Raw genomic sequence first — 57,671 nt, 5'->3', positions numbered from 1 at the left:
GGACCGAGACGCTGCCGGATGTACTCGGCGGCCACCTTCGCGGCCGCCGCGCCCGGCACCATCTGCTGCGATTCGAACGACTGCGTCTCGAAGGCGCGCTCGCTCATAGCATCACCGTTACATCATCGGCGTCGGCGAGAATGTTGCCGACCTCGATCGCAATCGACTCGCGAAGCGCTTCCCGTTCCACATGCGGCAGGAACGACGAGTCGAACGACGTGATGGCCAGCATCGCCAAGGTATCGATGTCGAAGTTGAGATGTTGCGCACAGCGCACATACTCATCGGTGAGCGAGACTCCGCTCATCAGGCGATTGTCGGTATTGATCGTGACCACCGCGCCCATCACCACGTAGCGCGCCAACGGGTGCTCGCCGAAGGTGGACACCACGCGCGTCTGCACATTGCTGGTGGGGCACACCTCGAGCGTGATGCGGTGATCGATGACGTACGCTTCCAGACTCGGATCTTCGCGCAGCCGCGTGCCATGGCCGATACGATCGGCGCCGCACCGATGCAGCGCTTCGCGGATGCTGGTGGGTCCATCGCCTTCACCCGCGTGCACGGTGACAGCGAGATCATGCTGACGCGCGTAGTCGAAGGCCAGCGCATGATCCGACGCGGGGTTGCCCGACTCGCCGCCGGCCAGATCGAACGCCACCACTCCTCTGCCCTTGTACGCCACCGCGAGCTCCGCCATCTCGAGCGCGTGCGGCCACGGGAAGCTGCGCAAGGCACAGACGATCACGCGAGCCAACGTTCCGCTTTCCTTCTCGCCACGCGCCAGCCCGCGCAGCACCGCCTGCATCACATCGTCCAGCGAAAGTCCACCGCGCACGTTGAGCGCCGGACAGAATCGCGCTTCGATATAACGTACGCCGTCGAGCGCCGCATCGAGGACGAACTCATGCGCGATCCGCTCGAGGGCGACGATATCCTGCATCACCGCCAGCGTCACCTCGAAGCGCGCGAGGTAATCTTCGAGATTCCGTGCGTCATCCACCAGCATCCATGCGCCGAGCGCCGATGCCGTGTGCACGGGCAGCGCGAGTCCACGCTCGGTCGACAACTCGAGCAGCGTGGACGGACGCAACGAACCGTCGAGGTGACAGTGTAGATCCGCCTTCGGCATGCGCTGTACGATCTCGATGAACGCCGGATTCACCGTACTCACGACGCAGCCTCACTGTCGAGTCGATCGCGCACGGGCACCACCCGGTAGATCAAACCGCCCACCAGCGCCTGCGTCGCCTCCACCGGCAAGCCGCGGCTATCGGTGAGACGCTGGCGTCCGGCATCGACGTCGGCCGCGAGTTCAGGAAACAGCGCGCGCACCGCATCGACGGCGACCGACCCATGCGGCACCGACACGCCGCGCTCGTTCACGTACACCCGAAGCGAGTCGGGACCGGTCACCGGAGAAACGACGTCACTCATTTTGCTGCTCCCGCGCCAACGGCGCGAATACGTACGGTCGTGTCACCGCGTACCGGCTGCGGCAGTTGCTCGAGATAGCTGGCTAGCATGTCGACGTCGCGCACGGCCAGAATCTCGACCGAGATCGTGCGGGCGAGCATCGTGCCTTCGGCATCGTCGATCATGAAGTCGTTCACCACCAACGCGTAGATCCGGTCGGGATCGAGCGGCGCGCCATTGGCGCCGAGCACGCGGAGCACGCGCTGCCCCTGCGGCTTGGCCGGATCGTACTCGATGGTGAGTCCACTCACATGCGTATTCGGCCGACCATTCCACACCCACCGTTCGGCGTTGGCCACGAGGTCGCGACCGCGCATTCGCACGCGCACCAGGACGTTTCCGAAGGGAGAAATCTGATACACCCCGCCGAAGCTGATCGGACCGGCCGGGATATCGGTCCGGATACCACCGTTGTTCCAGGCACCGAAGTCGGCGTTACCCTTCACCCGCGCGGCATCGGCGACAATGTTTCCCAGTGGGTACTGATCACTGTTCCGCACGAAGGCCTCGGCAATCGTGGCCACCCGCCGATCGATGCGCACCTGCACTTTGGCATTGGCGGCCGTTACGATCGAATCGATGATCGGATCGGCACCAGCGCGCTCTTCGCCCGATACGGTGCGAATTTCAGCCTTGGCCTGACTGCCATCCAACGGGATGTCGACCACGGCGATCGCGCGGCCATTCGACGACGTTTCCACAACGGGCATATCACGGCGACGCAAAGCGACATTCCAGTGCGCGTGCCCCATGACGAACAGGTCCGGCTTGTCGGTGAGCTTGTCGATGATGCTGATGCCGCCACCCGTGCAGGCATCCGGCTTGTCGCGATCGCAGCGCGCGCCATCATGCGCCAGCGCAATCACGACCTGCGCCCCGCCGGCACGCAAAGCGCGCACGCGCTCGCTGATGATCGGCGCCGGGTCGAGAAATTTGAGCTGACGCACGTTGCGCACTTTGGTCGACGTCGCCGTATGCTCGCCGGCCGTACCGATGATGCCGATGCGCACGCCCCCGCGTACCACTACCGTGTCGGCGCGTAGCCAGGGCAGCGGGCGACCATCGGGCCCGCGTACGTTGGCGCCGAGCAACCCATACTTGAGCTCGCGCATACGCATGCGGAGGGTGTCCTGCCCAAAATCGAAATCGTGATTGCCGATCGCACCGGCCGCCACGTGGAGGCGATTGAACACCGCCACCGTGGGCTTGCCCGCGTCCCAATCGGACGCCGCGGCACCGGAGAACAGATCGCCGGCGTCGACGACGACGCTTTGGCACTGCCCCGTGCACTCGCGCTGCGCCTTTTCGATGGCGGCCGATAGCGCCACCGCACCGCCCTGCGAACGCCCACGATCATCGGGGCGGTTGGAGAGCGCGCCATGGAAATCACTCATGCTGATCACGCGCAACGTGCGCCCCTGCGGTGCAGCCGCAAGCGCGACAGCGGTGGCCGCGGGGGGAATAGCGGCCGGTGCGCCGCCGGCGGCTTCACCCGCCCGACCACGATTCTGCTCGCGATACGCGATCGCTCGTGCCGCGGCTGGCTCGAGGCGCCAGTTCACCGTGGCGTACTTGGCCGGATCGAGCGTGCCGGCCTTGGTCACAGCGTCGATGATCAGCGAGCGGATATCGGTGTCCTTCTGAAATACGACCGGCGCGCTGGCCAGCATCGCGTAGCCGCCACCGCCGCTCTGTCGATAATTGTTCAACGCCATCGTGAACGAGTCGCTGGGCTGCACCGCGCGACCGTTGCGCGTGAGCGTCGTAATGCGCGAGCCAGCGGGCTTCGACACGTCGATCACGTAGTCCACGCCGCTGACCACGTCGAAGTTGAAGCCAGGGATCTTGGGATCCACCAACCCGCCCGCCGGCGCCGTCCCATCGGGCGCCAGCGTGCGATAGTACAACGCCGACTGCTCCAGGAAGGCGCGCAACTGGGCGCCGGTAATGCGCACGGCGCGCAGCGTGTTCTCGTAGGGATACAGTCGCGACAAGGCCGCCTGCGTGACCGCCCCCGTGTCCAACGTGGCGTCGAGCGAGAACGCGGCGGTGGCCGCCAGTTCGGCACCCGACTCGCGGCGCATGACTTCGTTGATCAGATCGGTGATCGGTGCATCCACCACGCGCGCGCTATCCGCGCGCCACTTCACCGCCGTGCGCCCCACCGGCGTGGTTACCCATGCCACGGTCGCCTTGTGCGTGGCCGCCGACGCGGCCAGCACGGCCGGCGACTCGCCATGGCCCGCCACCTTCACCGACTGGCCGCGGTGCTTCACCACGGCCCATTTTCCCTTGATCTTCTCGAGGGTCAGCGTGGCCAGCGCCACCGAGGCCGCCCAGTTGCGCGGCTGCACCAGTAGCGCACCGTTGATCGTCGAGTCCACCAGCTCGGCATGCGAATGGCCATACACGACCAAGTTGATCCCGTCGATCTCGCGGGGCACCCGCGCGGCCACGTTCTCTGAGGCGATCCCCGTGGCGGCCGTATCGTACGACGCGGCGCCGTCCAGCCCCGAGTGCAGCAGTACGACCACCACGTCCGCTTTGCGCTGGCGCACCTCAGCGACCGCGGTGCGTACCGACGACACGATATCGGTCACCGTGAGACCGGCCTCGCGCAGATTGTCGCGATCCCACAGCATCGACCCCGGCGTGGTCCCGCCGATGACCGCGATGCGTACTCCGCGCCGGTCGATCAGCGTGTACGGTGCCACGAACGGGCGCCCCTGCGCGTCGCGCACGTTGGCCGCCACAAAGGGGAACGCCGCCTTTGAGATGGCTGCCCGCAGCGCCGGCACGCCATAGTTGAACTCGTGATTCCCGATCACCGCGGCGTCGTAGCGCATCACATTCATCGCCGCGATCACCGGATGGACTGGCGGCGGCGCCACCTTGGCGGCGACGTACAGCAGGGGATTCCCCGAAAGGATATCGCCGCCATCGACCAGCAGCACACGGCCGGGGTTGGCGGTGCGGACCGAATCTACGATGGTGGCCGCGCCGGCCAGCGTACGGGCCGGATCGGGGGCGTTGGCGTAATAGTCCCAGCCCCGCAGGCGTCCGTGTACGTCGGTGGTGGCGGCAATGACCAGATCGAAGCGTCCGGATTGCGCCCGAAGCGGGGCAGCCGCGGCCAGTGTCAGCACAGCCGCGGTGAAGAGCGAAGGCAAGCGTCCCATGGAGGGAAGCTAGCGGCTCCAACCACGAAACGCTTGCCCCTCCTCTCGGCCCCCGCGAACTTGCCCGTATCGGTTCCGGCCGCCGATACGCTTCTGTTACACCGTCGTGGCGGTCCGGTCACGACAAGGGGACAGGTTGGTCATCGTGCAGTGTCGGAACCGGAGTTGCCGCTCATGAAACCGCTGATCATCGGGATCGCAGGCGGCACCGGCTCGGGGAAGTCCACCGTCGCGCGCAAAGTCGCTGAAGCTCTGCCCGACGCTTCGGTCGCCTTTCTCGAGATGGACGCGTACTATCGCGACTTCCGGCACCTCACGTTGTCGCAGTTGCATCAAGTGAATTGGGATCATCCCGATGCCTTCGACGTGGAATTGCTTACCGTGCACCTCGACGCGCTCTCGCGCGGCGAACCGGTGAATATGCCCGTCTACGAATTCGCGACCCATTCCCGAAGCGAGCGCACGCGACGCATCGCGCCGGCGGACGTTGTCGTCATCGACGGCATTCTGCTGCTGGCCGACGCCAACGTCCGCGCGTTGTGCGATGTAAAAGTGTTCGTCGACGCCGATCCCGACATCCGGCTCATCCGTCGTATTCGCCGCGATACGGCGGTGCGCGGACGGACGCTCGAGTCGGTACTCGACCAGTATCTGAACACCGTGCAACCGATGCATTTGCAGTTCGTCGAACCCAGCAAACGCTACGCTGACGTGATCGTCCCGAGAGGCGGCAACAATCTGGTTGCCATCGAGATGATCGTGGCCAAGATCCAGCGTCGGCTCATTTCGCGCGCAGCTGCGCGAACCCCATTGTCCGTGCCCGCAACGGCCGAACCGGCCTGAGTCCGATACAGCATGCAAGCTGCGCCGTCCACTGAACGCATCCTCGTAGTCGATGACGAGCCGGAGATCGTGGCGCTCGTCACGTACCATCTCGCGAAAGTCGGCTATCGCGTTGCGACGTCCGCCACCGGCCAAGAGGCGCTCGAGCTTGCGCGCCGCGAACGCCCCTCGCTGATCGTGCTCGACCTCATGCTTCCCGGCATCTCGGGATTCGACGTGCTCGAGCAGCTCCGCGCCGACGAATCCACCCGTGATATCGCGGTGCTCATGCTCACCGCGCGACGTGAAGAGCCCGATCGCATCCGCGGGCTCTCGCTGGGCGCCGATGACTATCTCACCAAGCCATTCAGCCCTGCGGAACTCGTGCTACGCGTCGGCGCGATCCTGCGCCGCACCGGTAACGCTGCGCCCGTGAACGCGGACACGCTGGTGATCGGCCCGCTGCACGTCGACCGCGCCGCCATGGCGGTCAAGGTCGAAGGACAGGAGGTGGAGCTCACGCCCACCGAGTTCAAGCTGCTGCTCACGCTCGTCGAACGTCGCGGGCGCGTGCAGGGGCGCGGCCTGCTGCTCGAAACGGTGTGGGATGCCGCGCCTGATATTCAGACGCGTACCGTCGACATGCACGTACAGCGTCTTCGCACCAAGCTCGGCGCCGCCGGCGATATGATCGAGACGGTACGTGGCTTCGGCTATCGCTTCCGTGCGGCGATGCCGCGCGGCGCGTGATCGCACGGCACCCGCGAACGCACGCCGCCAACGCGCGGTGAGCACGCCATGAGACTGGCGCAACGCATCGTCGTGAACAGCTTCGTGGTCGCGACGCTGCTCGTCGGCATTGTGCTCTTCGCCGTGGAACGACGCGTCACCGAGCGCGTGCGCGCCGAGGAACCCACAGCGGCCGCCTCGGCCGACGAGTTTCTGGCCAAGGTGCGTCGCGACATCGTGATCGCCGGACTCGCCGCCTTGCTGGTCGGTGTGGCGCTTGCGCAGGTCCTCGCCGCCCCCGTCGCCCGTCCTATCGAAGAGCTCCGCGACGTAGCGCGCGGTCTCGCGGCCGGTGATCTCACGCAACGTCCGTCGCGTGCCATCGCCGGTGGGGAAGTGGGCGATCTGGCCGAGGCGCTTCGCCGGTTGGCTGAACAGCTCGAGGCCCGCTTGCAGGCCCTGCACGGCGAAGAAGCCTTGCTCGTGGCCCTCACCGAATCGCTCAACGAAGGCGTGATCGCCGTCGATGCCCGCCAGCGCGTGGTGCGCATCAACGAGACGGCGCGACAGCTCCTGCGCCTTCGCGAACCGGTGCCCTTCCCCGCCGACTTTCTGCCGCGCGACCGTACCCTGCGCGAAGCCATGGCCGCCGTGCTGTCCGGCAGCGATGCCGTACCCGATGAAGTCCGCGTTGACGATCGCACGCTCTCGCTCACCGCGCGTCCGCTCCCGGGAGGTGGTGCCGTGCTTGCGCTGTACGATCTCACCCCCGTGCGCCGGCTCGAGGCGGTGCGCCGGGATTTCGTAGCGAACGTGTCGCACGAACTGCGTACGCCGCTCACCGTAATCGGCGGCTTCGTGGAGACCCTGCAAGACGAAGAGCTGCCCCCGGAGCTGCGACGTCAGTTCCTGGCGATGTGCGAAGGCAACGTGCGTCGCATGCAGCGCATCGTGGACGACCTGCTCGACTTGTCGCGCATCGAATCCGGCGGGTGGGTGCCCAATCCCATCGATCTCGATATCGCGGCGGTTGCCGCCGAGGTGTTCGCGCCGCTGCAGACGGCCGCGACGGCGAAGGGGGTCGTATTGCGCACCGAGATTGGTGCCGACGCCGGCCACCTGCATATCGACCCGACAGCGGCGCGACAGATTCTCAGCAACCTCGCCGAGAATGCCCTGCGCCACACCACCACCGGCGAGGTCGTACTCTTTTCGCAGATCGATGAGGGCGGAACACGGATCGGCGTGCGCGACACCGGCACCGGCATCGGGGCCGAGCACCTGCCCCGCATTTTCGAACGGTTCTATAGAGCCGACCCGGGTCGCTCACGCGAGGCCGGCGGTACCGGGCTCGGATTGGCCATCGTGCGACATCTGGCCGAGTCACATGGGGGTAGCGTGAAGGCCGAATCGCAGCCCGGTGTCGGGACCACGATCTCGGCCTGGATCCCTCGCGACGTCGCGTCGACGGACTACTCCGAAGGCTGATCCGAAGAGAGAATGGGCGCTGGCGGATCGATCGGTAGTTGAGCCGCGGCCGAAGCTGGGGCGGCCTGCTCACGGATCGGTGGAGCGTTCGACTCATGTCGACGGGCGCGCCGACCGGCGAACGCCTCGGCGATCAGGCGCGGCAACATCACCCCGGCCGGACCCTCGATAGGGAGGATGCTAGGGCCGCGGCGCTGCCCGTCCATGTTCGGATTCACCACGATGACCGTGGCGCCGTGCGTGGCCGAAATCCACGGCAGCGACGCCGCCGGCTCGACCACGTTCGACGTGCCGACCGAAAGGAACACGTCGCAGGCCACGGCGGCGTTGCGCGCGGCCTCGAACTGGGCCATCGGCATCGGCTCACCGAACCAGACCACGTCGGGACGCATGAGGGCGCCACAGGTGACGCACTTTGGTGGCTCGGCCGCCTGGTCTTCGGTGGGCACCATCGTCCCCGGACACCCGGCGCTACAGCGGGCGCGCATCAGCGAACCGTGCAGACTGATCACGTCACGTGAGCCGGCGCGCTCGTGCAGGTCGTCGACGTTCTGGGTCACCAGCGTACAGTGCGCAACGCGCGACGCCAGGGTCACCAACGCCTGATGCGCCGGATTGGGCTGCGCCGACCGTACCATCGACCGGCGCGCCGCATACCACTGCCACACGCGAATCGGGTGGGCCGCGAAGGCGTCAGGCGTCGCCAGCTCCTGCGGCTTGTACTTCGCCCAGAGGCCGGTCAGAGCATCGCGGAAGGTGGGAATGCCGCTTTCGGCCGACACGCCAGCGCCGGAGAGTACGCACACGTGTTCCGCGGCGCGCAGGGCTCGGGCCGCGACCGAGAGGGCCTCGGCGCGGGTCTGCGGGTCGGTAGGAGGGGGCGACGCGACGCGTCGACGCTCGAGCAGGGGATCAGAGGCAGCCATTGTGCGGGCGAGAATATCACGACAGGGCACGCCGCACCAGCCCCCTCCGGAGCGTGAGTCGAAGTCGCCTCAATGCCGTGCTCCGTGACACAACCGTTGCACAACCGTGCGGAGATCGAAACCTGGGTCACGAAGCTTACTGGTCATCCGGAGCCCACGCGGTCCGGCAGGCCAGGAACCACGAGCGCCCGAACGGGCGTCTCCGCAGTCTTCATATACAGACCCGATCATCCATGCGGACCTACGCACACGTGCTCTCCCGTTTCGCGCGTCATTTGACGCTGGCGATTGCGGCTGCCGTCGTTCCCGCTTCTACTATTGCAGCACAGGGGGCTGACGCTCCCGTCGGCCGGATTACCGGCCGCATCATCGACGCGACCACTGGCCAAGGCATCGCGGCCGCTGGCGTGCAGGTGGTCGGCACCACCATCGGCACGCAGTCCGGCGTCGACGGTAGATACATCATCGCCCGCGTCCCTGCCGGCACCGTGACGATTCAAGTGCGGCGTATCGGGTACGGACCCAAAACCGTCACGGGCATCATCGTGCCGGCGAACGGTGCGCTCACGCAGGACATCTCGCTCAGCACGGCCGAACTCCAGCTGGCGGCGGTGAGCGTCACTGCGAGCAGCGAGCGCGGCACGGTCAACGAAGCGCTCGACAAGCAGCGCACCGCCACCGGTATCGTGAACTCGGTCACGGCCGAGCAGATCGCCAAGAGCCCCGATGGTGACGCGGCGCAGGCGATCCAGCGTGTCAGCGGCGTGACCGTGCAGGACGGACGCAGCGTGTTCGTGCGCGGACTCGGCGAGCGGTACACCGTGACCAACCTGAACGGCGCCCGACTGCCGAGCCCGGAGCCGGAAAAGCGCTTCGTGCCGCTCGACATCTTTCCGTCGGCGCTGCTGCAGTCCATCAACACCACGAAAACGTTTACCCCCGACTTGGCCGGCGACTTCTCAGGCGCCTCAGTCGATATCGAAACGCGCGAGTTCCCGCTGCGCCGCACGTACATCTTCTCGACGTCGATCGGCATGAACGATCAGGCGACCGGACGTCAGATCGCGAGCGCTCCCACCGTCGGCACGGAGTGGCGCGCCAGCGCTGGCGCGGCTCGCGCTGTACCGGCCCAGTTGGCGACGGCACGTGATGTGGCGAACCTCACGACTCGCGAAGCAATGAACGGCGCGGTGAACTCGCTGCGCAACGCTTGGACGCCGGTGCAGCAGGCAGGTGCTCCGAATGGCTCGCTCGGCCTGAGTGTCGGTGGTCAGGATCCGATCTTCGGTCAGCGTGTCGGTTACCTCGCATCGTTCACGTACTCGACGACGCAGGAAGTACGGGCCGACGACTACCAGGCCAATCCGATTCAGCGTGATGGCCGGCCGCAGGTGCTCGAGTCGTGGCAGGGCACGGGCAGTCGCCGTGGCGTGCTGTGGGGCGGCATGTTCAACACCAGCACCATGCTCGGCAGCAAGAATCGTATCGCGCTCAACAACACGTACACCCGCAGCGCGGACAACGAGGCTCGCCAGAACGAAGGCGCGTCGTTCGGTTTCTCCGGTATCAATATCCAGCGTAACACGCTGCGGTATGTGGAGCGCACAATCCGCTCGTCTCAGCTCAAGGGTGAGCATACGATCGGCGGACGTCAGAATCTCGACTGGACCGTGTCGTCGTCCGGCGTGTCGCGCCGCGAGCCGGATCGCTCCGACCTCGTGTACGCGCAGTTCACTCCCGGAGGGCCGTACGCCTGGAGCGACGGCAATCCTGACGTGGCGCGTCGCACGTTCGGCGATCTCAATGAGAGCAACTGGACGGGTGGTGCGAACTACCGACTCGCCTTCAGCGACAGCCCGAACGCTGTCAAGCTCAAGATGGGTGGCTCGTACCGCACCACCGCGCGCGACGCGGTGAACCGCCAGTTCAGCATCGTCTCCAATTCTGTGCCGGTCGCCGATCGCAACCTGCCGGCGGAATCGCTCTTCGACGGACGCTACACGACGGGGAACGCGAACCAGTTCAACGTCATCAACGTGGCGGAAGACGGCATTTACGATGCGACCGAACGCCTGGCCGCGGGCTATGCCATGCTCGAGCTGCCGTTCGGTTCGCGCCTCCGGCTTATCGCCGGCGCTCGTCTCGAAGACGCCAACATCACGGTGAACACGTCGCTGACGAACAACAACACGTTTGTCTCGACGCTCAAGAACACCGACGTGCTGCCCGCCGCCGTGCTGAACTTCAAGCTGTCCGAGAATGGTCAGCTGCGCGCCTCGGCCTCGCAGACGCTGGCGCGCCCTGAGTATCGCGAACTCTCGCCGGTGCAGTACCTCGAGGTGATCGGCGGCCAGATCACGCGCGGCAATGGTGACCTGGTACGCACACTGATCCAGAACTACGATCTCAAGTACGAACTCTTCCCGAACGCCGAAGAAGTGTTCAGCATCGGCGTGTTCGCGAAGCAGTTCGATCGCCCCATCGAGCGCATCGATATCGCCACGGGCGGCGCCCCGATCGTCTCGTTCTTCAACGCCGCGTCGGCCAGCAACCTCGGCGTCGAGCTCGAGGCCCGCAAGAATCTCGGCAACGTGGCCAGTGCGCTCGAAGCGTTCAGCGTATTCACGAACCTCACGCTGATGCAGAGCACCATCAAGGTGGGCGGAGACGCCTCGGCGAACACCAATGCCGATCGACCGATGATGGGCCAGGCCCCGTGGGTGGCCAACGTTGGCTCGTCGTGGGCGAGCAAGTCGGGACGCATCTCCTCCACGCTGCTCTACTCGGCGGTGGGTCCGCGCATCTACGCCGCTGGCACGATTCCCTTCCCCGACGTGAAGGAACAGACGCGCCACGTAGTGGACTTCTCCGTGCGCTTCCCGGTGACGCAGCTGTTCCAGCTCAAGCTGGACGCGCGCAACCTGCTCGACGCGCCGTACAAGCTCACGCAGGGTCCGGTGACGCGTGAGTCGTACCGCATGGGGCGCCAAGTCTCGGTCGGAGCGCAGTGGCGTCGGTGACACGATCGTGACGGAGCCGTCGCTGTAGCATGACGAAGAACGGACAAAGTTAGGGGGACCGGCGCAGAGTCGGTCCCCCTCTTTGTATTCACCAACTATCCCCGTCGTCATGACTCGTATTTGGACTCGCTGGGCACCTCGCGCCGGCGCCATCCTCGGCCTGATCGCCCTCGCCGCCTGTGGCGACGACGGTCCAACAACACCTGCGGCGTTGACCACGCCAACTGGCGTAGTCGGTACATCACCCTCGCCGACGAGCGTCCGTATCGCGTGGTTGGCGGTCGGCTCGGCCACTGGGTACCGCGTGGAACGCGCGCCGGAAGTTGGCGGCACGTTCGCGCAGATCGGTACGCCCACTACGCCTGAATATGTAGACTCGGCGTTGCTTCCCGAGACCGCGTATCGGTATCGCGTGATCGCCGTCCGCGGCTCAGAGGTCAGCGCCACGTCGACCGAAGTGACGGTTCGGACGAGCAATCGCACCGTTGTGCAGGTCACGTCGGACGTCACCACGAATACCACGTGGACTGCGGGCAACACGTACCAGCTTACACGCATCATCTCGGTCGCCAACGGCGCGGTCCTCACGATTGAGCCCGGCACGCTGGTTATCGGTGCGCCGATCACGACGGGCCAGGCGCCCGCGGTCTCAGCGCTCATGGTGCTTCGCGGCGCGCGAGTCAACGCGATCGGAACCCGAGCGGCGCCGATCATCATGACGTCGGCGGCCGCAGCGGGCAACCGCGCACCTGGCGACTGGGGCGGACTCATCATCGTCGGGAATGCCTCTTCAAACCGTACCGGTCGCACGGTGGTTGAAGGCCCGGCTCCTGCTGACACGGTAAGCTGGAACGGCGGCACGGCCGACGCGGACAACTCGGGCTCATACGTGTACACTCGCGTGGAGTTTGCCGGCGCCGCAGCGCAGTTGAACGTCGAGCTCAACTCCTTCTCGTTCTACGCGGTCGGTCGCGGTACGCGTGTCGAGTATGTGCAGGCCATTCGCGGCCTCGACGACATGTTCGAATTCTTCGGCGGCACGGTGGACGCGCGGTACTTGGTGTCCTACGAGTCGGGTGACGATCATTTCGACGCGGCCGAAGGCTTCCGTGGTCGCCTGCAGTACATGATTGCGCTGCAGACCGGACCGCGCGTATCCCCGCGCGCCGGCAACCCCGGTGCACTGTCTGGCGAGCAGAGCGGCTTTGAAGTGGATGGCTGTGGATCGGCGTCCGGCACCTGTGCCGCCGGCTTCAACTCCACGCCGTACAGCATGCCCGTGTTCGCGAACTTCACGATGGTTGGGCCTGGTGCTGGCGTGCTGCCGGTTCGTGCTGGCGGCGACGGCGGTTTGGGCGCGAACATTCGCCGCGGCACTGGCGGCGTGTGGATGAACGGCGTGATCGCGCGTTGGCCGGAAGCGGCCTTCTCGATCTTCGATCCCGAGACGAACACGCGACTGACGGAAGACTCGCTGAACCTGCGCAATCTCCTGTTCGTCGAGAACAATCGCGACTATGACGCGGTGGGGGCCACGAACCGCTTTGGCACCGTGGACAAGTTCACAACGGCGTCGATCCGCACGTCCGCCGCCACCGCGAACGCTTTGTTCCTGTCCCTCCCGGGAGCGGCTACGGAAATCGCGAACAACGCAACGCTCGACTGGACGCCAGTCGCCGGCTCGCTGCTGACGACGGGTGGCACGGGCGCCACGTTGCCCGGCCGCGTCCCGACGCGCGTGACGAACTTCTTCGGCGGCACGATGGCGGGAACCACGTTCGTTGGCGCCGCCGACCCGGCTGCCACGGACAAGTGGTGGACCGGCTGGACGGCGTATTACCGTAACTAACGGTAGCGAGTAGCATCAACGGGGTCGGATCTGTCGTCACGAAGATCCGACCCTCTTGCATTCCCCAACTTCAGCCGATGCAACGTTCAATTCTTCGATTTGCCGGCGTGGCCCTCGCCTGTTCTCTAGTCACGGCCTGCTCGACAGACACGCCACGATCCGGCGATTCCGCGGGCGCGGCTTCGGCCAACCCACGTCAGCCGATTCCGGCCGGAATCGATCCTCGCATGGTCGAGTGGCGCGAAGATGGAGTGCTGATTGCCTCAGCCGACTCATTACGCAAGACGCCAGGTTACGTGGTCGACAGCGTCTTCCCGCCAGAAGAGGCCATGCGCCGGTTTCGCGCCACCATTCCCGGGAGCGCACCGACTCGCCTTTCTGGTGGAGCGTCGTCGGTTGACGGCTTGATCCGGCGTTACTGGGTGGCGCTCACGGCCGCTGACACGAGCGCGGTCCGGGCGCTGAGCGTGGATCAGGCGGAGTTTGCCTACCTGTATCTTCCGGATAGCCCCGAGATCCGATCAGGAATGCAGCCCGCGATCGCATGGCTCGTACTGGACGAGGCATCGGTTCGCGGACTCAGTCGCGCCCGACTCCGCGCTGAAACGGCGCGCAGCGTGCCAGCAGTAGGCGTGGCGTGCGATGGCAACGAGGTCGCCAATGGCGCAGCGCAGATTCAAGGGCCGTGCGGCATCGTCCTGAAGCGTGCCGCTGGCTTGGACACGATCTGGATCGCGAATCGCGTCATCCGTCGCGACGGAGTCGCGAAGCTGCTCGGTTTCGCCAATCCTCTGTAACGTGCCAAGACTATCGCTTTCCTTCAGACGTGTTGGTCTACCAGCGCTCGCGCTTGCGGCCCTGGCGACGATCTCGGCGTGCGGTGATCGTCGATCGAGCCGAGCTGACTCCGCCACCGCGCTCACGCCGAGTGGCACCCGCGTCGACCTCACCGGCGCCGGCGCCACCTTCCCGTATCCGCTCTACTCGCGCTGGTTCAACGAATACGCGACGCTCACCAACGTCCGCATCAACTATCAGTCGATCGGATCCGGCGGTGGCATTCGCCAAGTGGTCGCGCGCACCGTCGACTTCGGCGCCACCGATGTGCCGATGACGGATGCCGAGCTCGCCAGCGCCGGCATGCCGGTGCTGCACATCCCTACCGTCATCGGCGCCGTAGCCATCACCTACAACCTCCCCGGACTGGCGCGGCCGCTCAACCTCAGCCCCGACGTCATCGCCGACATTTTCCTCGGCACGATCACGCGTTGGAGCGACACGCGTATCGCCGCGCTGAATCCGAATGTCACGATGCCCGACACCGACATTCTGGTCGTGCATCGCGCCGATGGCAGCGGGACGTCCTACATCTTCAGCGACTTCCTCACCACCGTGAGCCCTTCTTGGGCCGCCGGACCGGGCCGTGGCAAAGACGTGCGCTGGCCGGTCGGCATCGGTGGCAAGGGCAACGAAGGGGTAGCGGGCCAAGTGAAGCAGATGCCGGGCGCGATCGGCTATCTCGAGGTCGTGTACGCACGGCAAAATCGCCTGCCGGTCGTGCACGTGCGCAACGCGGCCGGCCGGTTCATCTCACCGATGCCCTTCGAGATCGCGTCAGCGGCAACGGCCGTTCTCGAGGCCGATCGCAAACTCTTTGCGTCCGACTCAAAGGGCACACCAGACCTCCGTGTGTCGCTCGTGAACGCGCCCGGCGCGCAGTCGTACCCGATCGCGTCCTTCACCTGGATGCTGGTGGCGCCGACGGCCATCGGACCGCAGAAGAGCCGCCAGCTCGCTGCCTTCATCCGCTGGGCGCTGCTCGAGAATCCCGACGTGGCCAGTACACTCGGCTATGTGCCGCTTCCGTCCGAAGCCGCGACCCGCATAGTGGACCGACTCGACGCCACGCTGGCAGCCGGACGGCCCGGGCCGCCGTGACAGACCCGTTACACAGGACGGCGCGGGCGCGAAGCGCGAAATCCTAGCTTCCGTCGATGCAGTCCCCCCTCGGTGATCGGCTCTATCGAACGATCACGACGGTGTGCGCCGCCGCGATCCCCTTCGTGCTCGTGCTGCTTACCGCCGTGGTCGTGCGTGCGGCATGGCCTGCCCTCGCACTCCATGCCGGCGATCTCGCCTTCGGCAGTACATGGGATGTGCCGCGCGAGCGATTCGGCGCCGTACCGGCCATTGTCGGCACGCTGCTCTCCTCGCTGATCGCGTTGGCGATCGCGACGCCGCTGGCCCTCGGTGTGGCCATCTTCACCGTCGACATCGGCCCGCGTCGCCTGCACGAACCGGTCGCGTTCCTGGTGAATCTGCTCGCGGCGATTCCGTCGGTGGTGTATGGCCTCTGGGGTGTGTTCGTGTTGATCCCTCTGCTGCGTAACACGATCATGCCGGCACTGCTGCCCCTCGGTGCCGTCATGCCGCTGTTTCGCGGTCCGGCGTACGGCCCCAGTCTGCTCGCAGCGAGTCTCGTGCTCGCCATCATGATCCTGCCGTACATTGCCAGTGTGAGCCGAGAAGTGTTGCGGGCGGTGCCGCCAACGCAGCGCGAGGCCGCGTTGGCGCTGGGTGCCACGCGCTGGGAGGTAGTGCGCGACGCCGTCTTGCCGGCAGCCCGCTCTGGGCTGATCGGCGGTATCATGCTGGGCCTCGGACGCGCGCTCGGCGAAACGCTCGCGGTCGCGATGGTCATCGGCAACCGACACGCCATTCCCGACTCGTTGTTCGATCCGGCGTATACCATGGCGTCGCTGCTGGCCAATGAATTTGCCGAAGCCTCGAGCGATGCGCATTTGTCCGCCCTGATGGCCGTGGCGGCCCTGCTGCTGCTCATCACGCTGCTGGTGAATGTGCTGGCCCGGTGGCTGGTACAGCGCGTGGCGACCGGGTTGCCCGGTTCACGGTGGACATGACCACGCGCGCGCGCCAGCGCAAACGCCGCGGGCAGGTCATGACCGTGTTCACGTGGATCGCCGCCGCCGTGGCGGTGATTCCGCTTGTACTCATTCTGGCGCAACTGCTGCTGAACGGGCTCGGCCAGCTCACCCCCACGTTCTTCACGCAGATGCCGTCGCCACCGGGCGTCCGTGGCGGTGGCGTTGCGAACGCGATCATGGGATCGATCCTGCTCGTGGCCATCGCCATGTCGGTAGCCGTTCCGATCGGCATCGGGGCGGGCTTGTATCTCGCGGAACACCGTCGCGGCCGATTCGCGCAGGTCGTGCGATTGTTGGCCGATGTGCTGAGCGGTCTTCCATCCATCGTGCTCGGCATCTTCGCGTGGGAATTGATCGTCCGTCCATCCGGACATTTCTCAGCGTGGGCCGGCGGCATCGCCTTGGGGTTGCTGGTCCTGCCGCTCGTGGCCAGGGCCACCGAAGAGATGGTACGACTCGTGCCCGTCGCCCTCACGGAAGCAGCTTTGGCGCTTGGCTTCTCGCGCTGGCGAACCGCACTGACGGTCGTGCTACGCACGGCGATGCCCGGCATCGTGACGGCCGTGTTGATCGCGATGTCCCGCGCGGCCGGCGAAACAGCCCCGCTGCTCTTCACCGCCTTCGGCAACCCGTTCTGGTCCGTCGATCCGTCTCGACCAATCGCCGCGCTGCCGCTGCAGATCTATTCCTACGCGCAGAGCCCCTACGACGAGTGGCGCGCACAAGCGTGGGCCGGCGCCCTGGTGTTGCTCATCCTTGTCACCATCATCAGCGTCATTGGTCGCGCCGTCGTGGGGGCCCGCGCCAAGCTGTTGTCGGCGGTCACGCCGCGTGTGGGTCGCGTCGATGAATGAGCTGTCCCTCGCGGCCGTCGCCGCACCGCCCGTGCGCCTCGGCAACCTCTCAGCGGGATTCGCCGATCGTAGCGTGCTGCGACAGATCACCGTCGAAGCGCCGGCCGGTCGCGTGCTGGCCATCGTCGGTCCGTCCGGGTGCGGCAAGAGCACCGTGTTGCGATGCATCAATCGGCTGCACGAGCTCGATGAGGGCGCTTTCGTGAGTGGCGACGTATCGATCGGCGCGTTCTCAGCCTATTCACCTCGTGCCGACGTCATCGCCCTGCGCCGCCGCGTCGGCATGGTCTTTCAGCGACCCACGCCCTTCGTCACGCTCTCCGTGTTCGACAACGTGGCCTCGGGACTGCGTGCGCAACGTCGTTCTTTGCCACCGAGTGAGCTGGAAGGACTCGTGGAACTCGCGCTGCAGCGCGCCGGACTGTGGCGTGAGGTGGTCGACCGACTCTTCGGGTCGGCCATGGCCTTATCCGGCGGTCAGCAACAACGACTGTGCATCGCGCGCGCACTCGCGGTGCAACCCGACGTGCTGCTGCTCGACGAGCCGACGGCATCGCTCGATCCCATGGGCACGCAACGCATCGAAGAGCTGCTGTACGACCTGCGCGATACCGTCACCGTCATTATGGTGACGCACAACATGCAGCAGGCCGCGCGCATCTCCGACGTCACCGCGTTTCTGCTCGATGGTCGTGTAGTGGAGTGTGCGCCGACCCGTCAGCTGTTCACCACGCCGACCGACGCGCGCACCGAAGCCTATATCACGGGCCGCTTCGGATGATCACCGACATCCACGGCCTTCCTGGCGCCGTCGTTCTCGAGCGCTTCTCCGCGTGGTTCGGTGCGGCGCCCGCGTTGCACAATGTCGACTTCGCGGTCCGCCCGCGGTCCGTCACCGCGCTCATCGGTCCATCCGGGTCGGGCAAGAGCACGTTGTTGCGCGCCATCAACCGGCTCAACGACGAGCTGCCAGGGGCGCGTCATGCTGGACGGCTCCTGCTCGACGGGGACAATGTGTACGATCCTGCCGTCGACGTGAGTGAACTGCGCCAGCGTGTGGGCATGGTGTTTCAACGGTCGAATCCGTTTCCGCGTTCGGTCTTCGACAACGTGGCCTACGGGCCGCGCCTCAACACCGGCGCGGCCGGTCGCGCCCTCGACGACAGCGTCGAAGACGCGCTGCGTCGCGCCGCACTCTGGGACGAGGTCAAGGATCGCCTGCGCGACAACGCGCTCACGCTATCCGGTGGACAACAGCAGCGGCTCTGCATCGCACGCGCGCTCGCCAATCGGCCGTCCCTGTTGCTGCTGGACGAACCGACCAGCGCGCTCGATCCGCAGGCCACGCAGCGCATCGAAGAACTCCTGTACGACCTTCAACAGGACCTCACCATCATCATCGTGACCCATAACCTGCATCAGGCGGCGCGCGTGTCCCGGCGCACGGCGTTATTGGTGGACGGCGTGCTGGTGGAAGACGCCGCCACGGATCTGCTGTTCACGCGTCCGGCCGATTCACGCACCGAAGCGTTCATCACAGGGAGGTTCGGCTGATGCGCAATGCCCCCGCCGGCTACCGACATTTCCACGACGAACTTGCCCTGCTGAAGCAGCGGCTGCTCGATATGTCCGAGCGTGCGGAATCGCTGGTGGCGCTGTCGGTTGAAGCGCTGCTCGAGCGCGACCGCGACAAGGCCATCGCCGTCATCGAGGCCGACGAAGAACTCGACCGGCTCGAGGTGGAGGCGGAGAATCAGGCCATCGCCATGCTGGCGCTGCAGCAGCCGATGGCCCGCGACCTCCGGTTCCTGATTGGCGCCATCAAGGTCTCGAGCGACCTCGAGCGCGTGGGAGATCACGCCGTGAACATTGCGCAATGTGCGGTGCGCTTGGTGGATCAGCGCGTCGCCGTCCCGGCCGTTCCGGCGCTCGCGGATATGGCTAGGCGGGCGCGAGCCATGCTCAGCGACTCGCTCGACGCCTTCATCCGCGGCGATGGCGCCCTCGGCCGGGCGGTGGGTAAGGCCGATGACGACGTCGACGCCCAGCACGAGGGCATCTTCCGCGCGCTGCTGGCCGACATGATGGGCGACCCACAAAGCATCGCCCCATCACTCGAACTCCTGTTGGTGAGCCGGAATCTGGAGCGGGTGGCCGATCTGGCCACCAACATCGGGGAAGACGCCGTGTATCTTGCCGAGGGGAAGCAGATCCGTCATCGGTTCGACGAGGACGCCCCAACGCCTTCTTCCAGCGACTCGACATGACGGCACCAAGCACGACCGCATCGACCGACATCCGGATCGCCGCGATCGACATCGGCTCCAACTCGGTCCGCCAGATCGTGGCGGACGTGTCCCCCACCGGGCAGATCCGCGTGGTGGACGAGATGAAGGCGATGCCGCGGCTGGGAGAAGGACTCGAGGCTACCGGCTCCCTGTCGACGACGGCGATCGATGCGGCCGTGACTGCGGTGCAGCGCATGGTGACGTTGGCCGGCCAGCTGGGTGCCGAGCGCATTGAGATCGTGGCCACCAGCGCCGTGCGTGATGCCGCCAATGGCGCCGACTTCACCGAGCAGGTCCAAGCGCTGACCGGCCGCAGCGTCCGTATTCTGAGTGGCGAGGAAGAAGCGCTGCTCTGCTTCCGCAGTGCACTCGCGCATTTCGAGTTGGGCGCCGGCCGTACGGTGGTGATGGACATCGGGGGCGGCTCGCTGGAGCTCGTGCTGGCGAAAGACGGCCTCATCGAGCGGGTGGCGTCGCTTCCGTTCGGCGCCGTCCGGCTCACGGAACGCTTTCTCTCCCCCAAGGTGACGCCGCGTCGCGTGCGCGCGCTGCGCGAGCATGTGCGCGACGGCCTCCGGCGCTCGGTGCCGGTGAAAGATTGGCGCGGGGCGCAGGTGATCGGCTCGGGCGGCACGTTCACGAACCTCGCCGGCATCGTATTGTCGCGACAGCACGTCGCGGTGCGCTCACCGCACGGGACGCGCGTGACGCGCGTGGAACTGGAGCACGTGCTCGATTGGCTGCAGCGACTCGAGTCGCATGAACGCGCGCATGTGCCGGGACTCAACCCGGCGCGCGCCGACATCATCGTAGCTGGACTCGCCGTCGCCGCCGAAGTCCTGTCGCGCTTTGACCCGCGCGATTTGCTGGCGTCGGCGTACGGCATTCGTGAAGGCCTGCTGCTGGAAGCCGCGCGCGTAACGCCCGTAGTGGCCGATCCCGGCGTCGCACGCGAGCGCTCGGTGCGTGAGTTCGCCGAACGCTGTCACTACGAAGAGCCGCATGCGCGCCAAGTGCAGGCGTTGTCGCTGCAGCTGTTCGACGCGCTCGCGCCACGCCTCCAGCTGGGCGCCGACGATCGCCGACTACTTGCCGACGCCGCGCTGCTGCACGATGTGGGGTACCATATCAACTACGAGAAACACCACAAGCATTCGTTTCACCTGATTTCGCATGCGGAGCTCCTGGGCATGACGCCGGCGCAGCAGATCGTGGTCGCGCATGTCGCCCGCTATCACCGCGGCACGTCGCCCAAGACCAAGCACCGCGGCTTCGCGCAGCTCGACCGCGCGACGCGAGATCGCGTGGTAAAGCTGGCCGCGCTGCTGCGCTTCGCCGACGGCATGGACCGAGGCCACGTGGCGGCGGTCGGCGCACTGCGCGTGAAGCTGACCAGCGACGCACTGCGGGTGAGTGTGGTGGAAGCCGAGGGCGCCACGAACGTGCGCCTCGAGTGCTGGGGCGCGAGCCGCAAGCGACAGCTGCTCGAGGAAGTCTTGGGCCGACCGATCATCGTGGTCGCGCCGGATGGCACCGAGATCAGTGCCGACGACGACGGAGACGGCGAGTAGACGCGCCGTCTCGTCTGTCGTTCAGTCCGACTCCGCCAGGTCCGACGCCTTCGTGCGCTTCCGCTTGGTAGCCGTCTTGCCCGCCCCCTTGGCATCCGCTGCCCCCCAGGGGTCGCGCATCAGCGTGGCATGCGTCGCGCGTACGTCGGCGTCATCCGGAACCCGACGGCGATACGTACCGTCGGCACCAAGCTCCCACGCCTGTCGGTTGTCGGCCAGACACGTTTCGAGCACGCGCTGCAATCGGCCGTGCCATGCCACGTCCTCGATCGGCGTCATGGCTTCAACGCGGCGATCGAAGTTTCGCGGCATCCAGTCGGCCGATCCGATGTAGTACTCGGGGTTCCCGCCGTTCGAGAAGAAGGCGATCCGCGAGTGCTCGAGGAAACGACCGATGATGCTGACGACGCGAATACGATCGCTCACCCCGCGGAGCCCCGGCAGCAAACAACAGATGCCACGCACGATCAGATCGATCTCGACCCCGGCCTGCGACGCGCGATACAGCGCCGCGATGACTTCGGGATCGACCAAGGCATTCATCTTGGCGACGATGCGCCCGCCGCGCCCGGCTTTGGCGTGCGCCGACTCGCGCTCGATCAGTTCGAGCGTCCGCTTGCGCAGATTCGCCGGCGCCATGATCAGGCGTCGATAGAACTTCTGGCGCGAGACGCCGGTGAGCGAGTTGAACAGGTCGCTGGAATCGGCGCCGATCTGCGGATTACAGGTGAACAGGCCGATGTCGGTGTACAACCGCGCCGTCTTCGAGTTGTAATTGCCGGTACTGACATGCACGTAGCGCCGGATACCGTCGGCATCGCGCCGCACCACCAACACCGTCTTCGCGTGCGTCTTGAGCCCGGGCAGTCCGTAGGCCACGTGGATGCCGTAGCTTTCCATCGTACGCGCGAACGTGATGTTGTTCTGCTCGTCGAAGCGCGCCTGCAGCTCGATGATGACCGCCACCTGTTTGCCGGCTTCGGCCGCCTCGGTGAGTGCCCGCACGATCGCGGTGTCGCCCGAGGTGCGGTACAACGTGAGCTTGATGGCGAGCACTTGCGGATCGCTCGACGCCGCTTCGAGGAACGCCTCCACCGACGAACTGAACGACTCGTACGGGTGATGCACCAGCACGTCGCGCTCGCGGATCACCTCGAAGATGTTGCGGCCATCGCGGAACGGCGCCGGGACCACCGGCGTGTAGGGCGCGTCGCGCAGTTCGGGCACCTCGATGCCGGCGATCTGCAACAGATCTCCGAGCTCCAGCAAGTCGTCGCGATCATGCACATCGCGCGCACTGAGCGGCGCGACCAGCTGCGTCTCGCTCTCGCTGAGCTCTTCCAACAGCAGCTGTCGCATCGACTGCGGCATATCGCGCTGCACTTCCAGGCGTACTACCTCACCGAACCGGCGCTGAAAGACCTGCTGCTCGATCGTTTCCAGCAGGTCCTCCGGCTGGTCGATCTGGCCAAGGTCGAGATCCGAGTAGCGCGTGATGCGGAAGGTGAACCAACGCTTCACCTCCATGCCCGGAAACAGCGTCCCGAGATGTTCGCCGATCACCTCTTCCAGCGGCACAAAGCAATGCTCGCCCGCGCGCTCGATCGGCACCCAACGCGGGAGCGACCGCGGAACTTTCACGCGCGCAAAATGCTCCTTCCCACTCTCCGGATCGCCGATGTCCACCGCCAGTGAGAGCGACAGATTCGAGATGTACGGAAACGGATGTCCCGGGTCCACCGCCAGCGGGGTGAGAACCGGGAACACCTGCGACTCGAAATACGCGTGCACGCGCTCGCGCTCGTCGTCTTCGAGCGACGCCATCGGCACCAGCTTGACGCCCTTCTCTTCGAGTGCCGGCAACACGAGCGCGTGCAACGCGTGATGCCGGCGCTGCAGCAACTCGTGCACCCGCGTGCGAATGGCGTCGAGCTGTTCGGGGGGCGAGAGTGGATCGGGCGGATACTGCGGCGCGCCCGACGTGACCTTTCGGCGCAGGCCCGCTACACGCACCATGTAGAACTCGTCCAGATTCGTACTGAAGATTGCCAGGAACTTGAGGCGCTCCAGCAACGGGACGCGGGTATCGAGCGCTTCCTCGAGCACGCGCGCATTGAAGTCGAGCCAACTGAGCTCGCGATTCAGGTACGGCAGCGACAGAGCGGTGGACGACGGAATGGCTGCGGTCCGGCGCGGCGTACCGCGGCGGACAGGTGGCGAATCAGACAGAATGGATGGCCGCGAGCAGACGGTAGGAAAGCGCGGCCATCGTCGCGGCCGCGGGAATCGTAATCACCCACGCCCAGACAATGCGGCTGGCCAATCCCCAGCGTACCGCCGAGAGCCGCGTCGTGGCGCCGACGCCGACGATGGCGCCGGTGATCGTGTGCGTCGTACTGACGGGAATCCCCAACCGGGTGGCCATCAGGATGACGAGCGCTCCGCCGGTTTCGGCGCAAAAGCCGCCGACCGGCTTCAGCTTCGTGATGCGCGTACCCATGGTGTGCACGATACGCCAGCCGCCCGACAAGGTGCCGAGCGAGATGCACGCGTAGGCCGCCAACTCGATCCACAGCGGGATGGTCTTCAGATCCTCTACATAGAAGAAGTGGAGCCAGCCGGTTTGCGTCGCGAACGTCGCCTTCGACGCGACCAACAACGCGACGATGATACCCATGGTCTTCTGCGCATCGTTACTGCCGTGCGCCAACGACAACAAGGCAGAGCTGGTCAACTGTGCAGCGCGGAAGAACTTGTCGACTTTTGCGTTGGTCGCGCGGCGGAACACATTGAACACGAGCACCATCAACCCGAAGCCCATCAGCATGCCCAGCGCCGGCGACAGTACGATCGCCGACAGGGTCTCGATCCACTTGGGGCCCCACAACAGCGCGGCGAATCCGGCCTTGGAGACCGCGGCGCCGGCGTACCCGCCGATCAGCGCGTGCGACGAGCTGGAGGGAATGCCGAACCACCACGTAATCAGGTTCCAGATGATCGCACCGAGCAGCGCAGCAAGGATCACGTTCGGATCGACGATCTTCATGTCGATGAAGCCGCCACCGAACGCCTTCGCCACCGCAGTGCCCGCGACGAACAGCGCCGCGAAGTTGAAGAACGCCGCCCAGATGACCGCGGCAAGGGGGCTCAGCACGCGAGTACCGACGATTGTGGCGATGGAATTCGCCGAGTCGTGGAACCCGTTGATATAGTCGAACGCCAGCGCCATCACCACGATGAACAGAACGAAGTAGACCACGGATCGTCAGCTGTTCTTGAGGGCAATACTTTCGAGCACGTTCGACACATCCTCACACTCGTCGATCGCGTGCTCCAGCGCGTCGAAGATCTCCTTCCATTTCAATACTTCGATCGCCGGCTCCTCGTGCTCGAACAGGGCACCGACCGATCGCGCATACAGCACATCGCCTTCTTCTTCGAGCTGCTTGATGATGCGACCATGGTCCAGCATCTTCGCGCGCTTCGTCACATCGCCGACCGACGCCAGAATCTCCGCGCTGGCGCGCACCAGAATGTCAGCCATCTCGACGCCGCCGCTGCGGGGCGCCGTCACCCGGAACATCACCACGCGGCGGGCCGCGCCATTGATCAGATCGATCACGTTGTCCAGGCGCGTCGCCAGCACGTGGATGTCTTCGCGGTCGAGCGGCGTGACGAAGCTGGTGTCGATGCGCTGGTTGATGAGATGGACGATAGAGTCACCATCCGTTTCAACCTTCTTGATCTCTACCGCAATGCGCGCGGCGTCCGACGGGTTCTCCAACAATGAGCGCAGCAGCGTCGACGCACTGCCCATGTAAACGGCAAGCTGCCGGAAATGATCGAAAAACGTTTCGTCTTTTGAAAAGAGCTTCACGGCTCGGATGGCTGAAAGAGGTCTGACTGCCCACGGGTCACCATGCGCACCGTAACAATTACGTCACCGGTGCGAGAACGCCACGTATGATGCCCATCGTTACACGACGGAGACCTACTGCGCCGGAACCGAACGGTTCAGCGCCAAACCACTTTCGCGTCGCTCACGGCCACCTTCCGCCGTACGAGCTCGGGGTTCTCAAACCAGCGCGCCAGCAACGCCCCCACCACGAAGCCGCCCACGTGCGCCCACACCGCCACCCCACCGGAGATCTCTCGGCGTAACGGCGACAGGTCCGGCAGCCCCGCCAGGACCTGACTGCCGAACCAGAGGATGAGTACCGCCCATGCCGGGAAGCGCAGTAGAAAGAAGGGCGGAATGAACGTCCGCACCTTCACGCGCGGGTAGAGCACGAGGTACGCGCCCATGATCCCCGAGATCGCGCCCGACGCGCCCACCGTCGGCACGGGAGACGACGGGTCGACCGCCAGGTGGGCCATGGCCGCCGCCACGCCGGTCAGCAGGTAGAACGCGACGAAGCGCCACCGACCCATGCTGTCTTCGACGTTGTTGCCGAACACCCACAGGTAGAGCGAGTTGCCGATGATGTGCCCCCATCCGCCGTGCAGGAAGATGCTGGTGATCGGCGTCAGCCAGTTGATCGCGTAGTCGTCGATCACGCAGGCCAGCGCCTGATCGCCAAAGCGCCCAAGCGGTACGCCGAACCCCACGGGCGCCATCCGGCTCAGCTCCCCTGGCACCATCCCCAGGTTGCACACACTGACCGCCAGCGGCAGCGGACTCCCCGCCCCCTGGACGAAGAACCAGACGGCCCAGGTGATTACCAGCAGCCCGATGGTCATCACCGGAGTCCGCAACGTCGGGTTGTCGTCAGAAATTGGAAACATGGCGCTCTCGACCAAGTCAAATTGGCAGACTGCCTCCACGACAGCCCTCAAACCACCCCGTACCGCCAGAATTGCGCCGGTCCGGCAGACCTACCGCGGCCCACCCCTTGCCTCTGATACGGGCAGCAGTGGAACACAGAAAGTACGTATCGAAGAAGTCCCTACAGGCTGCAACTCCTCAACGAGACCTCAATGGCTGAAAAAGTTATCGGCATCGACCTGGGAACCACCAACTCGGTGGTCTCCGTGCTGGAAGGTGGCGATCCCGTGGTCATCCCGAACGCCGAGGGCGGTCGGACGACCCCGTCGGTCGTCGGCTTTACGAAAGATGGCGAGCGCCTCGTTGGCCAGATCGCCAAGCGTCAGGCCGTCACGAACCCGCAGAATACGATTTTCTCGATCAAGCGCTTCATGGGTCAGCGGACGACCGAAGCGCAGGCCGAGCAGTCGCGCGTGCCCTATAAGATCGTCGCCGGCCCGAACGATGTGGCCTCCGTCGAAGTGGGTGGTAAGCGCTACACGCCCCCCGAGATCTCGGCGATGATCCTGCAGAAGATGAAGCAGACCGCCGAAGACTACCTCGGCCACAGCGTCACCAAAGCCGTCATCACGGTGCCCGCGTACTTCAACGACGCGCAGCGCCAAGCCACCAAAGACGCCGGCAAGATCGCCGGTCTCGACGTGCTCCGCATCATCAACGAGCCCACGGCGGCGGCCCTCGCCTACGGCCTCGACAAGAACAAGAAGACCGACGAAAAGGTCGCCGTGTTCGATCTCGGCGGCGGTACGTACGACATCTCCGTCCTCGAGCTGTACGACGTCGACGGCACGCGCCAGTTCGAAGTGAAGTCCACCAACGGTGACACGCACCTCGGCGGCGACGACTTCGACCAGCGTGTGATGGATTGGTTGGTGGCCGAGTTCAAGCGCGATCAGGCGATCGACTTGAGCAAGGATCCGATGGCGATCCAGCGTCTCAAAGAAGCGGCAGAAAAGGCGAAGATGGAGCTGTCGAGTGCGAACAGCACCGACATCAACCTGCCGTTCATTACTGCCGACCAGTCGGGCCCGAAGCATCTGAACTACTCGCTCACGCGCGCCAAGTTCGAGCAGCTCGTGGACGATCTGATTCAGCGCACCCTCGAGCCCATGAAGAAGGCGCTCAAGGATGCCGGCATGCAGCCGAGCGAAGTCGACGAGATCATCCTCGTCGGCGGCTCGACGCGTATTCCGAAGATTCAGCAGGTGGTGAAGGAGTTCTTCGGCAAGGAGCCCAACAAGGGCGTCAATCCGGACGAAGTCGTGGCCGTCGGCGCCGCCATTCAGGGCGCGGTGCTCACCGGCGAGCAGAAGGACGTACTGCTGCTCGACGTCACGCCGCTGTCGCTCGGCATCGAAACGCTCGGTGGCGTGATGACGGTGCTCATCCCGCGCAACACGACCATCCCGACCAAGAAGGCGGAGACGTTCTCCACCGCCGACGACAATCAGACGACGGTCGAGATCCACGTGCTGCAGGGCGAGCGCGAACTGGCCGTGTACAACCGCACGATCGGCAAGTTCCAGCTCACGGGCATCCCGCCCGCTCCGCGCGGCATGCCGCAGGTCGAGGTCACCTTTGACATCGACGCCAACGGCATCCTGCATGTGACGGCGCGCGACAAGGCGTCGGGCAAGGAGCAGAAGATCCGCATCGAAGCGTCCAGCGGCCTGTCGGATTCGGATATCGACAAGATGGTCAAGGACGCCGAGAAGAACGCGGGCGAAGACAAGCAGCGTCGTGAGGAAATCGAGACGCGCAACCGCCTCGACTCTCAGACGTACGAAGTCGAGAAGAACGTGAAGGAGTGGGGCGAGAAAGTACCGGCCGCGCTGAAGGAGCGAATCGACGCATCGATCGAGCGGTCGCGCAAGGCACTCCGCGGCGACGACATGGCCGAGATCCGGGCCGCGCAGGAGGAACTGACGAAGGCGTACAGTGAAGCAGGACAGGCCTTCTATCAGCAGCAGTCGTCTGAAGGTGCCACTCCCGAAGGCGGTGAAGCGCCGGCCGGTGAGCCGGCAGCGGGTGACGCCAAGGCCGAAGAAGTGGTCGAAGCCGACTACGAGATCGTCGACGACACCAAGAAGTAAGCGCCACCTGGTCGCGCCAGCTGGCAGTTGATTGAGACACCGGATTCCCGCGGAAACTGAAAGCGGGGGTCCGGTGTCTTATCGTATCGCAGGGTGCAGGTCAGTTTTATTCAGCACATCGCTCGTACCGCATTCACCGGGTTCAGACACATGGCTTCTCGTTTCTCCCGATTCCGCTTCGCCGCTGCCGCGGCGGTGAGCTTTTCCGCCGGCGTCCTCTTCGCGTCCGGCATGGACTGGACGAAGATCAGCTGGGCGCAGGGTGGCACGACGTCGCGCTCGGCCTCCGTGCGCGGCCCCATGGCCCCCGAAGGCAGCTCGTTCGCCGACATCGCCGAGCGCGTAACGCCCGGCGTGGTGGCGGTAAACACCACCCGCATGGCGCGACCGCGTCCACAGGCGCGGAATCGGAACCAGCAGGGCATGGAAGATTTTCTCGAGCAGTTCGGACCGCAGCAGCCCAGGCAGCAGCGCGGCGAAGGCTCGGGATTCATCGTGACGCAGGACGGGTACATCGTCACGAACAACCACGTGGTGGCCGACGCCGACCAGGTGTCAATCACGCTCAGCGATGGCCGCACCTTCAAGGCGAAGGTGATCGGCACCGATTCCACCACCGACGTGGCCGTCGTGAAGATCGACGCCAAGGGTCTCCCAACGCTCGCGATCGGTAACGACGAAACCACGCGTATCGGCGACTGGGTGCTCGCCGTCGGCAACCCGCTGGGTCTCGACTTCACGGTGACGGCTGGCATCATCTCGGCCAAGGGACGTGGCTCGGAAATCCAGCTGCCGAACGCCGGTAACTTCACGATCTCCGACTTCATCCAGACCGACGCCGCGATCAATCCGGGTAACTCCGGTGGCCCACTCATCAACCTGCGCGGCGAAGTGATCGGCCTGAACAGCGCCATCGCCAGCCAGACCGGCTTCTACTCGGGGTACGGCTTCGCGATTCCCATTACGCTGGTGAAGGCTGTCACCGATGACCTGATCAAGGAAGGCCGCGTACGACTGCCCGTGATGGGTGTGTCGGTGGGTCGCATCGATCCGGAAGATGCCGGCATTAACGGCCTGGCTCGCGTGGCAGGCGTGAAGGTGGCCGGCTTCAACCCGGCCGACGGTGGTCCGGCCAAGGCCGCCGGCATCGAAGTCGGCGACATCATTGTCACGGTGGACGGCAAGCCGGTAGACCGCGTGAGCTCACTGCAGCGCGTGGTGCGTTCGCGCCGCGTGGGTGATCTGGTGCCGGTGGAAGTCATGCGCTTCGGCACCAAGAAGAGCTTCAAGGTGAAGCTGGTGGAAGCTGATGCGATCAGCCGTGTCGCTGCGCTGCCGGAAGCTGGCCCGAAGGTGGTGCCGGCTGCGGGCAAGCTCGGTATCACCGTCGAAGCGATTCCGGCCGACGTGGCCGAGCGCATGAAGCTCGGCGGCCGCGGTGTTCGCGTGTCGGATGTGGCGGAAGACGGCCCCGCGCGCGACAAACTTGCACCCGGCAGCGACATCGTGCTGGAAGTGCTCTATCCCACGCCGCGTCGCGCCGTGAAGACGGTGAACGACCTGCAGGGTGTGCTGTCGGGCCTCAAGGACGGCGACTACGTGAGCCTGTTGGTACAGAACATGGATCCGCGCGTGGGGCAGCGCGTGGTCAACATCCGCGTGGGCGGCTGATCGCTGGCCAATTGGCTCCGCAGGACCACAATGGGCGGTGTCGCACAGGCGACGCCGCCCATTGTCCTTTCGGCGCACTAGTTATGTTGTGGGAGCGAGTTTGCGGACGTGGCGAAATTGGTAGACGCACCAGCCTTAGGAGCTGGCGGGGCGACCCATCCCGGTTCGAGTCCGGGCGTTCGCATGTAAGTTCAGGTGGGAATTCGGTGCCCTGGTTTCGGAACAGCTGAACCGCGGATTGACGCGGTGGATTCAACCCGTCAGTGCAACACTTTACGTGTTCACTCTCGGGAGGCTTGCATGGCGACGCGGCGGTATCGACTGACCCCCACTGAACAACGGACCCTGTGGGCGCAGTTCAAAGCGGGGACCACGATGGCCCGGATCGCAGACGGGTTAGGGCGCCATCCGGGCACGGTGCAGAATGCTATTCGCGCCCACGGGGGCTACACCCCGGCGGTGCCGCACCGGGCCACGACCGCGTTGACGCCCGACGAGCGCGAAGTCATCTCGCGTGGGCTGGCTGATGGGCAGAGCGCCCGCGCGCTGGCCCGTGCGCTCAACCGCGCGCCATCGACGGTCACACGCGAGATTGCCCGGAACGGGGGGCCGTCGCGCTATCGGGCGGTGGCGGCGGAGGCCGCCGCGTGGCAGCGCGCGGCGCGGCCGCAACCGTGTCGCCTCGCCACGCACGGCCCGCTGCGGCGCCTCGTCGCCGCGAAGCTGGCGGCGCAGTGGTCCCCCGCGCAAATCACGGGCTGGCTGCGCCGGACGTATCCGACGGAGAACGCATTCCACGTGTCGCACGAGACGATTTATCGCTCCTTGTTTGTCCAAGCCCGCGGCGTCCTGAAAAAGGAACTCGTGGCCCATTTGCGGTGCGTGCGGGCCCATCGCGGCGCGAAGACCACGGCGGGGGATGCCCGGGGGCAGATCAAAGACGCCGTGGCGATCAGCGAGCGCCCCGCGGCGATCGAGGATCGCGCGTTACCGGGCCATTGGGAAGGCGATCTGCTGATGGGCCTCGGCCAAAGCGTCATCGCCACCTTGGTCGAGCGGCACTCGCGCTATGTCCATCTCGTGCAGGTACCGAGCAAAGCGACGCAGGACGTCGTCGACGCGCTCATTCGCGAGGTCGCCCGCGTCCCGGGGCAGCTGATGACGACCCTGACCTGGGATCGCGGTCATGAAATGCAACAGCATCGGCGCTTTTCAGTGGCGACGAACGTCGCCGTGTACTTCTGCGATCCCCGCAGTCCGTGGCAGCGCGGGTCGAACGAAAACACGAATGGCCTGCTGCGCCAGTACTTCCCCAAAGGCACCGACCTTCGCGGCGTCACGCAGCGCGAGCTCGACCAGATTGCGCGCCGACTCAACACACGGCCACGCAAAACACTCGACTTTCAAACACCCGCGGTAGTTTTAGCGCATGCTGTTGCACTGACGGGTTGAATCCACCGCGAATGACCGCGGATTGACTGTGCGAGCCGACCCCCGTCGCGCGCGACGTTATCAATCTTGAATGTGTTGTTCATCCGCGAGCATTCGCGCCGATCCGCGGTAAGCTTTTCTGTCAGAGCCCCGAACGTGAACAGCCTGACCGCGGATGCACGCGAATGTCCGCGAATCGACAGACTCCGGGTCACCGCTTCAGGAACGCCTCAACCGCCGGCCACACCACGTCGGGGCGCTCGGCATAGGCGAAATGCGCCGCACGCGGTACACGCACCAGCGTCGCATTCGGCAACGAGGAAACCCACTCCTCGACCAGATCCATTGGGATCGCCTCCTGTTCGCCGTGAATCACCAGCGTGGGCACGCGCAGCGTGCGAAGTTGCGGCCGGATATCCCAGTCACCGTACGAACCCATCACCAGCCGATTCGTGGTGGTCAGTCCGAAACGAATGCCGCGCGCGTCGGACGCGCACAGGTCAGAATGAATCATCGGCAGCGTGCGTGCCGGCTCAGCGAGTCGCGGAACCATCGCCGCGCGCCAGTAGTCGCGACACGCTGAACGAATCTCGTCGTCGGTCGTGGCCCGCTGCAACCGGCGATTGGCCTCGGCCGACTGACGCCGCAGCGTGCTGTCCATGCGGGCTGCCGAGTTCTTGGCGAAACGCGCCCAGAACTCACCTCGCCGCGGCGGCACGGGGCCCATGAGGATCATCCGACGCATGTGCTCCGGATGCGCGATCGCGTACGTCGCGGCCAGCAGGGGACCATACGAGTGCGCGATCAGCGTGAGACGGTCGATGCCAAAGTGCATACGAACGGCCTCCAGGTCGGCGATCTGCTGCGTCGCCGAAAGTGTCGTGGTATCGGCGGGCAACGTCGATCGCCCGGCCCCGCGCTGATCATAGAAGATCACCGTGTGCCGCGCGGTCAGTGGCGTGAAGTCGCCCGCAATGCTCTCCAGATCCACGCCCGGGCCACCGTGGATCGCGACCAGCGTGTCGGTCCCGCTGCCCGCAACCCGATAGAACAAGCGGGCACCGTCTGGCACGGTTACGTAGCCCTCACGTTGCGCCGCCAACGGCGACACTATCGGGAGCACGAGCGACAGCACGAACCCGGCGATGATCGCGCGGGGCGTAGACCGGGGCATACTCATCGTCGATACTCGCCAATCATGTGGAGAAGCGGAGACCCTTCCCACAAGCTATTCATCATGCCCCGACCGCGGGCGTATCTTTCCGTGCCAGCCACTCGGCGATCACCCTTCCCCGCCAGGCCATTAGACCATGCCCGTCTACGTGTACGAAACCATCCCGCAGTCCGAGGCCGAGTTCCCACAGACGTTTGAACTGCGTCAGTCGATGTCGGAGCCCTGCCTCACCGCGCACCCGGACACCGGCGCGCCGGTGCGACGTGTGCTCTCGGGTGGGCTTGCCACGTTCACTGGCGCCGCGGCGGCAGCCCCGATGCGAGGCGGTGGCGGTGGCGGATGTGGGTCGGGCTGCGGTTGCGCCTCCTGATCGGCCGATGATCACCGGCGCCGTGGCCATCGAGCAGTGGGACCTGGTCGAGCCGTTCGAAATCGCGCGTGGCGTGATGACGGCGATTCCCCTGATCACGCTCATGCTCACCGATAGCGCGGGGAACGTGGGCCGCGCGGAGGCGGCGGGCGTGGACTACGACGGGGAAACGCCGGAGATGCTGCAGGCGCAGATCGAGTTTGCACTGCCGCTGGTCGTGGCCGCCACGTCTGGTGATACGGTCAATGACGCGACGCTGCAAGCCGTGCAGGAGCTGCTTCCCTCGGGCGGCGCGCGCAACGCGATCGACTGCGCCCTTTGGGATCTGCGGGCCAAGCAGTCCGGTGTACCGGCGTGGCAGTACGCCGCGTTGCCGGGGCTTCGTCCACTCACCACGGTACTCACGCTCGGACTTGGCAGCGAGTCGGACACGCGACGCAAAGCGCGCGCGGCCCGCCGGTATCCGCTGCTCAAGATCAAGTGCGACGCCGATCGCCACATCGACGTCGTACGATGGGTGCGCGAAGAACATCCCACCGCGCGCATTGCCGTCGATGCCAATCAATCGTGGAACCGCGATCTGCTGGAGCGCGTGTTGCCGCCGTTGGCCGCGCTCGGCGTCGAGATGGTCGAGCAACCCGTCAAGCGTTTCGAGGACGCGCAACTCGACGGGCTGCAGTCACCACTTCCCCTGGCCGCGGACGAGTCGTGCGTCGATCGCGAATCGTTGGCCGAGCTGTTCGGGCGCTATCAGTTCATCAACATCAAGCTCGACAAGTGCGGCGGGCTCACCGAAGCGCTGAAGATGTCGAACGAAGCGCTCGTGCACGGACTGCAGCTGATGGTGGGCAACATGTGTGGCACGTCGTTGGGTATGGCACCGGGTTTTCTCGTGGGCCAGCGCTGCGGCTACGTCGACCTCGACGGCCCGCTGCTGCAAACGCACGATCGTGACCATGCCATCGTGTTCACCGACGGCGTGATGCAGCCGCCCACTGCCGCACTCTGGGGCTAACTCAGGGCGCCGCGGAACCGCTCGAGTCCGAACAGCGCGATGTCGTGCGACGTGGTGCCGTGCTGCACCAGATCGGCACAGATCTCGCCGATCACACTGCAGAACTTGAAGCCGTGCCCGGAGCAGGGTGACACCAGCAGGACTTCCGGCGAGCCCGGCGCGCGATCGATGATGAAGTGCTCGTCGGGCGTATTCGTGAACAGGCACACGGCCGACGACCGCAGTGCACCGTTGGCCTCGGGGAAGTAGCGCGATACCGCGTCACGTAGTGCCGCTTCGTCACGGGGATGACAGACACGGTCTACAGTGTCCGGACGAACGCGTTCAGCGAGATGGTGATAGCGGCCAATCTTGAAGCCCGGCACGCCGTACTCGGGGAAGCCGTAGAAGATGCCCTCGTCGGCTTCGAGCACGAATACCGGAAACGCCGAGGGCGCGAAGCGGGCGCGGTCGGCGATGTCGAACCAGCCGAGCACCTGGCGTTCGGGGGTGAGCAGCGATCGCAGCGACGGCGCCAGCTCCTGCATCCATGGCCCGGCGGTCAACACGAGTTGCGCGGCCTCATATTCGCCGCGATCGGTGCGAACGCGCACACTCCCGCCGCTGGCGGAATAGTCGAGTACGCGCTCCCTCGTGCGAATGTCAGCGCCAAGCGAACGGGCGCGTTCGGCGTAGGACTGAATGCAGCGCTCCGGCGTGAGAAAACCGGCGTCGGGCTGATATACGGCCATCGCATTCGCCGCGGGTCGCCATCCCGGAAAGCGCGACGCCAGGGCCGACGCGTCGAGCACCTCGTGCGGCAGGTCGTGCTCCCGGCAGCTGCGTAGCGAGCCCTCGAACACGTGGCTGCCGGCGAATCCCACGTCGAGCCCGCCGGTGACATGCAGCAACGGCTCATCCATGCCGTCCTGCAGCTCACGCCAGAGGGTAAACGCGCGGCGCAGCAACGGCACATACGACGGGTCCTCGAAATAGGCGAGGCGAATGATACGGGTGAGGCCATGGGAGGAGCCAAAGCCATGGCCGAGCTCGTGCTGTTCGATACCCAGCACGCGCAGCCCGCGAGCGGCGAGCTGATAGGTGGCGGCGCTCCCCATCCCGCCAACGCCGACGACGATGACATCGAAATCGCGAATCACTATTGCTGACCTCGGCTTTATGAAGCATACGACAAGTCCCTTCATCTCGTCCCTAAATACGTGGACTAAACTTAAGACTGTGGGTCCAAACGCACAGTAAATGAGACAAAATGCAGTATTCGTCCCCGCCGGGGTGGCAAATCCCTCAAAGCTGAGAGAGATTCACCGCGTCACGTTACCGCAAAGTGACATTGGCGCAGGTTCCCGCGTCAGCCCATCCCTAATTTTGGAAGGAGACTTGATGTTTCACCGAGCGATTATTGGTCGCTTGGCGGTCATCGCCGCCGTTCTGCTGGTCGCCCTCCCGTCGCGTGCCCTGTTGGCACAGACCGGAACGATCAGCGGCAGGGTGACTGATGCCGCCACCGCGCAACCTATAGCCGACGCCCGCGTCGTCGTTGCGGGCACGAGCTTCGAGACACAGACAAGTAAGGACGGCGAGTACCGTCTCACGAACGTGAAGCCTGGTCGGACGGGAATCTCCGTATTCCGCCTTGGCTACAAAGCATCGCGCGATAGCGTGACGGTCGTGGCCGGCCAGACCGCCAGCCTGAATGTCAAGATGACCCAATCGGTCATCAACCTGTCCGAAGTTGTCGTGACGGGTACTGTCGGTAACCAGCAGCGTAAGGCGCAGGCTGCTGTCGTCGCCTCCGTCTCGGCCGCCGATATCATCAAGGATGCGCCCATCACCAGCGTGGCGAACCTCCTGCAGTCCCGCGTGCCGGGCGTTGCCCTGAGCTCGCAGTCCGGAACCAAGGGAACGGCCACGCAGATCCGCATCCGCGGTGCGTCATCGATCAACCTGTCGAACCAGCCGCTGCTGTTCATCGACGGCGTTCGTATCAACGAGGGCCAGATCGGCTCGGGGCAGTCCGGTCAGCAGTTTGACCGCATGAACGATCTGAACCCGGAAGAGATCGAGAGCATCGAGGTGGTGAAGGGTCCGGCCGCCGCGACGCTGTACGGCGCCGATGCGTCCGCCGGCGTGATCCAGATCATCACCAAGAAGGGTCGGGCAGGCTCCAACAGCTTCCAGCAAACGCTTCGCCTGGAGACCGGCTCATCGGATGCGCGCTACACGCCGCCCGACAACTACGGCGCGTGTACGGCCGCCCTGATTCTGCCCACCAGCACCAACCCGCTCTGCCGCGGCAAGACCGTTGGCGATCTGGTCAACGACAACCCGCTGGCCCGCGTCGGTGGCTTCCAGAAGGGTAGCGCACGCGTGTTCAACTACAGCGCGCGTGGCGGTGGCCAGAATTACGGATTCAACTTGTCGTACGGTTCGGACAACTCCGAAGGCACGTTGCCGAACAACAAGTACAATCGTTACAACGTACGCACGAACGTCAACTACGTCGCGAACTCGAAGCTCAACTTCGACGTCGGACTGGGGCTGGTCCAGAGCAAGATCGACCTGCCCGACAACGACAACAACATCTTCGGCTGGTTGGGCGGCGGTCTCCTGGGCAGCCCCCTGACGCGTAATGACTCGCCGACGGGGCAGCTTACGCAGGACGGCTGGTATAGCAACCGCCACTACAACGCGATCAACGCGATCGAGCGCAGTCTGCTCACCAAGCGCGTGACCACGTCGATCACGGCCAACTACGCGCCGACCACGTGGTTCACGAACCGCGTCACTGGTGGCATGGACTACGCGTCTGACAACCAGCGCAGCTTCTTCCCGAAGAACGACAGCCTCTGGTATGGCGGTCTGACCGACGGCGGCAGCAACGCCTCGACGGCACGTGGCGCCGAACGCTACACGTTCGACTACCTCGGTAACATGAGGAAGCAGCTCGGCGCAGATTGGGAAACCAACTTGTCGTTCGGCCTTCAGGTAATCTCCACGCGCAACACGCTGCTCACGGCCAACGGTATCGGCTTCGTGACCAATGCGAACAACTCTGTTGGGTCAGCGGCGACCACCACCGGTGGCGGCGGCTTCACCGAACAGCGTCAGTTCGGCTACCTCTCGCAGCTGCAGATCGGCAACCAGAACAAGCGCTTCGTGCAGGTCGGTGTCCGCGTCGACAAGAACTCGTCCTTCGGTACAACGGCACCGGCATTCGTACTGCCCAAGATCGGTGGTAGCTGGGCGATCTCCGAAGAAAGCTTCTTCGAGCCGCTTTCGGGCATCTTCAACACCATGCGTCTGCGCGCTGCGTACGGCACGACGGGCCGCTCGCCCAACCCGGGCGACGCGCTCACCACGCTGTCCGCCGCGTCGTTCAACATCTCGGGCTCCACGAGCGCGGGTGCCATTCCGGGCAACCCCGGTAATGCCGACCTCAAGCCGGAGCGTGGCAGCGAGTTCGAAGCCGGTCTAGACGCCGGGTTCTTCGACAACCGCGTGTCGGCCGAGCTCACGTACTTCAAGAAACAGACGAAGGACCTGATCATCGCGCGTCCGATTCCGCCGTCGCTCGGTTTTTCCTCGAACCCGCTGGCGAACATCGGCGCGGTGGAGAACAGTGGACTTGAGCTCGCCCTGAATATCAGCGCACTCAACACGCAGAACGTGCGCTGGGACATCCGCGCGGGTGCCAACACACTTCACAACGAGTTGACCAGCCTCGGCGACGGCGCCGATAAGGTGCTCCCGTTCAACCTAGGCGGCGCAGGCCGGACGATTGTCGGCCAGCAGCTTGGTGTGTTCGTGTCCAAGAAGATCGAATCGGTTGACCTGGCCACTGGCAAAGTCATTGTCAGCGATACGCTGGCCCCGATGGGTAACCTGTTCCCGACGTTGGAGTGGAACCTCACCAACACGGTCACGCTGTTCAAGAACCTGCGGGTGTCAGCACTGCTCGACGCGAAGCGTGACTTCCTCGTGCAGAACTTCACGGCGTTCTTCCGTGAAACGCAGCTGGTTCGTTCCAACCTGCGTCTTGATCCGACGGCGTTGTCCCCTGAGGAGCGCCTGCGTCGATTCGGCAATCCAACCTCCGGCCAGCCGGCGTTCGTGACCAACAAGGGCAACAACGCTACCGTGAACGACGTGATCGACTCTTACCTCGAGAAGGGCGATTTCATCCGCCTCCGCGAAGTGTCCGCCACCTACACGCTGCCGTCGACGCTGATGAAGCGCATTGGCAACCGCGTGCAAAGCGCGTCGCTCACGTTCGCCGTGCAGAACGTGAAGCTCTGGAGTGACTACTCCGGGGCTGACCCCGAGATCAACTCGCAGACCAACGCGTTCTCGCGCCAGGACTTCCTGACGACGCCGAATCCGCGGAATACCGTTCTGCGGTTCAACCTCACCTTCTAACCGCGACTTGCTCATGAAAAAGATCCCACGCGCGGTTTCGCGCACGGTAGTCGGCTCGGCGCTGATGCTTGGCGCTGTCGCCTGCTCCGACCAGTTTCTCACCGTCACCAATCCGAACGTCATCGACGCGGCGACCGTCGATCCCGCATCGGGCGCCGCGACGCTCGCCCTATCCGCGCAGCAGAACTTCGCCACCGCGCTCGGCTGGCTCGCGATGTACAGCGGATACTTCACGAACGAAGTGAACGTGTCGGATACCTTCCCGACGCGTAACGAGTTCGGTTTCCGCACCGTCTCCGACCTGAACGGCTCGCTGAACACGGACGTGTGGGCGCCTGTCTCGTTGGCCACGGCTTCGGCCAAGACGGTCCTCGACCTCACGTTGCCGACCCCCACCACCAACATCAGTCTCGCGCGTGCCGCGACCTTCCGCGGCTTTTCGATCCTGATGATGGCGACCGATTTCTGCACCGGGTCGCTGTCGTCCGGTCCGGAGCTCACCACCGCGCAACTGCTCGACTCGGCGGCGTTCTGGTTCACGCGTGGCTATGACGTAGGTAAGGCCAACGCCACGGCCGACGGCATTGCGCTGTCGAACGCGGCGTTGGTCGGCCGTGCGCGTGCGAAGCTGCAGAAGGGCGACAACGCCGGCGCCGCCGCCGACGCGGCGCTCGTGCCGGCTGGATTCGAATACAACATGCGCTACACGGACGATGCCAACAGCCGTACGCGCCTGTCGAACCGCCTGTATCAGTTCAGCTTCGATCGCGGCGCCATCAGTGTCGCGCCGTGGTACCGCCAGACAGATCCGCGCGTGCCGTTCCGGGCGCCGGGTTCGGGCACGGCCGTCGGTCAAGACGCCGTGCCGGGCGGGTTCTACCAGCAGGCGAAGTTCACGGGGTATGCGTCGAACATTCGCCTCGCCTCGAAGCTCGAAGCGGATTATATCGCCGCCGAGGCCTCGGCTAACACGACGACACAGCTCGCGCTCATCGACGCACGCCGTACGGCCAACGGCCAGACGGCGTATGCTGGCGCGACCGATGCGGCGAGCGTCAAGACGGAACTGTTCAACCAGCGCGCCCTCGAGTTCTACCTCGAAGGCAAGCGGCTCGCAGACTTCCGTCGCTCGGCGGCCTCCGTTGGCACGACGGTGACGGCCACCGGTCAGCCGTACTTCAAGCCGGGGTACGGCAACACGGGTTCGCAGACGTGCTACCCGCTGCCGCGCGCCGAGCGTGACAACAACCCGAACATGGCCGGCAAGTAAGCCGTCGACATTCGCGGTGAGAAACGGGAACGGGCGCCGAGGAATTCCTCGGCGCCCGTTTTCATGAAAGGCATGAAACCGTCAAGAATCCTTGACACTCTGGCTGTAAAGAATGGTTGACAGTCCCGTGAATCGATCGCACTTTACCTTGTGTAGACCCATCGGTACAAAAACTTTCGTATTATCGCGGAGCGCGCAGGAACCTCTCGTCGTTTTCTGCGTTCAGCAGGCGAGGACGTTCTGCTCGTTCATTGCTCCCGTTGTCCGAACCGCGGCTGAAGTCATCCCGCCTGACCACCGTTTTGATGAGTTTCCGTCCCGGCATGAGTCCTTCAACGCAGCCGATGCTGCCCAGGGTAGCATGATCGTGAACGCGTCTCTGGACGACGCGTCCGAATGCGCCCGGATCACGATGGTCCACGCGCGTACTTTCTCGCTGGCGAGCAAACTGCTCCCGGCGTCGAAGCGTCGTGCGGCCTACGCGCTCTACGCGTTCTGCCGGATCGCCGACGACCTCGTCGATCAGGCCGACCACGATAACGTGTCCGAACTGGCCCTCCAGCTCGACGCCTACCGGAACGAGCTGCAGGCTGCCCTCGACGGACGACCGAGCGGACCGGTGTTCCGGGAAGTCGCTTGGGTGGCCCGTGAGTATGAGGTGTCACCCGCCCCGCTGTTCGAATTGCTCGACGGCGTGCGCCGAGACCTCGAGGCGCATACCTACGCCACCTGGCCTGAGCTCGAGCAGTACTGCGAGGGAGTCGCCAGCTCCGTCGGCGAGATGTGCACGTACGTGTTCGGCGTCCCCGCGGGCCCGACGATGCTCACCCAGGCGATTCAGTATGCCCGAACGCTCGGCACGGCCATGCAGCTCACCAATATCCTGCGGGATGTCGGGGAAGACGCGCAGCGCGGCCGTTGCTACCTGCCGGCCGACGACATGGCGCGGTTCGGTCTGACACCGCAGGACGTGCTGTCGCGAGGCCCGGAACTCGCGCGCCATCCCGGCTGGGCGCCGCTGATGGCGTACGAAGTCAGTCGGGCCCGCGCCTTGTACGTGGCTGCTATGCCGGGCATCGCGTTGCTCGATGGCGACGCCCAGCGGTGCGCAGCGGCCTGCGCCAATGGCTATGCTGGGATTCTCACGGCCATCGAAGCGCAAAACTATGACACCATTTCGACCCGCGCGCGCATTGGTCGTCTAGCGCGCGTCGGGATCCTCTGGAATGCCTGGCGATATCGCGCGCCGGCGCCTGATCTCTCCGCGTTGGGTCACGGTCCCCGGATCGTGTGGGAACCCAATGCCGTGGCTTCCAACGCCGACTCCCTGATCCGCCTGGCCTGAGGAGCTCCTCGTATGACCGCTTCTACCGACCTTCGGGATACCCTGCGGGACAGCTCACCGTCCACGCTGCTCAAGATTGCCGGTCTCACCTTGCTCGGGCACGCGTTCTTCAGTGCGTTTTCCGCGTTCGCGTTCGCCACGTTCCTCGTGCCGCCGTATCCCGAGTGGCTGCAGACCGCGCAGAACCAGAAGGTGATGGCCGTGGGCTTCGCCTATGGCGGTGCCACCACGGTCACCCTCGGTGCCATCGCCGGCCTCGCGTTCCTCGCGCACTGCATCGGCAGCCGGCGGGCGCTGCTCGTGTTCCTCGTGTCGTTCTGCCTGGCGTTCATCTCGGAATATGCCGGCACCGTCACCGACTATCCGTTTGGCGCGTACGAGTACACGAGCCAGCTGGGCTACAAGATGTTTGGCCGAGTGCCCTTCAACATCCCGACGTCGTGGTTCTACATGCTGGTCGCCTCGTTGGCGATCTGCGGACGCTTTCTGCCCGCGAAGGACGATAGCACGTCTAAATGGTACTGGGCGCTCATGGGCGGACTCGTGCTCACGGCGTGGGACGTCTCCATGGACCCCGCGATGGTGAAAACCAACCATTGGTTCTGGCAGATGGGCTCCCTTGCCGACCGCTCCGCCTTCGAGCAGTTCATTGGCAAGCCCATTTTCTTTGGCATGCCGATCACGAACTGGCTCGGCTGGCTGTTCACCGGCATCATCGTGGCGCGCGTCATGCTCGCCATCGTGCCGCCCACGACGTGGGTGTCCAAGGTCTCGCCGCATCGCTTGCCGATCACGCTGTACGCCTTGAACGGGCTCTTGCCGTTGGCCATCTGCTTCCGTCAGGACATGGTGCTGGCGGGTGTGCTTGGCACGATCGCCATGGCGATTCCCCTGTGGGCCGCGCTCCGCAACGACCCGCAGCCCCTCGGCATCACCGGGACGGCGCCGGTCGGTCGCGTCGCGGTCTCGGGCCGCTGATGGCGGGTAGGGACGACCGGCGAGTGGGCACCGCCGTACCGGCCAGTGCGTTAGCCTCATGAATGGTGTGATGGACCGACTCATCCCGATCTTCGATTCTGACGCGCTGCCCATCGGCATTCTCGTCCTCATCGTGATCGAGGCGGCGGTGCTGTACGTCTGGCAGCGTCGAAATCCGTCATCACCGTTGGGCTCGCCGAACACCGCGCGCATCGTCTCGTTTCTCGGGGCCGGCGGGTCGCTGGTCGCGGCAATGATCTTTCATCGCCGCCCGGAACCGTCTCCAGAGGGATTTGCGTTGGCGATGCTGGCGGCGCTCGTGATCCATCTCTGGCACATTACTGTGCTCCTTCGTCGCTGAACGTCGCGGCGGAGCGGCGCTCCCCGCTTTCTTCAGCACCTCCGTTCATGCGCATTGTTGTCATCGGCAGCGGCTTCGGCGGACTCGCCGCAGCCATTCGCCTGCAGGCACAGGGCCACGACGTCACGATTGTCGAGAAGCTCGACAAGGCCGGCGGCCGCGGATACGTCTTCGAACAGGATGGCTTCACGTTCGATGCCGGCCCGACGATCATCACCGCGCCGTGGCTCATCGACGAGCTGTTCGCGCTGACCGGCCGGAAAACCGAAGACTACATCAAGCTCGTCCTGCTCGATCCGTTTTATAACATCCGGTTCGAGGACGGCTCGGTCTTCCACTACAACGGCGACCGTGATGCGATCGTCCGTCAGGTCGGTGAATTCAACCCCGACGACGTCGCCGGTTATCTGAAGTTCCGTGAAAAGGCGTGGGAAATTTTCAACGTCGGCATGCCGCTCATCGACAAGCCGTTCCTGACGGCGGGCTCGATGATCAAGATGCTGCCCGACCTGATCCGCACCCGTTCCGATATTTCGGTGGCTGCCCTCGCCGACAAGTATCTCAAGGACGAGCGCCTGCGTCAGGTGTTCTCCTTTCATCCGCTGCTCGTGGGTGGCAACCCGTACAAGACGTCGTCGATGTACGCGCTGATCCACAAGTTGGAGCAGCAGTGGGGCGTGCTGTTCGCGATGGGGGGCACCGGCGCGCTGGTGCGCGCCTTGGTGCAGGCCTTCGAAGATCTCGGTGGCACGATCCGCTTCGAAAGCGAAGTCAAGGAGATCACCGTCGACGCGGCGCGTAAGCGCACCACCGGCGTAAAGCTGGTCAGCGGCGAAGTGTTCAAGGCGGATGCCGTGGTCTGCAACGGTGATGTGGCACAAGCCTATCGCACGCTGCTGCCGCCCGAGGTACGCCCATCGATGAGCAATGCCAAGGTCGAGCGCATGCGCTTCTCCATGTCGTTGTTCGTGATCTACTTCGGCACAGACCGGAAGTACGAAGACATCGCGCACCATGAGATCATCATGGGCCCGCGCTACAAGGCGCTGCTCGAGGACATTTTCGAGAAGAAGATCCTGGCCGACGATTTCTCGTTGTACCTGCACCGCCCCACCGCCACGGATCCATCGCTGGCGCCGCCAGGACACGACTGCTGGTACGTGCTCTCGCCGGTGCCGCACCTGGGCGGTGACGTCGACTGGGCCGCCGTGGGCGATCGCTACCGCGACCGCATCATGGGATATCTCGAAGAGCGCTATATGCCTGAGCTCAGCAAACACATCGTGAGCGAACGCCGGATCGACCCGCGGTACTTCGAGACGAACCTGAACAGCTATCTGGGCAGTGCCTTCGGCCCCGAACCGGTGCTTACGCAGTCAGCCTACATGCGGCCGCACAACGTGAGCCAGGACATCCCGAACCTATATTTTTGCGGCGCCGGTACCCATCCTGGCGCAGGAATTCCCGGCGTGATCTCCAGCGGCAAGATCGTCGCGGAGCTCATCGGCGGGGCGCCCGCCCGCGCCTTAGCTCCGGCCCCTGAGCTGTCGCTGCGCTGACCCACATGGGCCGGCGGCTATTTCACCGCTGGCTTCCTCCCCCGATGGCAGGGCGGCCGTTCGGACTTTTCCCGACGGCGGCCCTGTTTTCGCAGTTCACCCAGACTCCCTGCCTCACTTAGATTCCGCTGCATGACCATCACCATTACCCCGACCGAGAGCGCGGGAGTCTCGCGCCGGATGCAGATTTCGGTGCCGGCTGACACCGTCGCGTCCTACGAAGAAAAGGCGGCGCGCAAGTACGCGACGCAAGCCCGCATCCCCGGCTTCCGCCCCGGCAAGGCTCCGGCCGCGATGGTGCGCAAGCGCTACGCTGCTGAAGTCCGGCAGGAAGCGATTGAGCTCGCGATGAACGACGCCTTCCGTGAAGCCGTCGAACGCGAAGGGCTCAAGCTCGCCGCGCAGCCGCATGTGCATGATCTCAAGGCTGAACCCGGCCAGCCGCTCGAGTTCGAACTGCACTGCGAAGTGCGCCCTGAACTCGCGCTCGAGAAACTCGAAGGCTTCACGGTCACCCGTCGCGACTCGATCGTGACCGACGACCTGATCGAAGAGCAGATCGAGAAGATTCGCGAGCAGAAGGCGGATTGGGCGCCGGTCGAAGACAAGCCGGCCCCCGGTGACATGGTCACGGTGATGCTCTCGACGGCCGATGCTGATGGCTCCCTGCCTGAAGGCAAGGAGTATCGTCTCGTGCTCGGCGGCGGACAGGCGATCGCCGGCATCGAAGAGCTCATCATGGAAACCGCCCCCGGCGGCACCACCGAGCGTCAGGTGCGTTGGCCCGAAGACTTCCCCGACGAATCGCAGCGTGGCAGCACGAAGCTTGTGCGCGTCGTGCTCACCGATGTGAAGCGCAAGTCGCTTCCGGCGCTCGATGACGCGTTCGCGCGTGAGCTCGGCGACTTCGATACGGTGCAGATCCTGCGCGACGCCGTGCGCACCGACATGGGCGAGCACTCGAAGCGCGAGGCCGATGCGGAAGTGCGTGGACAGATCATCGACCAGATCGTCGAGGCCAATCCGTTCGACGTGCCGAAGGCGTGGGTGATGCAGCTGGTCGACGGCTACATGCAGATGTACGGCGTGCCCGAGGCCGAGAAGCAGCGCTTCACGCAGGAATTCATTCCGATGGCCGAGCGTCAGGTCCGTCGCGATCTGATCATCGACACGATCGCCGAACGTGAGTCGCTCACCGCGAGCGCATCGGCCGTGGATGCCCGCATCGAGGAGCTCGCGAAGGCCCGGAACGTGGATCCTGGCCAGGTGTACGCGCAGCTGCAGAAGTCGGGTCGTTTGCAGGAGATCGAGCGTGAGCTCACCGAAGACCGCGTCTTCGGCTGGCTGCTCGAGAAGAATCCGGTCACGACGGCGTAATCACACGATCCCCGTTCGATACACCGCCCGACCAACCGTTTCAGGAGAGTCGTAGCATGGCATCGATTTACATGCCGTACATCATCGAGCGCTCAAGCCGTGGCGAGCGCACGTATGACATCTTCTCGCGTCTGTTGATGGACCGCATCGTGTTCCTGGGGTCGCCGATCAACGACGACGTCGCGAACATCATCATCGCGCAGATGCTGTTCCTCGAGGCCGATAACCCCGAGAAGCCGATCCATCTGTACATCAACTCGCCGGGCGGCAGCGTGTCAGCCGGCCTGGCGATGTACGACACCATGCAGTTCATCAAGGCGCCGGTGCACACCACGTGCATGGGCATGGCCGCCAGCATGGGCGCCTTCCTGCTCTGCGCCGGCGCCGCCGGCCATCGCAGCGCGTTGCCGCACTCGCGCATCATGATCCACCAGCCGTCGCAGAATGGCGGTGGTGGTTCGGCGTCGGATATCGAAATTCAGGCGCGCGAGATTCTGTATCTCCGCTCGAAAATGAACGAGCTGATGGCCAAGCACTCCGGCAAGCCGGTGGAGCAGGTCGAGCGCGATACCGATCGTGACCGTTTCATGAGCGCCGAAGACGCCAAGGTGTATGGCCTCGTCGACAACGTGATTCAGCATCAGGCGGAGTTGGTGGCGGTAGCGAAGTAAGTCGCGACTGAGAACAGCAAACTCCCTAGTGAGCAGGGGGGAGGGTATCAGGAAGGAGGGTGCAGGAACCGCGTGCGGTTCACCTGCTTCCTGCCTCCTGAAACCCTCCCCCCTGCTCACTAGGGAGTTTTCATTTTTCCCGCTACCGAACTTCTGCCACGCGCATCTCTATCTCCACCGCCGGCCTAGTCGTGAGCCGCGCAAATGGCCGCACGCTCTCCGCATCGAGCGTCGTGAAATCGAAGCCGCGCACGAGCGTCGCCAGGATCAACGCCGTCTCGATCGTGGCGAAGGCGGCACCGACGCAGATGCGTGGCCCCGCGCCAAAGGGGATGTAGGCGCCCGGCGTCATCTCGTGTTCGCGCTCGGGCAGGAACCGGTCCGGATCGAAGCGATCGGGGTTCACCCACATCTTCTGATGTCGGTGCATGCTCCACGGCGCGATCATCAACATCGTGCCGCGCTTCACGCGACGGCCGGCGATCTCAGTGTCCCGCGCCGCCACGCGCGGCAGGAACGTGATCGGTGGATACAACCGCAGCACTTCGCGGAAGAAATTGCGCACGTACGGCAACCGCTTGGTGTGCTCCAACAACACCGGCCCGTCGCCCACCACGCGCTCTACTTCCTCACGCATCCGCGCCACCACGTCGGGGCGTACGGACAGGATGTAGAACGCCCACGTGAGCGAGCTGGCCGTGGTTTCGTGTCCGGCCAGGAAGAACACGCCCAGCTGATCGATCAGCTCCTCGCGTGTGAACGGCTGGCCGGTGTCGGTGTCGCGGGCGTCGAGTACGGCACCGGCGATGTCGTCGAGTCCCTCGGTTGCCATGCGCGTGTCGAGCATCGTGCCGAGATGCTGGCGGATGCGCGCGCAGGCGTCGCGCACCGGCTGCGGCTGCGTCGTCGGCGACCACGGCTTGTCGAGCAGCAACCGTTTGATGTCGATGCTGCCGACCTGCCGCTCGAAGCGCATGAAGTCGTCGAAGACCTGCTGCGACGCCTCACCCTCGAGCGGTACCGAGAAGATCGTTCGCGTGATCACATCGGCGGTGAGATGGCTCATCGCGGCGTCGAGCGAGAACGTGTCGCCCGAGGCCGAGAGGGCGCGCAGGCGCGTCTCGAAGTCGTGCACCGCGGCCGCCATGAAATCGAAGGCGCGGTTGATCCGCATGTGCGAGAACGCCGGATCGACCATTTTCCGCTGCCGTCGCCACGTGTCGCCGCTGGTGACGAACATGGAATTGCCCACCAGATCCTCGAGCGCTTCCACGAACAGATCGTTCTTCGGAAAGAGATCGTGATCGGTGAGAATCTTGCTCACCCACACCGGGTCGTTGATCAGCAGGATGCCGCGGCGCGACGAGCCCAGTGGCGTGACCATCTCGCGGTAGGCGAGATCGGGGAGCAGGCTGAGTAAATCCTTCTGTCGGCGCCACAGCAGCCGCAGAAGCGACGTCACGGGCGCGCGAGGTACCGGCGCCGGCGGACGATACAGCGGGGACAGCGTCGCGTCAGGCACCCTGAGTGGTCATCCGCGCCGGCCGGCGCTGTGCAAGTCGAATGCGCATCTGGTGGTAGATGATGATGGCCAGACCGACCACCAACGGAATCGACCACATCTTCGGATTGAGCGCATTGTGCGGCATCAGGCGTACGAACCCGAAGGCCATGAAGGCGGTGTACACGGAGATCCCCGAGCCCACGATCGCCTTCACGTGCTCGAGCTGGTACGCGATGCGTGAGGGGGTCGGCGTGTAGATGAACCACAGGTTGGTGAGGCCCGAGGCCACCCCCACCACGGCGATGCCCATCATTAGCACTTCATTGATCAGCCAGCCGCGGTACGCACAGAGGAGCGCGGCGGCGATCACCAGCAGATTGAGTCCCACGTTGGGCCACCGGCGATTCTCCAGGTGCTGCTTCTTGTTGCGCACCGTGACCAGTCCGTGCCAGACCAAGCTGATCGTCAGGATCGCCAGATACAGCATCATCCAGCCGAAGATCCCCTGAATGCGGGCGGGAGGCCAATCGGTGAGGTGACTATGAGTGGCCACTGGGGCCAGGATGGTGTTCGTCCCCATGCCGAGCGCCATGGTCGCCGTCACGAACATCAGGTAAGCGTATACCGCGCCGAATTTTTTGTGGTTCTGCCCCCCTTTCTTGCCGAACACGGGGATCCAGAACAGCACCAGCCCGACGGCGCCGGTGGTGACGTGCACGAACAGGAACCATTTGAACGGCCACATGCCTTACCACTTCTCCCTCGGGAAGACCGCCCGGGTTCGCGGGACCACGCCTCTTTCCGGCCTCTGCCGGGTATGAGTTACGGTACGATACCCGTGTCGGTCACGCCAGCATGAAGTCCCCGATAAAATGCGGTCGCCGGGCGCAGCTTTTTGCCCCTCCTGCCGACACTCATCACGGAGGATTTTCCCCGGCTTCCCACCGGAAGACGGCCCGCTTCGCTTGACCCTGCGTGCCCAAGCGAGTTAACTGTATGTAGGTAGGTGGCTTGTCTCGCCACGCGCCGTCATCGATTGCCCACCGTTCCGGACCGACATGTCCCACGACAAGCATCTCCGCTGCTCATTCTGCGGCAAGTCCAAGGACGCCGTCCGAAAGTTCATTTCGGGCCCGTCGGTCTACATCTGCAACGAGTGCATCGCACTCTGCAATGAGATCCTGGCCGAGGACGAGGAACGGGAAGTGGCCGAAGCAATCACCCAGGTGCCGACGCCCCGGGAGATCAAGAACATCCTCGATCAGTACGTGATCGGGCAGGAGAACGCGAAGAAGGCGCTCGCCGTAGCGGTGTACAACCACTACAAGCGCATCAACGCGGCCGGCAACGCCCGTGAGGACGACGTCGAGCTCGACAAGTCGAACATCCTGCTTATCGGTCCGACCGGCACCGGCAAGACGCTGCTCGCGCAGACGCTTGCCCGCATCCTCGATGTGCCGTTCACGATCGCCGACGCCACGACCCTCACGGAAGCGGGCTACGTCGGTGAGGACGTCGAGAACATTCTGGTGCGGCTGCTGCAGGCCGGCGACTTCAACGTCGCCGAGTGCGAGCGCGGCATCGTCTACATCGACGAAATCGACAAGATCGCGCGCAAGTCGGAAAACCCCAGCATCACGCGTGACGTGTCGGGCGAGGGCGTGCAGCAGGCGCTCCTCAAGATTCTCGAAGGCACCGTCGCCAGCGTTCCGCCGCAGGGTGGCCGCAAGCATCCGCAGCAGGAATACATCCAGATCAACACCAAGGATATCCTGTTCATTTGCGGTGGCGCGTTCGACGGTCTCGAGAAGATCATCGAGGCCCGCACCGGACGCCGCCAGCTTGGCTTCGACACCAAGAAGGGCGACGGCAAGGTGGTCTCGATCAAGCAGACCACCCCGAAGACCCCGTTCGCGGAAGTCGAGCCCGATGATCTGCTCCGCTTCGGTATCATCCCCGAACTCGTGGGCCGCTTGCCGGTGTGCGTGCCCCTCGAAGCGCTCGACGAAGATTCGCTCGTCCAGATCCTCAAGGAACCGAAGAACGCGCTCACGAAGCAGTACCAGCGTCTCTTCGGACTCGAGGACGTGAAGATCACCTTCGAAGAGTCTGCCCTTCGCGCCGTCGCCAGCAAGGCGCTGCGTCGTGGCACTGGTGCGCGCGGTCTGCGCGCCATTCTTGAAGAAACCCTACAGGACACGATGTTCGACCTTCCCACCCGGGATGACGTGGTCGAAGTTCGCGTCACGGAAGCCTCCGTCTTGCACGGCGGTCCACCGCTCCTCGAAATCGCGCCTAAGCGGCAGAAGAAGGAAGCCTGAGCACGAACCGCACTTCAAGGACCGGCAGCCTACGGCTGCCGGTCCTTCCACTTCGCGACGTAGTGTTGTTCCCCCACGTCGCCATGCCCCTCCTGATCGGACGCGAGGGATCGCTGGCCGCCGTCAGCGCGGCGACCGACGGCACGCAAGAGCTGCTGCTTGTCACGCAGCGTGACGCCGACGTGCAGGCGCCCGGCTCGTCCGACTTGCACCGCGTGGGCGTGCTCGCGCGCTTGCAGCAGGTCACGCGGCTCGCTGGCGGTACCACCAAGATTCTGGTAGAAGCGGTCTCTCGGGTGAGCGTGCAGCGCTACACGTCCTCGCGCAGCAGTGCCTTGCTCGAGGCGCGCGTCACGCCGTTGCCGTTACGCCCGATCAGCGCGAAATCGGTTCCGCGCGACCAGGCGCACGCCACGCTGCGGCACGCGCTCACCATGTTCGAGGAGTACGCCAGCCTCCAGCGGCGTCTGCCTCCCGAGGTCGTCGGGCTGCTGCAGGCGCTCGACGATGAACAGCGCATTGCCTTCGGCATCGCCGCCCATTTGCAGGTGCCCATCGAACAGCGGCAGCGCCTGCTCGAGGCGCCCACGCTGGCCGAGCTGGCGTCCCAGCTCGTCACGGTGCTTGGCAGCGAACTCGAGCTACTCAAGCTCGAGAAGAAGCTCGATGAACAGGTGCGCGGATCGCTCTTTCAGAATCAGCGCGAGTTCTACCTGCAGGAGCAGCTGCGCGCGATTCACAAGGAACTCGGGCAGGAAGACGGCGATGAGTTCGAGGACCTCTCCACGCAGGTCGTCGAGCGCGGATTGCCGCTGGCCGTGGCCACGCGGGCGCATCGTGAACTGCGAAAGCTCAAGCGCAGCTCGCCCATGTCGCCCGATGCCACGGTGACCCGTGGTTGGCTCGACTGGGCGCTCAATCTGCCGTGGACCGCACGCTCCGACGACACCATCGATCTCGATCACGCGCGCTCGGTGCTCGAAGCCGATCATTACGGCCTCGAGGAAGTGAAGGAACGCATCCTCGATTACATCGCGGTGCTTGGCCGCGTCGGTCACCTGCCCGGCCCTATTCTCTGCCTGGTCGGTCCGCCCGGCGTCGGCAAGACATCACTCGGCAAATCCATCGCGCATGCGCTCGGCCGCAAGTTCGTGCGTATGGCGCTCGGCGGTGTACGCGACGAAGCGGAAATTCGCGGTCACCGACGCACGTACATCGGCGCCCTGCCCGGTCGTATCATTCAGGCGATGCGGCGCGCGGAAACGATCAACCCGGTTATTCTGCTCGACGAAGTCGACAAGCTCGGCAGCGACTGGCGCGGTGATCCGGCGGCCGCGCTGCTCGAGGTCCTCGATCCAGAACAGCATCACGCGTTCAACGATCATTTCCTCGAAGTCGACTACGATCTGTCGCAGGTGCTGTTCCTGACGACGGCCAACTCGCTGGCGTCGATTCCCGAGGCGCTGCGCGATCGCATGGAGATCATCCGGTTGCCGGGCTACCTCGAGCCGGAAAAGATCACGATCGCCCGTCGCTTCCTGTTGCCGCGCCAGTTGGCGGCGCATGGCATTCCGCCGGAACAGGTCACGCTCGAACCGAACGTGCTTTCGGCGCTGATCCGTGGATGGACGCGTGAAGCCGGTGTACGCGATCTCGACCGTCGCATCGCGCGCTTGTCGCGAAAGCTCGCGCGCCGGTCCCTCGCGCCGGAGGCGAAGGTTGTCATCACCAAGGACGAACTGCCGTCGATGCTGGGCCCAGCCCCGCACGATGAACAAGAGAGCGGCCTCCGCGATCAGGTGGGTGTGGCGTCGGGACTCGCCTACACGCATGTGGGTGGCGAATTGCTCGAGATCGAAGTGAGTGTCGTGCCCGGACGCGGACGCTTGCAACTCACCGGTACGCTCGGGGATGTGATCAAGGAATCAGCGGCCGCCGCGCTCAGCTACGTGCGCTCGCGTGCGCATGCGATGGGGCTGCCAGCCGACTTCCATCGCACGCGCGATATTCACGTGCATTTGCCTGCCGGCGCGACCCCGAAAGACGGACCGTCGGCCGGTATCGCGCTGGCCACCGCACTCACCAGCGCACTCACGGGCATCCCCGTGCGTGGAGACGTGGCGATGACGGGCGAGATCACGTTGCGGGGCCGTGTGTTGCCTATTGGCGGCGTACGTGAAAAGGGCGTGGCTGCGCACCGTCATCACATCTCGCATGTGATCGTGCCGCAGGGCAACGCCAAGGATCTGGCGGAGCTGCCCGAAGATGTCCGGAACGAAGTGACGTGGCATCCCGTGCGCACGATGGATGAAGTGCTCGCGTTGGCGCTGCGTTCTCCCCTGCCCGAAGTGAGTGATGCGATGGTGATCGATTCCGAGATGGAGCGCCCCACGTGAGCGATTCGTCTCCCCTGGTCGCCGACGCCGGCACGCCGGTCGTCGCGCCGCGCATCGACCCGTTGGTCATCAAGAGCCTGGAGTATCTCGGGCCGATGGCGAAGCAAGGTGGATGGCGTCCCGACCCCGACTTGCCGGAGATCGCCTTCGCCGGCCGCTCCAACGTGGGCAAGTCGTCGCTGCTCAATCGGCTCATGCGTCGCAAATCATTTGCGCGTGTCAGTAACACGCCGGGGCGTACGCGCGAGATTCACTTCTTCAACGTGAACAAGTTGTTCTGCCTGGCCGACCTTCCGGGGTACGGCTACGCGAAGATCTCGAAGGCGCGCAAGGCGGAGTGGCGCCCGCTGATCGAAGGGTATCTGAAGGACAGCCCGTTGTTGCGGGGCGTGGTGCAACTGCTCGACGTGCGCCATGATCCCACCGAAGACGACCTCACGATGCTCGACTTCCTCGCCGATCTCGGAGTGCCGACGATCTTCGCGGTGACCAAGATTGACAAGCTGCGCAAGCTCGAAGTGAAGCCGCGTCTCGAAACGCTCTCGAAGTTTCTCGGGTTGGACATCGATCAGATCGTCCCGTTCAGTGCCACCACGGGCCTCGGTCGCGATGAACTGGCGTCGGCACTGATCGACTTGCTGGCGCTGCCCGACTGGAAGATTCCGGAGGACCAGCCAGACGAACCGTCTGAATCGGAGGCGACGTGATGTTGTCAGCGAAGCACACCCTGTTGGCTGCGCTCGTGTGCGTCGTCGGCGCCTGCGCGTCGACGTCCGCCATCGTGGCGCAGGTCCCGCCGGTCATGCCGCCGGCCGGTCAGTCGGGCACGCAGGGGGACACCCTCGATCCGAACTGGATTCCCGCCGGCTTCGGCACGCTGCGTCAGGACGACATCGCGCTCAAAGTCTCGCCGGCAAACGGATTGCAAGTGCGCGCCATCCCGCTCGACGAGCGGATCATCCGGCTGCTGTCTCCCGACTCGTACCGGTCGCTGCGTGAGCTCGTGACCAGCAAGGATCGCGACCTGCTCGCAGTGAAGGAGCGGAACCGGCTGCCGAGCTACTCGATCTGGTACGTGAGCTTTTTTGCACAGGAACAGGGCGAAACGCGCTTCTCGCCGCAGGAGTTCATCATCAACAACACGGGGCGTGATTTTCGTCCGCTCGACATGCTGCCGATCACGCCGGGCTTCGGCGAGTACCGCCTGAAACAGCGTGAAGTGCAGTCGGCGCTGCTGATTTTCGACGGGCAGATCGACGTGAATCAACCGATCTCGGCGCTCATGGAGAGCACGCCCAGTGTGACCGATTGGAACCGCGTCATCCAGCGCATCGAGCGCGAACGGTCGCTGGTGCGCTCGCGCGCCGCGGCCGCACCGAAGCCGCCCGCCTGACCTGCAACTGCGGCGCGGCGTCAGGCGTCAGGCGTCGGGAACACGCAGCACGTCTTCTACAGCACCGGCATCGCCATCGCGCAGCAGATGCATCGCGTAGCGCACGGCTTCGTGTTCGCGCGGCCAGGCGAGGTGCTTGATGGCCGCGGTGGGCGTGCGCCAGGCCGTGGTATCGTGTTCGTTGCTCAGCATCACCACGCTGGCGTGCTCCACGACGGCGGCGAAAACGACGGCCATCTGGATCGTGTTGCGCGGCGTCAGGTAGAATGGGTTCACGGCGAGCGTGTACAGCCGCTGGACCACCATGCCGGTTTCCTCCAGGACTTCCCGGCGCGCCGCGGCGGCCGGCAGCTCGCCCGGCTCGATACTGCCGTGTACAAGCTCCCAGGCGCCCGTACAGCGCACGCCGGCCGCCCGGCGAAGGGTGAGCACCCGCCAGCGGTCGCGGCGGCCGTGGGGAGCCGGGGCGAGGACAACGACATCGACCACACCAGCCACGATTTGTACGTCAGCGGTCGGGATGACGGACCGTGCGGAACTTGAAGGGTTCATAACCAATGCTACCCGGTCGCTTGCCCTGCAGCGAGCGCGGCGGCGAACTTCCCCGTGATGACAGCTCTCGATGATTTCCGCGCTCGTGCGATGCAGTGCCGCGCCACCGGTGGACTCGTCCCCGTGTGGAGCGACTGCCTGCTCGATCTCTGCACGCCCGTTTCGGCGTTCGCCAAACTTCGCCGTGGACCGTTCGCCTTCCTCCTCGAGTCGGCGCCGGCCGGAGGTGAGTCGTGGGCGCGCTACACCTACCTCGGCACCGAGCCGCGCGGTGCCTGGCGCCTACGCGACGGGGTCGTCGAGGACTGGAACGACGCGCAGGGATGGCATGGCGCGCGTACCCCGACCGATCCGATCGCCGACCTGCGCGATATCGTGCGGGACATGCGACCGGTGCCGGCCCCGGAACTCGGCGCCCTCTGGAGCGGTGCGATCGGCTTTTTCGCGTACGACGTGGTGCGGCACATCGAGAAGCTGCCGAACTCGCCGCCGCGCGCGCTGAACTATCCCGACGCCTGCTTCGTGTTTACGAAAGCGCTGGTCGTGATCGACAACTGGCGCGGGCAGGCCCGCGTGATCGTGTCCGTGCCCGTGCCGGCCGTCGTCTCCGACGCCGCGCTCGATGCGCTGCATGCGGACGCCGTGCATACGCTGGCCGATACGATCGCCCGCTTGCAGGGGCCGGATGTGCTGCCGCCGCTCACGCTCAACGAATCGGCACCGGCCGCCGTCGCGCAGTCGAACTACGCGCGCGAGGATTTCATTCGCGACGTGGGGCGCATCAAGGAGTACATCCTGTCGGGCGATGTGTTTCAGGCGTTGCTGGCCCGGCGCATGTCGGTGCCCCTCGACTTCGATACCACCACGCTGTATCGCGCGCTGCGAGCCCTCAATCCGTCGCCGTACATGTATCACCTCATGCTCGACGGCATGGAACTCGTGGGCAGCTCACCGGAACTATTGGTGCGTGTGGCCGACGGCACGCTCACGGTACGTCCGATCGCCGGCACGCGTCCACGCGGCAAGACAGCCGAAGAGGATGCGGCCCTCGCCGCCGAACTGCTGGCTGACGAGAAGGAGCGCGCCGAGCATGTAATGCTGGTCGATCTCGGCCGCAACGACGTGGGCCGTCTCGCCCGCTATGGCACCGTGCGCGTCACCGACCTCATGACCGTCGAGCGCTACTCGCACGTGTTCCACATCGTGAGTCAGGTGGAAGGCGAACTGGCCGATGGCTCGAGCGCGCTCGATGCGTTCCGCGCCGTGTTCCCCGCTGGCACGATGACGGGCGCACCGAAGGTGCGCGCGATGGAGATCATTGACGAGCTCGAGCCCGAGCGTCGCGGGGCCTATGCCGGCGCGATCGGATTCATCGGGGCCGGCGATACGCGCATGGACTTGGCAATCACGATCCGTACCTGCGTCATCGCCGACGGCGTGGCCTCGGTGCAGGCGGGCGCTGGCATCGTGCACGATTCGGTGCCGGAGAGCGAGTGGGCGGAAACGGAGAACAAGGCGCGCGCCTTGCTCACCGCCATCGGCCGCGCTCGCGCCGCGTCGTCAGACACCGCGTCGTAGGAATCGATGTCACTCGTGCTCGTCTCGGCTTCGGGCGACCGGCGCTTCCCGCTCACCGGACGCACCGGCTTTGTCGCGGGTCGCGAGCTGTCGTGCACGCTGCCCATTCTCGATCCGGCGGTGTCGCGACGTCACGCTGAACTTCGGGTATCGGAATCGGGCACGCTCGAGGTGGAGGACCTGAAGTCCCGCAATGGCACGTGGGTCAACGGCGCTCGTGTACAGCGCGCGACCGTGATGCCGGGTGACACGGTGGCGTTCGGTACCGTTGCGTTCACGCTGCTGCACGAAGACCCGCTGGGCGCACGACCGCCCGCACTGTCACTATCGGCGTCGCCATCGCCATCGCCATCGGCGTCGCGGTCGCCGTCGGCCTCGCCGGTGCCGGCGTTCGACGGCAGCTCAACCGTGCTGTTCGAGCGCCGGGTGCCGTCTCGCGAGCAGTCGCTGGCCGACGTGGCCCACGTCACCGCCGGCCACGGACAGGCCGCGGCGCGTCTCGCGCAACTCGTCGGGATCGCACAGCACCTCGGGGGCTCGACCGACCTCGACGCGCTACTCGAGGCGCTGGCCGGCGATCTGTTTCGCAGCTTCGACGCCGACCGCGTGGCCATTCTCCTACGCGACAGCGACGGCGCGCTGCAGACGCGGGTGTCACGCGATCGTCGAGGCAACATTCCGCGGCCGGTGCCGCGAGCGATCGCCAACGGTGTGGCCGAACGGCAGGTCGCGCTGCTCACCAACGATGCCGGCTCGGACGCGCGCACGGCCGGCGCATCGGTCCTACAGCAGTCCGTGCAGTCGGCCATGGCCGCTCCGCTGATCGGTGAGCAGCAGACTACGCTCGGCGTGTTGTACGTGGATCATCTGCGGGAAACCGATGTCTTCACCGATGAAGATCTCGCGTTCCTCGTCGCGTTCGCCGGCATCGCCTCGGCCGCTGTCGAGCGCGAAGCGTCGACGGCACGGCTGCAGCAGGCCGCTCGCGTGCGCGCGAACTTCGAGCGCTACTTCGCACCGCAGATCGCGCTTCGCATCGCCGACAGCACCGGCCGCGTGGTCCCCGGTGGAACACGACAGCACGTGGTCGTGCTGTTCAGCGACATCCGTGGATTCACATCGATCGCGGAGTCGCTGCCGCCAACCCAGATGGCCGCCCAGCTAAACGAGTACTTCGGCGCGATGGTCGACTGCGTGTTCCGGCACGAGGGCGCGCTCGACAAGTTCATCGGCGATGCCATCATGGCGTATTGGGGCGTGCCGGAGGCTGGCGAGCACGATGCCGGCCGCGCCGTCGCCGCAGCGCTCGACATGCAACTGGCCCTCGACTCGCTGAACGCGCGGTGGGCGGCCGAGGGCCGACCGCTGCTCAGCGTTGGCGTCGGCATTCACTCTGGCGACGCGTTCGTCGGCAACATCGGATCACCGCGGCGCCTCGAGTTCACTCTCATCGGTGATACGGTGAATGTGGCCAACCGACTCTGCAGTCTGGCCGCTGGCGGGGAGATTCTGGTCAGTGATGCGGTGCGCAACGCGCTCACCGACCCGTCCTGCTGCGCGTCCCGCAGCGAACTCGCCGTGGCGCGACAGCACGGTGCACCGCCGGATGTCTGGCAGGTGTTGTCCACCTGGTCGGCGTCATGAGTCAGGCGCCACGCACCCGAGCGGTCGGCAGCGCCGATGTAACGGGTACGCCCGCCGTGGTCGAGGATCTGGTGGCCATCGTACGCGAACACGACACGCTGTACGATTGGGCGGCCGAACAGCCGCAGCCGCGCGCCATGCGCGGTCGTGCGCCGGTGTACGTGGCCACGCTTCCCGCGTGCGGCATTCCCGTGGTTGTGCGTCACGGCTGGCACGGTGGCCTGCTCGCGCCGCTTACCGCCGACCGCTTTCGGCGCCCGACTCGCGCCCCGGTGGAGATGGAGCGGTCGGCTGCGTTACTTGCTGCCGGCATTCCGACCACCGAGGTGCTCGGCTTTGCGCGCTATCCCGCGTCGTTCGGGCTCTGTCATGTGGACGTCGTGACGCGCTTGGTCGCCGACGCCGCCGATCTCGGCATGGTGCTCGCCGGACTCGCCCCCTTCGTGGACTGCGAGACGGCGTTGGCGTCCACGCAGCGGCTGCTCGTGCAGTTGGCCAGCCATGGTGTGATACATCCGGATCTCAACGTCAAGAACATTCTGCTGCGCCCCACCGCCGATGGCACCGAGGCGCTGATCAT

The 57,671-nt window shown here is 65.1% G+C and carries 46 protein-coding genes, 1 tRNA gene and 1 pseudogene (2 of these 48 running past the window's edge); 34 read left to right on the top strand and 14 right to left on the bottom strand.

From position 1 onward, the window contains the following. The 4 genes in view from HKW67_RS02620 to HKW67_RS02605 are tightly spaced (at most 41 nt apart) and all read right to left on the bottom strand, a layout consistent with a single transcriptional unit that may run on beyond the window. Window positions 1–62 carry the 5' end (the start) of a purine-nucleoside phosphorylase gene (locus tag HKW67_RS02620; protein WP_171227519.1) on the bottom strand. 769 nt of this gene lie to the left of the window's left edge, so only the first 62 of its 831 coding nucleotides appear in the window; it begins with the start codon at window positions 60–62; its stop codon lies off the left edge, out of view. A gap of 41 nt (window positions 63–103) precedes the next feature. Further along, entirely contained in the window at window positions 104–1,174 is a 1,071-nt protein-coding gene (add, locus tag HKW67_RS02615) for an adenosine deaminase (RefSeq protein WP_171223917.1), read from the bottom strand. After that, a complete protein-coding gene (locus tag HKW67_RS02610; protein ID WP_171223916.1) occupies window positions 1,171–1,437 on the bottom strand; it encodes a hypothetical protein in 267 nt (88 codons plus the stop codon). The genes add and HKW67_RS02610 overlap by 4 nt, the downstream gene beginning before the upstream one ends. After that, window positions 1,434–4,655, bottom strand: coding sequence for a 5'-nucleotidase C-terminal domain-containing protein (locus tag HKW67_RS02605; protein WP_171223915.1), 3,222 nt, complete (start codon window positions 4,653–4,655; stop codon window positions 1,434–1,436). Before HKW67_RS02605 ends, HKW67_RS02610 begins: the two co-directional genes overlap by 4 nt. Before the next feature lie 174 nt (window positions 4,656–4,829). Between HKW67_RS02605 and udk the strand changes: the two genes are divergently transcribed. From udk to HKW67_RS02590, 3 genes are read left to right on the top strand one after another with little or no spacing between them, the layout of a single operon-like run. Continuing rightward, the gene (udk, locus tag HKW67_RS02600) at window positions 4,830–5,498 is read left to right on the top strand and encodes a uridine kinase (RefSeq protein WP_171223914.1); all 669 of its coding nucleotides are present in this window, start codon (window positions 4,830–4,832) and stop codon (window positions 5,496–5,498) included. 12 nt (window positions 5,499–5,510) lie between these two features. Beyond that, a complete protein-coding gene (locus HKW67_RS02595) occupies window positions 5,511–6,227 on the top strand; it encodes a response regulator (protein WP_171223913.1) in 717 nt (238 codons plus the stop codon). Window positions 6,228–6,275: 48 nt separating this feature from the next. Beyond that, complete coding sequence (locus HKW67_RS02590) at window positions 6,276–7,694, top strand: sensor histidine kinase (protein ID WP_171223912.1); 1,419 nt, start codon at window positions 6,276–6,278, stop codon at window positions 7,692–7,694. A gap of 113 nt (window positions 7,695–7,807) precedes the next feature. Here the strand turns inward: HKW67_RS02590 and HKW67_RS02585 are convergent. Next, window positions 7,808–8,620 (bottom strand): annotated as a pseudogene (locus tag HKW67_RS02585) (SIR2 family NAD-dependent protein deacylase); the annotation flags it as partial. 233 nt (window positions 8,621–8,853) lie between these two features. Between HKW67_RS02585 and HKW67_RS02580 the strand changes: the two are divergent. From HKW67_RS02580 to HKW67_RS02535, 10 genes are all read left to right on the top strand, one after another. Continuing rightward, window positions 8,854–11,640: a TonB-dependent receptor gene (locus tag HKW67_RS02580; protein ID WP_171223910.1), complete on the top strand. Its 2,787-nt coding sequence runs from the start codon at window positions 8,854–8,856 to the stop codon at window positions 11,638–11,640. A 109-nt stretch (window positions 11,641–11,749) separates the two neighbouring features. Beyond that, window positions 11,750–13,489: a fibronectin type III domain-containing protein gene (locus HKW67_RS02575; protein ID WP_171223909.1), complete on the top strand. Its 1,740-nt coding sequence runs from the start codon at window positions 11,750–11,752 to the stop codon at window positions 13,487–13,489. 77 nt (window positions 13,490–13,566) lie between these two features. Beyond that, a complete protein-coding gene (locus HKW67_RS02570) occupies window positions 13,567–14,286 on the top strand; it encodes a hypothetical protein (protein ID WP_171223908.1) in 720 nt (239 codons plus the stop codon). A 1-nt stretch (window position 14,287) separates the two neighbouring features. Beyond that, window positions 14,288–15,427: a phosphate ABC transporter substrate-binding protein PstS gene (gene pstS / locus HKW67_RS02565; RefSeq protein ID WP_230981108.1), complete on the top strand. Its 1,140-nt coding sequence runs from the start codon at window positions 14,288–14,290 to the stop codon at window positions 15,425–15,427. A 56-nt stretch (window positions 15,428–15,483) separates the two neighbouring features. Then, window positions 15,484–16,410 (top strand): phosphate ABC transporter permease subunit PstC, encoded by a 927-nt coding sequence (gene pstC / locus HKW67_RS02560; RefSeq protein WP_171223907.1) that lies wholly within the window; start codon window positions 15,484–15,486, stop codon window positions 16,408–16,410. After that, a complete protein-coding gene (gene pstA, locus HKW67_RS02555; RefSeq protein WP_171223906.1) occupies window positions 16,407–17,288 on the top strand; it encodes a phosphate ABC transporter permease PstA in 882 nt (293 codons plus the stop codon). The genes pstC and pstA overlap by 4 nt, the downstream gene beginning before the upstream one ends. Next, window positions 17,281–18,069 (top strand): phosphate ABC transporter ATP-binding protein, encoded by a 789-nt coding sequence (locus HKW67_RS02550; protein WP_171223905.1) that lies wholly within the window; start codon window positions 17,281–17,283, stop codon window positions 18,067–18,069. Before pstA ends, HKW67_RS02550 begins: the two co-directional genes overlap by 8 nt. Beyond that, complete coding sequence (gene pstB, locus HKW67_RS02545; protein WP_171223904.1) at window positions 18,066–18,842, top strand: phosphate ABC transporter ATP-binding protein PstB; 777 nt, start codon at window positions 18,066–18,068, stop codon at window positions 18,840–18,842. Before HKW67_RS02550 ends, pstB begins: the two co-directional genes overlap by 4 nt. Continuing rightward, window positions 18,842–19,555 (top strand): phosphate signaling complex protein PhoU, encoded by a 714-nt coding sequence (gene phoU / locus HKW67_RS02540; RefSeq protein WP_171223903.1) that lies wholly within the window; start codon window positions 18,842–18,844, stop codon window positions 19,553–19,555. Before pstB ends, phoU begins: the two co-directional genes overlap by 1 nt. Continuing rightward, window positions 19,552–21,147, top strand: a complete 1,596-nt coding sequence (locus tag HKW67_RS02535; RefSeq protein WP_171223902.1) for a Ppx/GppA phosphatase family protein — start codon at window positions 19,552–19,554, stop codon at window positions 21,145–21,147. The genes phoU and HKW67_RS02535 overlap by 4 nt, the downstream gene beginning before the upstream one ends. A 21-nt stretch (window positions 21,148–21,168) precedes the next feature. On the opposite strand, the gene ppk1 is transcribed toward HKW67_RS02535, so the two are convergent. From ppk1 to HKW67_RS02515, 4 genes are all read right to left on the bottom strand, one after another. Then, entirely contained in the window at window positions 21,169–23,301 is a 2,133-nt protein-coding gene (ppk1, locus tag HKW67_RS02530) for a polyphosphate kinase 1 (RefSeq protein ID WP_269141430.1), read from the bottom strand. Between the two features lie 67 nt (window positions 23,302–23,368). After that, complete coding sequence (locus tag HKW67_RS02525; RefSeq protein WP_206044579.1) at window positions 23,369–24,406, bottom strand: inorganic phosphate transporter; 1,038 nt, start codon at window positions 24,404–24,406, stop codon at window positions 23,369–23,371. A gap of 6 nt (window positions 24,407–24,412) precedes the next feature. Next, window positions 24,413–25,024, bottom strand: a complete 612-nt coding sequence (locus HKW67_RS02520; RefSeq protein WP_171223901.1) for a DUF47 domain-containing protein — start codon at window positions 25,022–25,024, stop codon at window positions 24,413–24,415. A 137-nt stretch (window positions 25,025–25,161) separates the two neighbouring features. Next, window positions 25,162–25,932, bottom strand: a complete 771-nt coding sequence (locus tag HKW67_RS02515) for a rhomboid family intramembrane serine protease (RefSeq protein WP_171223900.1) — start codon at window positions 25,930–25,932, stop codon at window positions 25,162–25,164. A gap of 192 nt (window positions 25,933–26,124) precedes the next feature. On the opposite strand from HKW67_RS02515, the gene dnaK reads away from it, so the two are divergent. The 4 genes from dnaK to HKW67_RS02495 all read left to right on the top strand — a co-directional run bounded on the left by dnaK (window position 26,125) and on the right by HKW67_RS02495 (window position 31,188). After that, entirely contained in the window at window positions 26,125–28,065 is a 1,941-nt protein-coding gene (gene dnaK, locus HKW67_RS02510; RefSeq protein ID WP_171223899.1) for a molecular chaperone DnaK, read from the top strand. Window positions 28,066–28,215: 150 nt separating this feature from the next. Next, window positions 28,216–29,736 carry a trypsin-like peptidase domain-containing protein gene (locus tag HKW67_RS02505; RefSeq protein WP_171223898.1) on the top strand — a complete coding sequence of 507 codons (1,521 nt, stop codon included), beginning with the start codon at window positions 28,216–28,218 and terminating at the stop codon, window positions 29,734–29,736. A 102-nt stretch (window positions 29,737–29,838) separates the two neighbouring features. Continuing rightward, window positions 29,839–29,920: transfer RNA gene (locus tag HKW67_RS02500), tRNA-Leu, on the top strand. A gap of 116 nt (window positions 29,921–30,036) precedes the next feature. Further along, a complete protein-coding gene (locus HKW67_RS02495; RefSeq protein WP_171223897.1) occupies window positions 30,037–31,188 on the top strand; it encodes an IS30 family transposase in 1,152 nt (383 codons plus the stop codon). A gap of 190 nt (window positions 31,189–31,378) precedes the next feature. Here HKW67_RS02495 and HKW67_RS02490 read toward each other — a convergent pair whose 3' ends face one another. Then, window positions 31,379–32,347, bottom strand: a complete 969-nt coding sequence (locus HKW67_RS02490; RefSeq protein ID WP_171223896.1) for an alpha/beta fold hydrolase — start codon at window positions 32,345–32,347, stop codon at window positions 31,379–31,381. Window positions 32,348–32,477: 130 nt separating this feature from the next. On the opposite strand from HKW67_RS02490, the gene HKW67_RS02485 reads away from it, so the two are divergent. Both HKW67_RS02485 and HKW67_RS02480 read left to right on the top strand, forming a co-directional pair. Beyond that, a complete protein-coding gene (locus HKW67_RS02485) occupies window positions 32,478–32,711 on the top strand; it encodes an FmdB family zinc ribbon protein (RefSeq protein WP_171223895.1) in 234 nt (77 codons plus the stop codon). A 7-nt stretch (window positions 32,712–32,718) separates the two neighbouring features. Further along, window positions 32,719–33,726 carry a dipeptide epimerase gene (locus HKW67_RS02480; RefSeq protein ID WP_171223894.1) on the top strand — a complete coding sequence of 336 codons (1,008 nt, stop codon included), beginning with the start codon at window positions 32,719–32,721 and terminating at the stop codon, window positions 33,724–33,726. Here the strand turns inward: HKW67_RS02480 and solA are convergent. Then, complete coding sequence (gene solA, locus HKW67_RS02475) at window positions 33,723–34,865, bottom strand: N-methyl-L-tryptophan oxidase (protein ID WP_206044578.1); 1,143 nt, start codon at window positions 34,863–34,865, stop codon at window positions 33,723–33,725. The two genes, HKW67_RS02480 and solA, sit on opposite strands and share 4 nt — an antisense overlap. A gap of 241 nt (window positions 34,866–35,106) precedes the next feature. On the opposite strand from solA, the gene HKW67_RS02470 reads away from it, so the two are divergent. The 8 genes from HKW67_RS02470 to HKW67_RS02435 all read left to right on the top strand — a co-directional run bounded on the left by HKW67_RS02470 (window position 35,107) and on the right by HKW67_RS02435 (window position 45,703). Continuing rightward, window positions 35,107–38,142 (top strand): SusC/RagA family TonB-linked outer membrane protein, encoded by a 3,036-nt coding sequence (locus tag HKW67_RS02470; RefSeq protein ID WP_171223892.1) that lies wholly within the window; start codon window positions 35,107–35,109, stop codon window positions 38,140–38,142. Window positions 38,143–38,155: 13 nt separating this feature from the next. Continuing rightward, entirely contained in the window at window positions 38,156–39,412 is a 1,257-nt protein-coding gene (locus HKW67_RS02465) for a RagB/SusD family nutrient uptake outer membrane protein (protein WP_171223891.1), read from the top strand. Between the two features lie 127 nt (window positions 39,413–39,539). Next, a complete protein-coding gene (locus tag HKW67_RS02460; protein WP_171223890.1) occupies window positions 39,540–40,757 on the top strand; it encodes a phytoene/squalene synthase family protein in 1,218 nt (405 codons plus the stop codon). A gap of 12 nt (window positions 40,758–40,769) precedes the next feature. Then, window positions 40,770–41,735 carry a carotenoid biosynthesis protein gene (locus tag HKW67_RS02455; RefSeq protein ID WP_171223889.1) on the top strand — a complete coding sequence of 322 codons (966 nt, stop codon included), beginning with the start codon at window positions 40,770–40,772 and terminating at the stop codon, window positions 41,733–41,735. A 70-nt stretch (window positions 41,736–41,805) separates the two neighbouring features. Further along, the gene (locus HKW67_RS02450; protein WP_171223888.1) at window positions 41,806–42,096 is read left to right on the top strand and encodes a hypothetical protein; all 291 of its coding nucleotides are present in this window, start codon (window positions 41,806–41,808) and stop codon (window positions 42,094–42,096) included. A gap of 47 nt (window positions 42,097–42,143) precedes the next feature. Then, window positions 42,144–43,655, top strand: a complete 1,512-nt coding sequence (locus HKW67_RS02445; RefSeq protein ID WP_171223887.1) for a phytoene desaturase — start codon at window positions 42,144–42,146, stop codon at window positions 43,653–43,655. 132 nt (window positions 43,656–43,787) lie between these two features. Beyond that, entirely contained in the window at window positions 43,788–45,032 is a 1,245-nt protein-coding gene (tig, locus tag HKW67_RS02440; RefSeq protein WP_171223886.1) for a trigger factor, read from the top strand. Window positions 45,033–45,088: 56 nt separating this feature from the next. Continuing rightward, entirely contained in the window at window positions 45,089–45,703 is a 615-nt protein-coding gene (locus HKW67_RS02435; RefSeq protein ID WP_171223885.1) for an ATP-dependent Clp protease proteolytic subunit, read from the top strand. 142 nt (window positions 45,704–45,845) lie between these two features. Here the strand turns inward: HKW67_RS02435 and HKW67_RS02430 are convergent, their stop codons facing one another. Together HKW67_RS02430 and HKW67_RS02425 are read right to left on the bottom strand one after the other, a co-directional pair. Further along, on the bottom strand, window positions 45,846–47,165 hold the full coding sequence (locus HKW67_RS02430) for a cytochrome P450 (RefSeq protein ID WP_206044577.1): 1,320 nt from the start codon (window positions 47,163–47,165) through the stop codon (window positions 45,846–45,848). Between the two features lie 52 nt (window positions 47,166–47,217). Next, window positions 47,218–47,952 (bottom strand): hypothetical protein, encoded by a 735-nt coding sequence (locus tag HKW67_RS02425; protein WP_171223884.1) that lies wholly within the window; start codon window positions 47,950–47,952, stop codon window positions 47,218–47,220. Between the two features lie 313 nt (window positions 47,953–48,265). Here HKW67_RS02425 and clpX point away from each other — a divergent pair, with 313 nt between their 5' ends. The 4 genes from clpX to HKW67_RS02405 are packed head-to-tail and all read left to right on the top strand — an operon-like array spanning window position 48,266 to window position 53,317. After that, entirely contained in the window at window positions 48,266–49,528 is a 1,263-nt protein-coding gene (gene clpX, locus HKW67_RS02420; RefSeq protein ID WP_171223883.1) for an ATP-dependent Clp protease ATP-binding subunit ClpX, read from the top strand. Beyond that, window positions 49,525–51,924, top strand: a complete 2,400-nt coding sequence (gene lon / locus HKW67_RS02415) for an endopeptidase La (RefSeq protein ID WP_171227514.1) — start codon at window positions 49,525–49,527, stop codon at window positions 51,922–51,924. The genes clpX and lon overlap by 4 nt, the downstream gene beginning before the upstream one ends. Further along, the gene (gene yihA / locus HKW67_RS02410; protein ID WP_206044576.1) at window positions 51,921–52,631 is read left to right on the top strand and encodes a ribosome biogenesis GTP-binding protein YihA/YsxC; all 711 of its coding nucleotides are present in this window, start codon (window positions 51,921–51,923) and stop codon (window positions 52,629–52,631) included. The genes lon and yihA overlap by 4 nt, the downstream gene beginning before the upstream one ends. Beyond that, window positions 52,628–53,317, top strand: a complete 690-nt coding sequence (locus HKW67_RS02405; RefSeq protein ID WP_171223882.1) for a hypothetical protein — start codon at window positions 52,628–52,630, stop codon at window positions 53,315–53,317. The genes yihA and HKW67_RS02405 overlap by 4 nt, the downstream gene beginning before the upstream one ends. Window positions 53,318–53,344: 27 nt before the next feature. On the opposite strand, the gene HKW67_RS02400 is transcribed toward HKW67_RS02405, so the two are convergent. Continuing rightward, window positions 53,345–53,815, bottom strand: a complete 471-nt coding sequence (locus tag HKW67_RS02400; protein WP_171223881.1) for an NUDIX domain-containing protein — start codon at window positions 53,813–53,815, stop codon at window positions 53,345–53,347. Window positions 53,816–53,926: 111 nt separating this feature from the next. On the opposite strand from HKW67_RS02400, the gene HKW67_RS02395 reads away from it, so the two are divergent. The 3 genes in view from HKW67_RS02395 to HKW67_RS02385 are tightly spaced (at most 6 nt apart) and all read left to right on the top strand, a layout consistent with a single transcriptional unit that may run on beyond the window. Continuing rightward, a complete protein-coding gene (locus HKW67_RS02395) occupies window positions 53,927–55,447 on the top strand; it encodes an anthranilate synthase component I family protein (RefSeq protein ID WP_171223880.1) in 1,521 nt (506 codons plus the stop codon). Window positions 55,448–55,453: 6 nt separating this feature from the next. Then, entirely contained in the window at window positions 55,454–57,091 is a 1,638-nt protein-coding gene (locus tag HKW67_RS02390; protein ID WP_171223879.1) for an adenylate/guanylate cyclase domain-containing protein, read from the top strand. Continuing rightward, window positions 57,088–57,671: the 5' portion of a lipopolysaccharide kinase InaA family protein gene (locus HKW67_RS02385; RefSeq protein WP_171223878.1), read on the top strand. Its footprint extends 196 nt past the window's final position; 584 of the gene's 780 nt are visible here — the first part of the coding sequence; it begins with the start codon at window positions 57,088–57,090; its stop codon lies off the right edge, out of view. Before HKW67_RS02390 ends, HKW67_RS02385 begins: the two co-directional genes overlap by 4 nt.

This window comes from Gemmatimonas groenlandica, from assembly GCF_013004105.1.
Lineage (GTDB): Bacteria > Gemmatimonadota > Gemmatimonadetes > Gemmatimonadales > Gemmatimonadaceae > Gemmatimonas > Gemmatimonas groenlandica.
The sequence above is the reverse complement of the archived record's forward strand: the minus strand, read 5'-3'. Positions and strand labels throughout refer to the sequence as shown.

Coding starts and splice junctions, on each gene's coding strand:
- HKW67_RS02505 (WP_171223898.1), top strand. CDS start 28,216: ATGGCTTCTCGTTTCTCCCGATTCCGCTTCGCCGCTGCCGCGGCGGTG.
- HKW67_RS02515 (WP_171223900.1), bottom strand. CDS start 25,932: ATGTTTCCAATTTCTGACGACAACCCGACGTTGCGGACTCCGGTGATG.
- HKW67_RS02610 (WP_171223916.1), bottom strand. CDS start 1,437: ATGAGTGACGTCGTTTCTCCGGTGACCGGTCCCGACTCGCTTCGGGTG.
- clpX (WP_171223883.1), top strand. CDS start 48,266: ATGTCCCACGACAAGCATCTCCGCTGCTCATTCTGCGGCAAGTCCAAG.
- HKW67_RS02470 (WP_171223892.1), top strand. CDS start 35,107: ATGTTTCACCGAGCGATTATTGGTCGCTTGGCGGTCATCGCCGCCGTT.
- HKW67_RS02455 (WP_171223889.1), top strand. CDS start 40,770: ATGACCGCTTCTACCGACCTTCGGGATACCCTGCGGGACAGCTCACCG.
- HKW67_RS02550 (WP_171223905.1), top strand. CDS start 17,281: ATGAATGAGCTGTCCCTCGCGGCCGTCGCCGCACCGCCCGTGCGCCTC.
- HKW67_RS02595 (WP_171223913.1), top strand. CDS start 5,511: ATGCAAGCTGCGCCGTCCACTGAACGCATCCTCGTAGTCGATGACGAG.
- HKW67_RS02465 (WP_171223891.1), top strand. CDS start 38,156: ATGAAAAAGATCCCACGCGCGGTTTCGCGCACGGTAGTCGGCTCGGCG.
- HKW67_RS02435 (WP_171223885.1), top strand. CDS start 45,089: ATGGCATCGATTTACATGCCGTACATCATCGAGCGCTCAAGCCGTGGC.
- pstC (WP_171223907.1), top strand. CDS start 15,484: ATGCAGTCCCCCCTCGGTGATCGGCTCTATCGAACGATCACGACGGTG.
- HKW67_RS02590 (WP_171223912.1), top strand. CDS start 6,276: ATGAGACTGGCGCAACGCATCGTCGTGAACAGCTTCGTGGTCGCGACG.
- udk (WP_171223914.1), top strand. CDS start 4,830: ATGAAACCGCTGATCATCGGGATCGCAGGCGGCACCGGCTCGGGGAAG.
- HKW67_RS02390 (WP_171223879.1), top strand. CDS start 55,454: ATGTCACTCGTGCTCGTCTCGGCTTCGGGCGACCGGCGCTTCCCGCTC.
- HKW67_RS02490 (WP_171223896.1), bottom strand. CDS start 32,347: ATGAGTATGCCCCGGTCTACGCCCCGCGCGATCATCGCCGGGTTCGTG.
- HKW67_RS02445 (WP_171223887.1), top strand. CDS start 42,144: ATGCGCATTGTTGTCATCGGCAGCGGCTTCGGCGGACTCGCCGCAGCC.
- HKW67_RS02480 (WP_171223894.1), top strand. CDS start 32,719: ATGATCACCGGCGCCGTGGCCATCGAGCAGTGGGACCTGGTCGAGCCG.
- HKW67_RS02485 (WP_171223895.1), top strand. CDS start 32,478: ATGCCCGTCTACGTGTACGAAACCATCCCGCAGTCCGAGGCCGAGTTC.
- HKW67_RS02425 (WP_171223884.1), bottom strand. CDS start 47,952: ATGTGGCCGTTCAAATGGTTCCTGTTCGTGCACGTCACCACCGGCGCC.
- HKW67_RS02605 (WP_171223915.1), bottom strand. CDS start 4,655: ATGGGACGCTTGCCTTCGCTCTTCACCGCGGCTGTGCTGACACTGGCC.
- pstB (WP_171223904.1), top strand. CDS start 18,066: ATGATCACCGACATCCACGGCCTTCCTGGCGCCGTCGTTCTCGAGCGC.
- HKW67_RS02575 (WP_171223909.1), top strand. CDS start 11,750: ATGACTCGTATTTGGACTCGCTGGGCACCTCGCGCCGGCGCCATCCTC.
- tig (WP_171223886.1), top strand. CDS start 43,788: ATGACCATCACCATTACCCCGACCGAGAGCGCGGGAGTCTCGCGCCGG.
- pstA (WP_171223906.1), top strand. CDS start 16,407: ATGACCACGCGCGCGCGCCAGCGCAAACGCCGCGGGCAGGTCATGACC.
- phoU (WP_171223903.1), top strand. CDS start 18,842: ATGCGCAATGCCCCCGCCGGCTACCGACATTTCCACGACGAACTTGCC.
- HKW67_RS02395 (WP_171223880.1), top strand. CDS start 53,927: ATGACAGCTCTCGATGATTTCCGCGCTCGTGCGATGCAGTGCCGCGCC.
- HKW67_RS02495 (WP_171223897.1), top strand. CDS start 30,037: ATGGCGACGCGGCGGTATCGACTGACCCCCACTGAACAACGGACCCTG.
- HKW67_RS02535 (WP_171223902.1), top strand. CDS start 19,552: ATGACGGCACCAAGCACGACCGCATCGACCGACATCCGGATCGCCGCG.
- HKW67_RS02580 (WP_171223910.1), top strand. CDS start 8,854: ATGCGGACCTACGCACACGTGCTCTCCCGTTTCGCGCGTCATTTGACG.
- HKW67_RS02450 (WP_171223888.1), top strand. CDS start 41,806: ATGGACCGACTCATCCCGATCTTCGATTCTGACGCGCTGCCCATCGGC.
- HKW67_RS02570 (WP_171223908.1), top strand. CDS start 13,567: ATGCAACGTTCAATTCTTCGATTTGCCGGCGTGGCCCTCGCCTGTTCT.
- dnaK (WP_171223899.1), top strand. CDS start 26,125: ATGGCTGAAAAAGTTATCGGCATCGACCTGGGAACCACCAACTCGGTG.